General features: G+C 64.2%; 58 protein-coding genes (1 of these 58 only partly in view). 32 read left to right on the forward strand and 26 right to left on the reverse strand.

Annotated features, from left to right (window positions below; genetic code table 11):
* Window positions 1-747, forward strand: a 747-nt coding sequence (locus ACFFWD_RS08080) for a phospholipase C/P1 nuclease family protein (protein ID WP_376963327.1), incomplete at its 5' end; no start/stop codon positions are given.
* Window positions 748-964: 217 nt separating this feature from the next.
* Here ACFFWD_RS08080 and ACFFWD_RS08085 read toward each other — a convergent pair.
* The 3 genes from ACFFWD_RS08085 to ACFFWD_RS08095 form a co-directional block, all read right to left on the reverse strand.
* On the reverse strand, window positions 965-3493 hold the full coding sequence (locus ACFFWD_RS08085) for a branched-chain amino acid ABC transporter ATP-binding protein/permease (RefSeq protein ID WP_376963329.1): 2529 nt from the start codon (window positions 3491-3493) through the stop codon (window positions 965-967).
* 5 nt (window positions 3494-3498) lie between these two features.
* Window positions 3499-4374: a branched-chain amino acid ABC transporter permease gene (locus ACFFWD_RS08090; RefSeq protein WP_376963332.1), complete on the reverse strand. Its 876-nt coding sequence runs from the start codon at window positions 4372-4374 to the stop codon at window positions 3499-3501.
* A gap of 66 nt (window positions 4375-4440) precedes the next feature.
* Complete coding sequence (locus ACFFWD_RS08095; protein ID WP_376963335.1) at window positions 4441-5694, reverse strand: ABC transporter substrate-binding protein; 1254 nt, start codon at window positions 5692-5694, stop codon at window positions 4441-4443.
* Between the two features lie 565 nt (window positions 5695-6259).
* On the opposite strand from ACFFWD_RS08095, the gene ACFFWD_RS08100 reads away from it, so the two are divergent.
* From ACFFWD_RS08100 to ACFFWD_RS08115, 4 genes are all read left to right on the forward strand, one after another.
* The gene (locus ACFFWD_RS08100) at window positions 6260-6838 is read left to right on the forward strand and encodes an LOG family protein (RefSeq protein WP_376963338.1); all 579 of its coding nucleotides are present in this window, start codon (window positions 6260-6262) and stop codon (window positions 6836-6838) included.
* Window positions 6839-6900: 62 nt separating this feature from the next.
* Window positions 6901-7245 carry an ArsR/SmtB family transcription factor gene (locus ACFFWD_RS08105; protein ID WP_376963340.1) on the forward strand — a complete coding sequence of 115 codons (345 nt, stop codon included), beginning with the start codon at window positions 6901-6903 and terminating at the stop codon, window positions 7243-7245.
* A gap of 69 nt (window positions 7246-7314) precedes the next feature.
* A complete protein-coding gene (arsC, locus tag ACFFWD_RS08110) occupies window positions 7315-7725 on the forward strand; it encodes an arsenate reductase (glutaredoxin) (protein WP_376963343.1) in 411 nt (136 codons plus the stop codon).
* On the forward strand, window positions 7725-8423 hold the full coding sequence (locus ACFFWD_RS08115) for an aquaporin (RefSeq protein ID WP_376963346.1): 699 nt from the start codon (window positions 7725-7727) through the stop codon (window positions 8421-8423). The genes arsC and ACFFWD_RS08115 overlap by 1 nt, the downstream gene beginning before the upstream one ends.
* 161 nt (window positions 8424-8584) lie before the next feature.
* Here ACFFWD_RS08115 and ACFFWD_RS08120 read toward each other — a convergent pair whose 3' ends face one another.
* A complete protein-coding gene (locus ACFFWD_RS08120) occupies window positions 8585-8833 on the reverse strand; it encodes a YjiS-like domain-containing protein (protein WP_376963348.1) in 249 nt (82 codons plus the stop codon).
* Window positions 8834-8951: 118 nt separating this feature from the next.
* On the opposite strand from ACFFWD_RS08120, the gene ACFFWD_RS08125 reads away from it, so the two are divergent.
* From ACFFWD_RS08125 to ACFFWD_RS08160, 8 genes are all read left to right on the forward strand, one after another.
* Window positions 8952-9896, forward strand: coding sequence for a transcriptional regulator GcvA (locus ACFFWD_RS08125; RefSeq protein WP_376963351.1), 945 nt, complete (start codon window positions 8952-8954; stop codon window positions 9894-9896).
* A 146-nt stretch (window positions 9897-10042) separates the two neighbouring features.
* Entirely contained in the window at window positions 10043-10774 is a 732-nt protein-coding gene (locus ACFFWD_RS08130) for a sulfite exporter TauE/SafE family protein (protein ID WP_376963353.1), read from the forward strand.
* 252 nt (window positions 10775-11026) lie between these two features.
* Entirely contained in the window at window positions 11027-11617 is a 591-nt protein-coding gene (locus tag ACFFWD_RS08135; protein WP_376963356.1) for a superoxide dismutase, read from the forward strand.
* 77 nt (window positions 11618-11694) lie between these two features.
* The gene (locus ACFFWD_RS08140; protein WP_376963359.1) at window positions 11695-11880 is read left to right on the forward strand and encodes a hypothetical protein; all 186 of its coding nucleotides are present in this window, start codon (window positions 11695-11697) and stop codon (window positions 11878-11880) included.
* The gene (locus ACFFWD_RS08145) at window positions 11850-12272 is read left to right on the forward strand and encodes a hypothetical protein (RefSeq protein WP_376963362.1); all 423 of its coding nucleotides are present in this window, start codon (window positions 11850-11852) and stop codon (window positions 12270-12272) included. Before ACFFWD_RS08140 ends, ACFFWD_RS08145 begins: the two co-directional genes overlap by 31 nt.
* Before the next feature lie 17 nt (window positions 12273-12289).
* A complete protein-coding gene (locus ACFFWD_RS08150) occupies window positions 12290-12496 on the forward strand; it encodes a hypothetical protein (protein ID WP_376963364.1) in 207 nt (68 codons plus the stop codon).
* Between the two features lie 32 nt (window positions 12497-12528).
* Window positions 12529-12789 (forward strand): hypothetical protein, encoded by a 261-nt coding sequence (locus ACFFWD_RS08155; RefSeq protein ID WP_376963367.1) that lies wholly within the window; start codon window positions 12529-12531, stop codon window positions 12787-12789.
* Between the two features lie 74 nt (window positions 12790-12863).
* Window positions 12864-13433 carry a hypothetical protein gene (locus ACFFWD_RS08160; protein ID WP_376963370.1) on the forward strand — a complete coding sequence of 190 codons (570 nt, stop codon included), beginning with the start codon at window positions 12864-12866 and terminating at the stop codon, window positions 13431-13433.
* Between the two features lie 51 nt (window positions 13434-13484).
* Here ACFFWD_RS08160 and ACFFWD_RS08165 read toward each other — a convergent pair whose 3' ends face one another.
* Together ACFFWD_RS08165 and ACFFWD_RS08170 are read right to left on the reverse strand one after the other, a co-directional pair.
* Window positions 13485-14240: a Crp/Fnr family transcriptional regulator gene (locus ACFFWD_RS08165; RefSeq protein ID WP_376963373.1), complete on the reverse strand. Its 756-nt coding sequence runs from the start codon at window positions 14238-14240 to the stop codon at window positions 13485-13487.
* 182 nt (window positions 14241-14422) lie between these two features.
* Window positions 14423-14785, reverse strand: a complete 363-nt coding sequence (locus tag ACFFWD_RS08170) for a PRC-barrel domain-containing protein (protein ID WP_376963375.1) — start codon at window positions 14783-14785, stop codon at window positions 14423-14425.
* A 336-nt stretch (window positions 14786-15121) separates the two neighbouring features.
* Here ACFFWD_RS08170 and ACFFWD_RS08175 point away from each other — a divergent pair, with 336 nt between their 5' ends.
* The 3 genes from ACFFWD_RS08175 to ACFFWD_RS08185 are packed head-to-tail and all read left to right on the forward strand — an operon-like array spanning window position 15122 to window position 15918.
* Window positions 15122-15313 carry a hypothetical protein gene (locus ACFFWD_RS08175; RefSeq protein ID WP_376963378.1) on the forward strand — a complete coding sequence of 64 codons (192 nt, stop codon included), beginning with the start codon at window positions 15122-15124 and terminating at the stop codon, window positions 15311-15313.
* A 33-nt stretch (window positions 15314-15346) separates the two neighbouring features.
* Window positions 15347-15571 (forward strand): hypothetical protein, encoded by a 225-nt coding sequence (locus ACFFWD_RS08180; RefSeq protein WP_376963381.1) that lies wholly within the window; start codon window positions 15347-15349, stop codon window positions 15569-15571.
* Window positions 15572-15624: 53 nt separating this feature from the next.
* Window positions 15625-15918: a hypothetical protein gene (locus ACFFWD_RS08185; RefSeq protein WP_376963383.1), complete on the forward strand. Its 294-nt coding sequence runs from the start codon at window positions 15625-15627 to the stop codon at window positions 15916-15918.
* Between the two features lie 3 nt (window positions 15919-15921).
* Here the strand turns inward: ACFFWD_RS08185 and ACFFWD_RS08190 are convergent, their stop codons facing one another.
* Together ACFFWD_RS08190 and ACFFWD_RS08195 are read right to left on the reverse strand one after the other, a co-directional pair.
* Window positions 15922-16821, reverse strand: a complete 900-nt coding sequence (locus ACFFWD_RS08190) for a DUF6537 domain-containing protein (RefSeq protein WP_376963386.1) — start codon at window positions 16819-16821, stop codon at window positions 15922-15924.
* Window positions 16822-16845: 24 nt separating this feature from the next.
* On the reverse strand, window positions 16846-17514 hold the full coding sequence (locus tag ACFFWD_RS08195) for a Crp/Fnr family transcriptional regulator (protein ID WP_376963389.1): 669 nt from the start codon (window positions 17512-17514) through the stop codon (window positions 16846-16848).
* A 321-nt stretch (window positions 17515-17835) separates the two neighbouring features.
* Between ACFFWD_RS08195 and ACFFWD_RS08200 the strand changes: the two genes are divergently transcribed.
* Window positions 17836-18948 (forward strand): cyclic nucleotide-gated ion channel, encoded by a 1113-nt coding sequence (locus ACFFWD_RS08200; protein WP_376963392.1) that lies wholly within the window; start codon window positions 17836-17838, stop codon window positions 18946-18948.
* 22 nt (window positions 18949-18970) lie between these two features.
* On the forward strand, window positions 18971-19756 hold the full coding sequence (locus ACFFWD_RS08205; protein WP_376963395.1) for an enoyl-CoA hydratase/isomerase family protein: 786 nt from the start codon (window positions 18971-18973) through the stop codon (window positions 19754-19756).
* A 182-nt stretch (window positions 19757-19938) separates the two neighbouring features.
* Here the strand turns inward: ACFFWD_RS08205 and ACFFWD_RS08210 are convergent, their stop codons facing one another.
* The gene (locus tag ACFFWD_RS08210; protein ID WP_376963398.1) at window positions 19939-20373 is read right to left on the reverse strand and encodes a DUF6157 family protein; all 435 of its coding nucleotides are present in this window, start codon (window positions 20371-20373) and stop codon (window positions 19939-19941) included.
* A 17-nt stretch (window positions 20374-20390) separates the two neighbouring features.
* Entirely contained in the window at window positions 20391-21035 is a 645-nt protein-coding gene (locus tag ACFFWD_RS08215) for a glutathione S-transferase family protein (protein ID WP_376963401.1), read from the reverse strand.
* A gap of 84 nt (window positions 21036-21119) precedes the next feature.
* Here ACFFWD_RS08215 and ACFFWD_RS08220 point away from each other — a divergent pair, with 84 nt between their 5' ends.
* Window positions 21120-22124, forward strand: coding sequence for a helix-turn-helix transcriptional regulator (locus tag ACFFWD_RS08220; RefSeq protein WP_376963404.1), 1005 nt, complete (start codon window positions 21120-21122; stop codon window positions 22122-22124).
* Window positions 22125-22133: 9 nt separating this feature from the next.
* Here the strand turns inward: ACFFWD_RS08220 and ACFFWD_RS08225 are convergent, their stop codons facing one another.
* From ACFFWD_RS08225 to ACFFWD_RS08260, 8 genes are all read right to left on the reverse strand, one after another.
* Complete coding sequence (locus ACFFWD_RS08225; RefSeq protein ID WP_376963407.1) at window positions 22134-22832, reverse strand: nitroreductase; 699 nt, start codon at window positions 22830-22832, stop codon at window positions 22134-22136.
* A gap of 124 nt (window positions 22833-22956) precedes the next feature.
* A complete protein-coding gene (locus ACFFWD_RS08230) occupies window positions 22957-24201 on the reverse strand; it encodes an acyl-CoA dehydrogenase (protein WP_376963409.1) in 1245 nt (414 codons plus the stop codon).
* Between the two features lie 112 nt (window positions 24202-24313).
* Entirely contained in the window at window positions 24314-25561 is a 1248-nt protein-coding gene (locus ACFFWD_RS08235; protein ID WP_376963412.1) for an acyl-CoA dehydrogenase, read from the reverse strand.
* 112 nt (window positions 25562-25673) lie between these two features.
* Entirely contained in the window at window positions 25674-26801 is a 1128-nt protein-coding gene (locus ACFFWD_RS08240; RefSeq protein WP_376963415.1) for an acyl-CoA dehydrogenase family protein, read from the reverse strand.
* A 113-nt stretch (window positions 26802-26914) separates the two neighbouring features.
* Window positions 26915-28786: an AMP-binding protein gene (locus ACFFWD_RS08245; protein WP_376963417.1), complete on the reverse strand. Its 1872-nt coding sequence runs from the start codon at window positions 28784-28786 to the stop codon at window positions 26915-26917.
* A gap of 41 nt (window positions 28787-28827) precedes the next feature.
* Window positions 28828-29634 (reverse strand): enoyl-CoA hydratase/isomerase family protein, encoded by an 807-nt coding sequence (locus tag ACFFWD_RS08250; protein ID WP_376963420.1) that lies wholly within the window; start codon window positions 29632-29634, stop codon window positions 28828-28830.
* A gap of 173 nt (window positions 29635-29807) precedes the next feature.
* On the reverse strand, window positions 29808-30566 hold the full coding sequence (locus ACFFWD_RS08255) for an SDR family NAD(P)-dependent oxidoreductase (protein WP_376963423.1): 759 nt from the start codon (window positions 30564-30566) through the stop codon (window positions 29808-29810).
* A gap of 44 nt (window positions 30567-30610) precedes the next feature.
* Window positions 30611-31276 carry a TetR family transcriptional regulator gene (locus ACFFWD_RS08260; RefSeq protein WP_376963426.1) on the reverse strand — a complete coding sequence of 222 codons (666 nt, stop codon included), beginning with the start codon at window positions 31274-31276 and terminating at the stop codon, window positions 30611-30613.
* Window positions 31277-31433: 157 nt separating this feature from the next.
* Between ACFFWD_RS08260 and ACFFWD_RS08265 the strand changes: the two genes are divergently transcribed.
* The 6 genes from ACFFWD_RS08265 to ACFFWD_RS08290 all read left to right on the forward strand — a co-directional run bounded on the left by ACFFWD_RS08265 (window position 31434) and on the right by ACFFWD_RS08290 (window position 38824).
* Window positions 31434-32606 carry an acetyl-CoA C-acetyltransferase gene (locus tag ACFFWD_RS08265; RefSeq protein ID WP_376963429.1) on the forward strand — a complete coding sequence of 391 codons (1173 nt, stop codon included), beginning with the start codon at window positions 31434-31436 and terminating at the stop codon, window positions 32604-32606.
* A gap of 91 nt (window positions 32607-32697) precedes the next feature.
* Complete coding sequence (locus ACFFWD_RS08270; protein ID WP_376963432.1) at window positions 32698-34233, forward strand: acyl-CoA synthetase; 1536 nt, start codon at window positions 32698-32700, stop codon at window positions 34231-34233.
* A 200-nt stretch (window positions 34234-34433) separates the two neighbouring features.
* Entirely contained in the window at window positions 34434-35585 is a 1152-nt protein-coding gene (locus tag ACFFWD_RS08275) for an alpha/beta fold hydrolase (RefSeq protein WP_376963435.1), read from the forward strand.
* An 85-nt stretch (window positions 35586-35670) separates the two neighbouring features.
* Entirely contained in the window at window positions 35671-36642 is a 972-nt protein-coding gene (gene mbfA / locus ACFFWD_RS08280; RefSeq protein WP_376963438.1) for an iron exporter MbfA, read from the forward strand.
* A 207-nt stretch (window positions 36643-36849) separates the two neighbouring features.
* On the forward strand, window positions 36850-38322 hold the full coding sequence (locus tag ACFFWD_RS08285) for an amidase (RefSeq protein ID WP_376963441.1): 1473 nt from the start codon (window positions 36850-36852) through the stop codon (window positions 38320-38322).
* A 148-nt stretch (window positions 38323-38470) separates the two neighbouring features.
* Window positions 38471-38824, forward strand: a complete 354-nt coding sequence (locus ACFFWD_RS08290) for a nuclear transport factor 2 family protein (RefSeq protein ID WP_376963444.1) — start codon at window positions 38471-38473, stop codon at window positions 38822-38824.
* A 159-nt stretch (window positions 38825-38983) separates the two neighbouring features.
* Here the strand turns inward: ACFFWD_RS08290 and ACFFWD_RS08295 are convergent, their stop codons facing one another.
* Together ACFFWD_RS08295 and ACFFWD_RS08300 are read right to left on the reverse strand one after the other, a co-directional pair.
* A complete protein-coding gene (locus ACFFWD_RS08295; protein WP_376963447.1) occupies window positions 38984-40072 on the reverse strand; it encodes a Zn-dependent alcohol dehydrogenase in 1089 nt (362 codons plus the stop codon).
* A gap of 53 nt (window positions 40073-40125) precedes the next feature.
* Complete coding sequence (locus ACFFWD_RS08300; RefSeq protein ID WP_376963450.1) at window positions 40126-41907, reverse strand: acyl-CoA dehydrogenase family protein; 1782 nt, start codon at window positions 41905-41907, stop codon at window positions 40126-40128.
* A gap of 82 nt (window positions 41908-41989) precedes the next feature.
* Here ACFFWD_RS08300 and ACFFWD_RS08305 point away from each other — a divergent pair, with 82 nt between their 5' ends.
* A complete protein-coding gene (locus ACFFWD_RS08305; RefSeq protein ID WP_376963452.1) occupies window positions 41990-42691 on the forward strand; it encodes an SDR family NAD(P)-dependent oxidoreductase in 702 nt (233 codons plus the stop codon).
* A gap of 190 nt (window positions 42692-42881) precedes the next feature.
* Window positions 42882-43712: an enoyl-CoA hydratase gene (locus ACFFWD_RS08310; RefSeq protein ID WP_376963455.1), complete on the forward strand. Its 831-nt coding sequence runs from the start codon at window positions 42882-42884 to the stop codon at window positions 43710-43712.
* A gap of 386 nt (window positions 43713-44098) precedes the next feature.
* Here ACFFWD_RS08310 and ACFFWD_RS08315 read toward each other — a convergent pair whose 3' ends face one another.
* Window positions 44099-44722, reverse strand: coding sequence for a GNAT family N-acetyltransferase (locus ACFFWD_RS08315; RefSeq protein ID WP_376963458.1), 624 nt, complete (start codon window positions 44720-44722; stop codon window positions 44099-44101).
* 69 nt (window positions 44723-44791) lie between these two features.
* Window positions 44792-44995: a DUF1127 domain-containing protein gene (locus ACFFWD_RS08320; RefSeq protein WP_376963461.1), complete on the reverse strand. Its 204-nt coding sequence runs from the start codon at window positions 44993-44995 to the stop codon at window positions 44792-44794.
* A gap of 118 nt (window positions 44996-45113) precedes the next feature.
* On the opposite strand from ACFFWD_RS08320, the gene ACFFWD_RS08325 reads away from it, so the two are divergent.
* The 4 genes from ACFFWD_RS08325 to tcuB all read left to right on the forward strand — a co-directional run bounded on the left by ACFFWD_RS08325 (window position 45114) and on the right by tcuB (window position 50765).
* Complete coding sequence (locus ACFFWD_RS08325; protein WP_376963464.1) at window positions 45114-46013, forward strand: transcriptional regulator GcvA; 900 nt, start codon at window positions 45114-45116, stop codon at window positions 46011-46013.
* 162 nt (window positions 46014-46175) lie between these two features.
* Window positions 46176-47486: an MFS transporter gene (locus tag ACFFWD_RS08330; RefSeq protein WP_376963467.1), complete on the forward strand. Its 1311-nt coding sequence runs from the start codon at window positions 46176-46178 to the stop codon at window positions 47484-47486.
* 80 nt (window positions 47487-47566) lie between these two features.
* Window positions 47567-48967: an FAD-dependent tricarballylate dehydrogenase TcuA gene (gene tcuA / locus ACFFWD_RS08335; RefSeq protein WP_376963470.1), complete on the forward strand. Its 1401-nt coding sequence runs from the start codon at window positions 47567-47569 to the stop codon at window positions 48965-48967.
* Between the two features lie 682 nt (window positions 48968-49649).
* Window positions 49650-50765, forward strand: a complete 1116-nt coding sequence (tcuB, locus tag ACFFWD_RS08340) for a tricarballylate utilization 4Fe-4S protein TcuB (RefSeq protein ID WP_376963473.1) — start codon at window positions 49650-49652, stop codon at window positions 50763-50765.
* 102 nt (window positions 50766-50867) lie between these two features.
* Here the strand turns inward: tcuB and ACFFWD_RS08345 are convergent, their stop codons facing one another.
* From ACFFWD_RS08345 to ACFFWD_RS08355, 3 genes are all read right to left on the reverse strand, one after another.
* Window positions 50868-51281 (reverse strand): Rieske (2Fe-2S) protein, encoded by a 414-nt coding sequence (locus ACFFWD_RS08345; protein ID WP_376963475.1) that lies wholly within the window; start codon window positions 51279-51281, stop codon window positions 50868-50870.
* Complete coding sequence (locus tag ACFFWD_RS08350) at window positions 51281-52390, reverse strand: amidohydrolase family protein (protein ID WP_376963478.1); 1110 nt, start codon at window positions 52388-52390, stop codon at window positions 51281-51283. The genes ACFFWD_RS08345 and ACFFWD_RS08350 overlap by 1 nt, the downstream gene beginning before the upstream one ends.
* A gap of 85 nt (window positions 52391-52475) precedes the next feature.
* A complete protein-coding gene (locus tag ACFFWD_RS08355; RefSeq protein WP_376963481.1) occupies window positions 52476-53543 on the reverse strand; it encodes an amidohydrolase family protein in 1068 nt (355 codons plus the stop codon).
* A gap of 161 nt (window positions 53544-53704) precedes the next feature.
* On the opposite strand from ACFFWD_RS08355, the gene ACFFWD_RS08360 reads away from it, so the two are divergent.
* The gene (locus tag ACFFWD_RS08360) at window positions 53705-54187 is read left to right on the forward strand and encodes a CinA family protein (protein ID WP_376963484.1); all 483 of its coding nucleotides are present in this window, start codon (window positions 53705-53707) and stop codon (window positions 54185-54187) included.
* A 127-nt stretch (window positions 54188-54314) separates the two neighbouring features.
* Here ACFFWD_RS08360 and ACFFWD_RS08365 read toward each other — a convergent pair whose 3' ends face one another.
* Window positions 54315-55074, reverse strand: the 3' portion of a protein-coding gene (locus tag ACFFWD_RS08365; protein WP_376963486.1) for an HlyD family type I secretion periplasmic adaptor subunit. It continues 551 nt past the right edge of the window; the window shows 760 of its 1311 coding nt (coding positions 552-1311); the start codon falls outside the window, past its right edge; its stop codon occupies window positions 54315-54317.

Consider the following 55074-nt stretch of genomic DNA (forward strand, 5'->3'; position numbering starts at 1 on the left):
CCCGCCGTGAATATTTCGACCCAGGCGCCGTTCCACATGGGCTTCTATCATCAAAGCGCGTTGGTCTACCGAGCGGCGCCTTTCGTTGGACGCACCTATCCATTGCTACGCGTGCACCAGTTCTTCGGCCTGGCTGAGCTGGCCTTCCGCACCGGCCACCTGTATTGGGGCTGGCGATTTGCTGGCAATGCCACGCATTACGTCCAAGATCTCACGCAACCTTATCATGCGAGCCTGCTGCCGGGGGTTTCGACGCTGCGGATGCTCGGCATCAATCTGCTTGCTGTACTCGGTTCGCCGCGCATGAAGGACGAGATGATCGTGCTAGTGTCGAACCGCCATTTCGCACTTGAGCGGTATCAGGTTCAGATGCTCCATCATGCGACAGTGGCCGGCGAGCAGGCGCCCATCCTCACAGCGCTGCGCCCAAGCGACCGCGACGCCACCTATCCAGCATGGTCTGAGAACTATGTCCGCGACGTCGTCAGTGCCGAGGCGTTTTCGTTTGGCGATCGGCTTGATGCATTGCTCGCAGCTGCCATGCCCGCGAATTATGTCTCAGATGCCAACTATGACTTCGGTTCTCAGGGCGGGGGCGTCGACCTGTTGGATGAAGTGACGAAGCGCGAAGCGGGCCATCGCGCCGATCTGGAGTCGGCCATCATCGAACTGTTTCGTCACTTCGGAGCGCATAGCCGCAACCTGGTGCGGGGCATATTGCGTGCGTCGGGATCGCTTTCTCCGTGACCGAGTCCAGCTAATCGATGTCACCAAACAACGTGGCTGATGTCTCAGCTGGGTCAAAAGCGCCGTTTTGACCGTCGTCCGGTCACTTCCGGTTTACTCTCAACTCCAGACGTATCGCAGCGCTGCGCTAACTGGCGCGATGGACCAAATCCGGACATCGCGCTGTCAGGTTTGACCGTGATCGAGAGCGTCAGCTTCCCTTCTATCGGGTAGCTAGCTAAATCCAGAGGACCTTGCGGCGCAGGCCGATATCCGCGTGCAGCGGGGCAGCCGGCCCCTCGTGCGTGATGCGCCCGCGGTCGAGCACGTACACTCGGTCGGCAAGCGCCAAGGCGAGATCGAGATCGTGCTCGATCATGAGAATCGGGACGTCGCGCCGGAGCGCGTCAATCACGCCGAACACCTCCTCGACCATGGCCGGTGAGAGACCTTCGAACGGCTCATCCATCAACAGGATGCGCGTATTGCCGACGAGCGCGCGGGCGATCGCCACCATCTGTTGCTCGCCGCCGGAGAGCGTATCGGCCTTCGCGTTGAGGCGCTGCGCGAGGCGCGGGAACATCGCGAACAAGCGCTCCTCGCTCCAGCGCATGCCTTCGCGGCCGGTGCGCCGCAGCCGGCCCATTTCCAGGTTCTGCGCGACGGTCAAGGTCGGGAACAAGCGGCGGCCTTGCGGGACGAGACCGATGCCGGCGCGGGCGGCGTCCTCGGGCGATCCACCGGCGATATTTTTTCCCAGGTATTGCACGCGGCCGGTGCGCGGCGGATTGAGACCCATGATCGCCTTGAGGGTCGAGGATTTGCCCGCGCCGTTGCGGCCGAGCAGCGCCACCATCTCGCCGGCGCGCAGCTCGAGCGTGACGTCGTGCAGGATGTGGCTGGCGCCATAGAAGGCGTTGACGGCGTCGAGCCTGAGCAGCGGCTGCGCCGCTGGCGTCGTGCCGGCCGGTGCCCGGGCGCTGCTGATGCGGCGTCCGGTGCCGAGATAGACCGATTGCACTTGCGGATCGGCGCGCACCTCGGCCGGCTTGCCGGCGGCCAGAACCGCGCCGTTGTGCATCACGGTGATGTCCTCGGCAGAGGCGAACACGCGGTCGATGTCGTGCTCGATGACCAGCACGCTCATGTGCTCGGACAGCCGCTTGATCAGGCCGACGATGCGCTCGCGTTCCGCCGGCGCGAGCCCGACGAGCGGCTCGTCCAGCATCAGGACGCGCGGGCGCACCGCCAACGCAAGGCCGATCTCCAGGAGGCGCTGTCCGCCGTAGGAGAGGCTGCCGGCACGCACGGCCTCGAGCCCCTCGAGCCCGAGAAACTTGACGAGCGCATCGGTGTCGCCATTCACCTCGGCGAGCGAGTCCGCCCGTTCGAGCAAGCGGAACCGGCGGCGATCGCGCGCTTGCACGGCAAGCCGCAGGTTCTCGCGCACGGAGATCGTCTTGAAGATGTTGGTGATCTGGAACGAACGGGCGAGACCAAGGCCGGCGAGGCGCTCCGGGGGAAATCCGGCGACGTTGCCCCCCGCGTACAGGATCGCGCCGCCGTCGGGCGGGAACAGGCCGGTGATCACGTTAAAGAACGTCGTCTTACCTGCACCGTTTGGGCCGATCAGCGCATGGATCCCTCGTGGCGGCAGGCGAAGGCTCACCCGATCGACGGCGATGAATCCGCCGAAGCGTTTGGAGATCTCACGCGCCTCGATCGCCGGCTCGGATCGCAATTTTGCGGCGTCGCGCAGGAAATCCGGAATCTCGGCGCCCGGATTCGGCGTGACCCTGGCGGCCATGGCGGCCGCTTCCTCGTGTCGTCTGCGGAATGGGGCGAGGATACGCTCGCCGAGCCCCATGAGCCCGCCGGGCGAGAACAGCACGAATCCCATGAACAGCAGCCCGAACCAAAGCTGCCAGCTCGCCGTGTAGCCGGTCAGCAGCTCGCGGAACAGGATGAAGAACAAGGCCCCGAGCGCCGGCCCGAGAAAATGGCGCTGGCCGCCGATCACTGTCATGGCCAGGATCTCGCCCGAGAAGGCGACGTGCACGAGATCGGCGGAGACGAAATATTTGAGGAAGCCGAACAGAGCGCCGGCCAGCCCGACGACGGTCGCGGAGACGATGAAGCCGCACAACTTGTAGCGGCGGACTGGAAAGCCGGCGAAGCGGGCGCGCTGCTCGTTCTCGCGGATCGCGATCAGCACCCGGCCGAAGGGCGAGTTGACGATCCGCCACATCAGCCCGGCGACGAAGACCACGATCACGCAGACGGCGACGTAGAAGATGTTCTGGTCATCTAGATCGAGACCGAGCAACCGGCCGCGCCGGATGCCACCGAGGCCGTTCTCGCCCCCGGTGAAGCTCGTCCACCGGAACACGACGTAGAAGATCATGGCGGTGAACGCGAGGGTGAGCAGCGAGAAATACACGCCACGCCGCCGCAGGATGAGGAAGCCGAACGCAAGCCCGCAGACCGCCGCGAACCAAGTTCCGAACAGTACGGGGATAAACGCGCCGCCCTTGGTGACGTGGATCTGCAGGAGCGCCGCGCCATAGGCGGCCAGCCCGAAGAAGGCGCCGTGGCCGAAGGAGACGAGGCCGGTGTAGCCGAGCAGCAGATTGAAGCCGAGCCCGGCCATGGCGAACAGCGCAAGCTCGGTCGCTAGCGCCGTCGTGAGGCCGAGCGTGGACATGAGCAACGGCAGCATCGCTAGCGCCGCGGCGAGAACCAGGATGGGATGTTGGCGCTTCCACATCGGCTTCACGCTTCCAGGCGATCCATTCGTTCGCCGAACAGGCCGCGCGGACGCACAAGCAGCACCAGCACCATCAGAGCGTACATGGCCGCCTCCGCTGCCGGCGGATAGACCAGCACGGTCAGGCCCTTGACGATGCCGGTGAGGATACCGGCGAGCACGACGCCCCAAAAACTGCCGAGCCCGCCGATCACGACGATGACGAAGGTGGCAGTGAGGATCTCTGTGCCCATCGCCGGCTGCACGCCCGCGAGCGGCGCCGACATCACACCGGCGAGCCCGGCGATACCGACGCCCAGACCGAAGATGATGGTCAGTACCGGCCGCAAGCGGATGCCGAGCGCGCGCACCATTTCGGGGTCTGAGGTGCCCGCGCGCACCACCATGCCGAACGAGGTCTTGTAGAGGAGCAGCCAGGTGCAGGCGATCGCCGCCATGGCCACGCCGAGCACTGCCAGCCGGTAGTTGGAAAACAGGAAGTCGCCCACCTTGAGCACGCCGCCGAGAGACGGCGGAATCCAGAACGGAAGACCGGTTGCGCCCCAGATGAGCCGGATCACCTGCTCAGCAGTGAGCGCCAGCCCGAAGGTGAACAGGAGCCCGAGGATCGCGTCCTCTTGGTAGAGCCGGCGCAGGAACAGCACCTCGATCGCCATGCCGACCGCGGCGACGGCGACGGGGGCGGCGACGAGCGCGCCATAGAAGCCGGCGGCATTGGCAAGCGTCACCGCCAGATAGGCGCCCAGCGCATAGAACGCACCATGGGCAAGGTTGACGACGCCGCCGAGGCTGAAGACGAGCGACAGTCCAAGCGCCAAGAGGATGTAGTAGGCCCCCACCACAAGGCCGTTCAGAATCTGCTCGATGACGATGAAGAGCATGGGATGGGACCGGTTTTCCGGGCGCCGACCGCTCTTTGCCGTCGCTGCCCGGATCGGGCGAGGGGCTCAGGTCGCGAACGAACAGGCGTTTTCCGCCTTGGTCGGCTGGATCAGCTCGAGCGATTCATCGGGCCCGGGCGAAGCTTCGATGATCTCGAAGATATCCCATTTATCCTTCGCCTTGTCCTTTTCCTTCACCTTGACGACGAACATCTCCTGCAAGAGCTGGTGGTCCCAGTCGCGAAAGAAGCCCTCGCGGTTCTTCAGCAGATCGAACTTCATGCCTTTCTCGAGGACCTCGATCAGCTTGTCGGCCGCGGTCGATTTCGCCTCCGTCATCGCTTGTGCGACGATTTGCATGCCCATGTAGTCGCCCCAGGCCTGGTTGTCGGGCGGACCGCCGAACTTGTCGGTAAAGGCCTTGGTGAAGGCCACGGCCCCCTTGTTGGTCAGCCCGTGGTACCAGAGGCTTTGCCAGTAGCCCGAGAGGGCGTCGATGCCGGCGGCCCAGAACGGGATGGTGTCCATGACGCCGCCCGCCAGCTTATAGGTCAGACCGTACTCCTTATACTGCTTGAGGAAGGTGGTCTGGTCGACGCCAGCGAGATTGAGGTACACGAAGTCCGGGTTCGCCTGACGGATTTTCAAGATGTAGGGCGAATAGTCCGGGGTATTGGTGGGCACCAGATCGTTCTGCACCACTATGCCGCCGTTCTCCTGCAGGAAGCGGGTGGAAACGCGCGCCAAGTCGTGCCCGAAGGCATAGTCGGCTGTCAGCATGTACCATCTCGCACCCTTGATCAGTCCCTGGCGCTTCTGCCAAAGGCCGATGGTCTTGGTGTACATCGTGTTACAGCCCTCGATGTGGAAGGTGTAACGGTTGCAATTGGCGCCCCGGAGCTCGTCGGAATTGGCGCCGGTGTTGAAATAGAGCGCCTTGAGCCGCTTGGCTTGCTCCATAATGGCGCCGGCCGAAGCGGAGCTGATCTCGCCGATGATCACTGACACCTTGTCCTGCTCGATGAGTTTCTGGGCCTTGGTGACGGCGACGCCCGGATTAACGCTGTCCTCAGTAGTGAGCGCAAGCTTGCGGCCGAGCACGCCGCCGCGGGCATTGATCTCTTCCACGGCCATCTTGGCGCCATTCTGGCCATAGACGCCAAGCTGACCGAGGAAGCCGGTGAGCGGGGTCAGGTGCCCGATCTTGATGGTGTCTACCTGGGCTTTGGTGATGGCCGGGAAGCCGACCATGCCGAGCACCGCCGTGCCGGTGGCGGCCTTGAGCACGCGGCGGCGCGAGAGCGCCTGTGTCTGCGTCATGGGTTTCCTCCGATGTCGCTCGAGCCGCGCGAACGCGGCCTTCTTTAGCGGGTATAGCGTATCACTGCCGAGTGCCAAGGAGCAGACCTTGGTGCGGCAGGAAACCGACGACATCTCCATTAAGTCCGAATCGTAACCCGGCCGGCGTAGAAGCTTCGACGGGCAAGAGCTGTGAACGGCTGGTTCGGGTCAAAAGCCGCAATCACGGGGCGACCGGCGCGTGTCAGCTTTAGCCTCAAGAGCAGACTTATATGAATACGCGCCCTAAGCCCCCTGACCCGCTCGCCGACCCCGTACAGAAGCGAGACCCCGGCAAGTAGACAACGCCAAAAGGGATTGACCACGTTCGTGACGATCGCGACGCGCCCCTCATTCGGGTGAGACGGGCGGAGTCATACACTGATTTGCGATTCCGAAAAACCGAAATATTTGTCGCGCGAGGACTGGACATCGGCCGGAATGTGTGAGGCAGAATTGATTTGCTCCGTCTGAGCAAAATCCCCTGCGTTCTGGCGACGCCCGGCGTCGGCCTCTATATTGCCGCCTCCTTGATCGAGGCCTTTCCATGTCACGCACCATCGCCAGCATCGCCGTGTTCTGCGGTTCGAACTTCGGTAACTCCGACGCCTATGCCGATGGCGCGCGCCGGCTCGGCCGGGCGTTGGCCGCGGCCGGCATCACGCTGGTCTATGGCGGCACGACCAAGGGCCTGATGGGCGTCGTCGCGGATGCGCTGATCGATGCCGGCGGCACCGCGCATGGCGTGATCACCGAGCAGTTGCGTCAGCGCGGACATTCGCACCCTCGTCTCCAGCGCAGCGAAATCGTCGCCACCTTGCGCGCCCGCAAGGAACGGATGGCGGAGCTCGCGGGAGCCTTCATCGCGATGCCGGGCGGCATCGGGACGATGGAGGAGATGATGGAGGTCTGGACCATGAACCAGCTTTCCGAGATCGACAAACCGGTCGGGCTGCTCAACATCGCGGACTTCTACCGGCCGTTCCTCGCCTTCATCGACCACATGGTGACGTGCAAGTTCCTGCCGCCCGAGCACCGGCATTCGATCTGCGTCGACCCCGACCCGGTCGCCTTGATCGATCAGCTACGCCATTTCGTTCGCACCGATGTGCCGAAATGGCTGTGAGGCGTCCTCGCGGACGCGATCGGCAATTGACAATCGCCCATCATTTCAATATTCGTTGAAATATGGAAAAGAGTGAAGCGGTGGCGGCCCTCGCCGGCCTCGCCCAGGACAATCGGCTCGATGTGTTCAGGCTGCTGGTGCAGGCCGGCCCCGACGGCATGCCGGCCGGCGCCGTGGCCGAAGCGCTGGGGCTCGCCCCCAACACGCTGACGTTTCATTTCGACCGGCTGCGAACCGCCGGCCTCGTCACGGTGCGTCGCGATGGGCGCTCGATGATCTACGCCGCGCAGTTCGACCGCATGAACGAGCTGCTGGCCTTCCTCACCGAAAATTGCTGCGGCGGCGTTGCCTGCACGCCCGTTGCCGCGTGCAGACCGGCGCGAAAGCGCGCCAAGGTGACCGCCTGAAGGCCCCGACCATGAAACGCCTGCGCTGCGCGAAATCCGAAAAATCCTGGACCTTTTGAGGCAATACCGATGGACACGATCATCTATCACAACCCGGCTTGCGGCACCTCGCGCAACACGCTCGCCATGATCCGCCATGCCGGCATCGAACCGCATGTCATCGAGTATCTGAAGACGCCGCCGGCACGGGCGCTGCTCAAAGAGCTCATCGCGCGCATGGGCATCTCGGTGCGCGGCCTGCTGCGTGAGAAGGGCACGCCCTACGCCGAGCTCGGCCTGGGCAACCCGGCGCTGACCGACGATGAGCTCCTGGACGCGATGCTGGCGCATCCGATCCTGATCAACCGGCCGATCGTCGTCACGCCGAAAGGCGTGCGGCTGTGCCGGCCGTCCGAAATGGTCCTCGACCTGCTCCCGCCGCAGCACGGCGAGTTCGTCAAGGAAGACGGCGAACGCATCAGGCTGGACCGCGGCGCCTGATGCCAAGCCTCGCGCAGCGACTAACAAGCAAAGCGCTACCCAGCCTCGCACGGCGCGCCTTCGCCGAGTGGCTCGGGACGGCCTTCCTGCTCGCCGCCGTCGTCGGCTCCGGCATCATGGCGGAGCGGCTCGCCGGCGGAAACCTGGCGCTGGCGCTGCTGTGCAATACGATCCCGACCGGTGCCATTCTCGTGGTGCTGATCCTGATGCTCGGCCCGGTGTCCGGAGCGCATTTCAACCCGGCGGTCTCACTGGCGTTCGCCCTGCGCAAGGAAACGAGCTGGGCACACGCGTCGATCTACATCGTCGCGCAGATCGCGGGCGCGATCGCCGGAGTGTGGATTGCCCATCTGATGTTCGACCTTCCGGTCTGGCAGGTCTCGCACACCGAGCGCACAGGGACGGGGCAGTGGATCGCCGAGGCAGTAGCGACATTCGGCCTGCTCGCGACGATCTTCGGCGTCGCCGCGCGCACGCCCGCCGCCGTCCCGTATGCGGTCGGGCTCTACATCACCTCGGCCTACTGGTTCACGGCGTCGACGTCGTTTGCCAACCCGGCGGTGACCATCGCCCGCTCACTGTCGAACACGTTTGCAGGCATTGCGCCTGATGGCGTGGTTCCGTTCATCGCGGCACAGTTGGCTGGCGCGTTGCTCGCGCTTCTGGTCGCGCGCCTGCTATGGCGGCCGCAAAGCTAAGCGCCGGCACGGCTCGCCGTCTTCAAGTCATGAAAGCCGTAACCCACGGCCTTGTGCGCCAGGATCAGATGTTCACATGGGTGCTTCGCGGAAAAGCATAGACGCTCGACTCCGCCATCTGCTCCTGCTGTTTCATCGGCGCGATCGCCGCGGCGCGCTTGTCATCGCCAGAATGGCTTGGCGGCCTCTTCCAGCGCCTCTTCCCGCGTGAAGCCGATATCGGCGAGCAGATGCTTGTCGTCGGCGAGGTCGCGGAGCGCCTGACGCAGCCGGCGTCGCGCGGCCCAGGACCAAAGCCCACGCCGCGCCGCGCCGAGCCTTTGCTCCGAATTTTCCTGATGAAGTTGTGGGGTTGGACTCGCCAGCCGGATCAGCCGAAACGGCGAGGCGTCACGGACCAAGGTTGACATCGACAGGCTCCAAATCTCATGAAATGCTGTGTTGGAGCTTTCCCATAAGGTCGGCGGGCCGCCATCCGCAAAGCATCGTTTCTCCGGCCTGCCCTAGTTTTTCTCATGAAGTCCTGCGATGCGCCCACGCCTGCCTCCCCTGAATGCGCTGAAGGCTTTCGAAGCCGCGGCGCGGCATGAAAGCTTCACCCGCGCAGCCGAGGAGCTTTGCGTCACGCAAGGCGCGGTGAGCCATCAGGTCAAGGCGCTGGAAGCCGAGCTTGCGATCAAGCTATTCAATCGCGAGCGCCAACGGTTGATCATCACCGAGGCCGGCAAGGACTACCTGACTGTCGTGCGCGATGCGCTGGACCGCATCGCGGTCGGCACCGAGCGGCTGTTGCAGCGGCAAAATGCCGGCGTCCTGACCGTCAGCACCTCGCCGGACTTTGCCGCGAAATGGCTCGTGCACCGACTGGGCCATTTTGCCGAGGTCTACCCCGGAATTGATCTTCGCGTGTCCGCAACGCTTCATCACGTCGACTTCGCGCGAGAGGAAGTCGACCTGGCGGTGCGACACGGTGACGGCAATTGGCCGGGGCACGATGTGGTGAAGCTCAGCGCCGAGCAGCTCTTTGCGGTGTGCAGCCCAAAACTGCTCTCAGGACGCCGGCGTCTCAGCCAGCCGGCCGATATCCTCAAATATCCGCTGATCCATATGGACAGCCGGACCGATTGGTCGAGATGGCTGCAGGCGGCGGGCGTCGACGACACCAACATCATCCACGGCCCGGTGCTCAACCGGGCCAGCATGGTGATCGACGCGGCGATCAACGGACAGGGCATCGCGCTTGCAAGGACGACGTTGTCGGCCTGGGATTTGATCAACGGGCGGCTGGTGCGGCCGTTTCCGGAAGCGCTGCGGCTGACGAAGACCTACTGGATCATCTGTCCGAAGGCGACGGCCGCCTTGCCGAAGATCGTGACCTTCAGGGATTGGCTCCTGGCGGAAGCAGCGAGAGATTTACGGCAACTCAAAAAGCTTGGCTGGTCGTTGAAGCCGCTTAGGGAAAGCGGCGACTGACGTCCGGCGGTCGGACGCCAGGCCGCAACTCGTCATTGTGGCCGTTTCGTCCTTGCCTTATCCTCGCGGACTCCGGGGACGTCGCAGCCTCCCCGTCAAATGGCGACCCCATGCAAGCGCTGCTCGCTACTGTATGGAGCGAGCGCATGGACGGGTCGACCTTCGAGCTGACCATTTTTCTGATCGCGAGTTTTGCCGTCGCCTTCGTCGCCGGCCTGTCGGGCTTCGCCTTTGGCCTGGTCGCGGCCTCGTTGTGGCTCTACGTCCTGACGCCACTTGAGAGCGCAACCCTCATCGTCGGATTTGGCCTGCTTGTGCAGGGCTATGCGGTCTGGAAACTGCGCAGCACGCTCGATTGGCGCAAGCTCCTGCCCTTCCTGGCCGGCGCGGCTGTCGGCGTGCCGGCCGGTGTCGCGCTGCTCACGTGGTCCGACCCGCGAAGCGTCCGCATTGCTGTCGGAATCCTGCTCGTCTTCTACAGCCTGTACGGATTCCTCCGTCCGAACCTTGGACCGATCTCGCGAGGCGGAAACGCCGCCGACGCAACGGTCGGATTCCTGAATGGCGTGCTCGGCGGACTCACCGGCCTGGCCGGCATCGTCGTCACGATCTGGTGCGGCCTGCGCGGATGGTCGAAGGCGGTTCAGCGGACGATCTTCCAACCGGTTGCGGTCGCGGCGCTTCTCATGACGGCACTGTGGCTCGGCGTGAGAGGAACCGTCACGACCGCGACGGCTAAACTGTTCGTGATGGGCCTGCCCTGCGTGATGGCAGGAACATGGCTGGGCCTCAAACTGTTTGAATATGTTGACGAAGCCATGTTCCGAAAGATCGTTCTCGCCCTGCTGCTGGTCTCCGGAGCCTTGCTGGTTATCTGAGAACCGATTGACAGCGAAACTGCCAAGCGGTTTAGTCGAAGCGTTGGGGAAAGCGATCTCCCCATGAGGCGACATGCCCAAGAATCGCGTCCGATGTTCACCAAGGACGCCGCATGTCTGCCATCAACCACTTATCCATATCCGATTTTCCGTCTGCGAATCCGGTCGTCGCGCGCGCCCTCTTCCTGTCTCGATATCGTCGGGCATAGGAGGGTCACGCATGGTCAAATCCTGCTTTGAGCGGAGGCTCACATGACCTACACCGTGAAACCGCTTTCCTGCGATCCAAGCCGCGTGCGCGGCATGTCGGAGCGGATGATCGTCAGCCACTACGAGAACAACTACGGCGGCGCAGTGAAGCGGCTGAACCTGATCGACGAGAAGCTCGCCGAACTCGACTATGCGACCGCGCCGGGCTTCCTGATCAACGGACTGAAGCGTGAGCAGCTCATCGCAACCAATTCGATGATCCTCCACGAGGTGTTCTTCGATGGTCTCGGCGACGAAAGCGAGCCGGGCGCAGGCCTGAAGGACGCGCTCGCACGCGATTTCGGCTCCTATGAACGCTGGCGTTCGGAATTCATCGCAATGGGCAAGGCGCTCGGCGGCGGCTCCGGCTGGGTGTTGCTGACCTGGTCACCGCGCGATCGGAAGCTCGTCAATCAATGGGCATCCGATCATTGCCACACCCTGGCCGGAGGCACGCCCATCCTGGCGCTCGATATGTACGAGCATTCCTATCACATCGACTATGGCGCCAAGGCTGCCGACTATGTCGGTGTCTTCATGTCGGCCATCAACTGGCCCGCCGTCGAACGCTTCTACGCGAGTCTCACAAAATGATGCTGCTCCGGCGAGAGGCCGTTCATCCCGCCGGGCGAGGAGGAACCAGTATGTGTCAAAATCAGAAGGAGCTGCGGATGACGAGAGCTTTGCTCGCGTCGCTGGTGCTGGCAGGCCTGCTTGCCACTGGCCGCGCTGCCGAAGCGCAATCGTCCTGCAAGGTGTGCGTCGAACAGCACAAGGCCTGCATGAAGAACTATGCCGGCCCTGCCTGCAAGACCGAATACCAGATGTGTCTGAAGTCATGCAAATCGAAGCAATAGGAACGGGCTGGAGCGGTCTTCGAAGGACGCGCACCCGACATGCCGCCGGATTGCTGGCCGTGCTGACCCTCTGGAGCGGCGGCGCATGGGCCGAGGATTTGCCAAAGCTGTCGGGCGCGCAGATACGCGCGAGATTTTCCGACAGGCAGTTCACCGACGAAGTGCATTGGCGCGAGGTCTACCAAAGTGACGGGACCTTCAGAAGCTATTCGATGGGCAAAGTGAGAACAGGAAAGTGGTTCATTCGTTCGAATGATCTCTGCCTTGACCTTCCGGAGCCGGATGGCGGCTGCTTCGAGGTGACGTCCTCCGGCTCGCGGGTTGTCATGACACCAAAGGGAACGGGCCTGACAAGTGTCGGCGTTCTCGAGCCAATCTCGGACCGCAAATAACTGACCGGGAGCCAGCGATGATTGAAAGAAAAGAACGGGTACGCGATCACGATTTGCGCGATGGCAACCCGGAACAAGGTTTGGGATCGCCGAGCAGGTCTGCTGTCGTCTTCTATGGCGATCCGCGGGTCGTCAGCGATGCCTTTGCCCTGGCCCTTGGCGCAATGCAGGCCAATGCCGACCTGCTGATGACCGCTACCTGCTCAACGAGCGAGAACGATTAGATGCATCAGAATTCGCGCCGAGCGCTTCTTGCGTGTCAATTCCCGTCACCATTCTCGACGGCCTGGCTTTGGACGGCCTCGATCCTGCCAACTCGCCCACTGCCTTGGCCGCATCCGACGCCAACAACGCAAGCAAGGTGCTTGCCTTCGATGCCGTGCCTGACGAACTCCGCGGCGGAGCGGCGGTGACCTACTGGTCCGGCGTGCCGCTGGGCATCACCGACTATGAAGCAGCGCGAGACGAGATCGTCCGGCGCATCGACGATCTGCTTCCAACCTTGCCTGCCGAGTAAAGGCTCGCGCGCGAGGGTGGGGAACCGTCGACCTGAATGTGGAGACTGCGCTGACGCGGGACCATCACGCCGACGTGTTCCTCGGCAGCATCATCGAGGGACCGTCGAAATGGACGGTGCGGCCGGTCGAGGAACTGCTCTACGAGCGGGAATTCGGCCAGGAGGAAACCTTTTCCGGCCTCGTCGGCTTGATCTGGCAGGTGAGCGACAAGCTTGCCTTCGATGTCGCCTATCGGTACGCGCTGACCAATCACCATCCAGTCAACGAGGTCCGCGCCGCACTGATAATCGCTTTCCGCTGCGGTTCTTCGAGAGCGCACATGCCAGATGACAACGACGCGCCGCAACAAAGCTTCAAAGCCGAAGCGCAAGGAACCAGCGCGGCGCTTGCAAGCCAGGGAGTGCAGATGATGCCAATGCGAACAATCTTTCGAACGATCCTGTGCTGCCTGACGGTCGGCTCGTTCGCGCCGGCCCAGGCCCTGACCCAGCAGGAACTCGTGGCCAAGCTCGGAGCCGCCGGCTACACGCAAATCCGGGACATCAAGTCCACCGCTGAAGGCATTGCGGTGAAGGCGACGAAGAACGGCAAGGACGTGTCGCTCGTCGTCGACAGCAGCGGCCAGGTCAAGGAACGGCCGTAGCACTTTCTCAAGCCAGGCGCCGGCGTCGGCGCGCGGACGGAGCCCACGGCCTTATCCGGCCGCGGCCTCGATCGTCTCGGCGTCGAGCTGCCGCCCCTCATGCTCCATGTGCAGGTAATTCGGGTTGAACAGGCCGGCGCGCATCAGCCGGTCGAGATCGGGAACCGCAAGGGTCTTTCCGTTGAGCACGATCAGGCCGGCGGCGCGCAGCTCCTGCAGGGTGCGATTGACGTGGACCTTGGAGAGGCCGGTGGCGTCGGCGAGATCGGCCTGAGTCAGCGGGAAATCGCAGCTCTCGCCCCTGGTCAGCCCGGCGAGCCGCAGGCGAAGCCAGATCTCGCAGAGCAGATGGGCGATGCGCTCGAGCGCCGTGCGCTGACCGAGGCTCATGGTCCATTCGCGCTGGATCGCGGCGTTGACGAGGGTTTCCCACCAGAATGCGGTGACGATGCGCGGATGTCCGGCCGCCACGTGGTCGAAGAATTCGCGGGAGAGATCGACGACCGATACCGGCGTGATGGTGCCGATCGAATGGTCCATCTCGCGCAGGATGAAGACGTTCATGTCGCAGATGTCGCCGGGCAGGAAAAACGACACCACCTGCCGCCGCCCATCCTCGAACTGCTTGTAGCGGCAGGCCCAGCCGGAGAGGATCAGATGTATGTCCCTCGGCTTCTCGCCTTCGCGCACGATATCGACGCGTGCACCGAAATGGCGGACGCGCTCCGATGTGGCGCGACTGAGGATGGCGTGGTCCGTCGGCGACAGGCGCACGAATTGCTCTAGTTTCCGAATGAGCGATGCCAACGACATGGTCTCCACCCCATGTTCATCGGGTAACCGCGGGACTGATTTCAATAATGTATATTGCATTGTATTAGCATTGCCGATTGTTCAAAAGCGCGCACACGCGCAAAAGTATGCATCCGCGCGAATTTTGGCCGGCTCGGCCGGGACGTCTCGCGCCATCGCAAGAAACCCGATGCCGCTCAGATGAACGGCACGCCGTAATAGTCATTGAGCGCGCGGGCGGCGCCGATGTCGGCCCAATTCCATTCGCGATCCTTACCGTATTTCGGCGCAGTGCGAAGCTGGTCCTCGGTCACGCCGGTGACGTAGCCGCCGAGGCGCGTGTCGTATTTCAGCGACTGCCACGGCAGCGGATAATGGTCGTTGCCGAGGCCCAGGATGCCGCCGAAGCCGAGCACGGCATAGGAGACGCGCCCACTCTTCTTGTCGATCATCACGCGCTCGATCGATCCGATCTTGCGACCGTCGGCGCCATAAACGGCGGTACCCTCCACCTTGTCGCTGCCGATCAGATTGCCGATTTCCTTCTCATCCATTGCCATGCAAGCTCTCCGTTCGGTTCCATGCGTCTGCAACAGGGGAGCGGCATCATTGTTCCTGCCGGCTTCGTCGCAGTTGTTGCAGTGCAGGACCGGACGGAATGTGCCATTGCGACGGTCTTCCTAAAGGCATAGGGACCCCGACGGCGCAATTCGCCGGGGCCCGTCACCAGAATGATCCGCCGTTCTCGGGGGGCAAGCGACGAACGCAGCCGACCTACGCCTATCCGGGGCCAATCGTTCCTGTCGTCCGGCCCGCGATTTCGTGCAAACGGGATGTCATGGGTTAACGACGGCACCGGGGAACCCGCCTAGCATCGGTGTTCCATCGGTGACGACATGCTCAAGAAGAAACGCAACAAGTCGCGGCCGGAGGGTTCATTCGAGAACCGTCTTCGAAAATTCGCCGCCGACACGCGCAGCGCCGCGCGGAAAATGCCGCCGGGACGCGAGCGTGACGCCCTGATGAAAAAAGCAAGACAGACCGAGGCGGTGATGGAGGTCAGCGAGATGCTGACGTTCCGCAAGTAGCCTCACCCGAGAGGGCACCTAGGGAGAGCTGCGATGATCGTGATGATCGAGGAACAGTTTGATTCACGTACGCTCGCCATCATGAACGCGGCGCTGGATCGCGTGTGCGACAGGGCTCCGCGCGGCGAGGAACACGTCACGCGCAGGCGCGTTGCCAAATACATCATCAGATGCGCCTGGAACGGCAAGACGACGCTGCCCGAGTTGACCGAGGCCGGCGAGCATGCGCTGACCAGGGTCGCCGCAGCAGCAAAGTAACCTCTGCTGTGTTGGTCTTGCTGGCTCCCGGCTTCATTGGAGGCAGCGAGTTCATGCGTGCAGCACTCATCATCGCCTTGCTGGCCATTCTGGCAGCCGTCGGAATCTATGCCTATGAAGGTCTGACGCTGCCGGGCGCCACGATGCCTGAATACGGTTATGCCGCGCTCGGCATCGGGGTCGTGTTCGCCATCATCGTCGGCGCCGGCCTGATGGGATTGCTGTTCTACTCGAGCCGCCACGGCTACGACGAACCGCCACGCTACGAGCGGGAGCGTGATCTGTTGATCCGTCATCCCCGCGCAACCGCTTCGCCGTTGCGCGGACATGTCTTGCGGACCTATTAGACCTCAAACCGCCGGAGTCGTCGCCGGCACCCTCGCGCGGATTTCGGCGATCTTGCGCTTCAGCGACGCCTGTCGCGGATCGGGCAGGATGGCGGCGCGGGCTTCGGCGATCGCGCCGGCGAGATCGGACAGCGCGAGCGTGCCGTCGAAGACGGGCTTCACCAGTCCATCGATGATCGCGTGCCAATCCGCCATGCCCTGGCGGTAGGGATCGCCGTAGCCGCGGATCATCGTCGCGGTCTGGATCACCGCCATCGTCGCCTTCGGCTGCTTGGTCAGGCTGCGGTCGATCATGTGCAGCCAGCGCTCGACCCAGACCCGCTCGTTGCCGTAGCGCACGGAGAACAGCCGCCAGCGCTTCAGCCCGGCTTCGATCTTCAGGCGGCGCACGCTGAAGCGGCTGTTGGCGCTGAAGCGGATCGAGACGTTCCTGCGCAGCCAGCCGATCTGGTCGAGCCCGCCGAGCACGGGATCGGCGACCACGGCCGGCAACGCGCCGATCAATTCATCGAGGCGGAATCGCTTGATGTCGTCGACGGAGCGCGCCGGCAGGCGACCCGCCTCGTCGAGCTCGCCGAGCTTGATCTGCGCGATCCGGATCGGGTCCTCATAGGCCATGCGCTGCGCCATCAGCTGCGCGATCTCGGCGAGCATGGCCGGATCGACGCCGCGCCGGCCGATGAAGCGCTTGAGCCGGTCGACGTAGAGCTGTGCGTAGGAAACGCTCTGATAGACGATCAGCGAATGGATGGCATCGCCGACCGCGGGCGCAAGCTGCTCCGGGCAGGCGTCGGGCAACATCGGTGTCGCATCGTCCTGGTCGCCGATGATGTCGGCGAACAGGTAACGGAGCGAAGCCAGGAGACCGTCGTCATCCGGCACTGCGGTGCCTCCGGAATTCATCTACGACCGCTCATTTGCCACTGCTCATGCGGGTTTCGGCTCCGCGACCGGCGGCGCGGTGTGTTGCGCCAGCCGCTGCTCCAGCGTCGAGATGTTCTGGAACAGCCGGGCGCTGAAAAGCCGAAGGAAATAGAAACCGAAGGCCGGGTTCTGCACGTAGAGCTGCTCGACCTGGTCGTAGGTGACCGAGAGCACCGTGCCGGCCTCGACGCATTCCAGCGTCTGGGTCCGCGTGTTCGACGGCGACAGCATGCCGAACTCGCCGACGATAGCGCCGACCGGCAGCTCGATGCCGGATTCGACCAGGCGGAAACGCCCGCCGACGATGTAGAACATGCTGTCGGCCTTCTCGTCCTTGTAGAACAGCACTTCGCCGGCGGCGCATTTGCGCTCGCTCGTGAACGGCTTCAGCCACTCCATCGACAGATCGCTGTTGACCGATTTCTTCACGTCGCGGACGAGCTGAAGCATCTGGTGCAGGCGGTAGGTGTTCAGCGGCAGCAGCACGGAATGCAGGATCAGCGTCGCGTAATTGTGGGTCGGGATCGCCGTCGCGATCAGCACGATGTTGGTCAGGATGGCGAAGACGCGCAGCGGGATCATGGTCCGCATCGACAGCGTGGCGACCACGAAGATCGATGCGAAGAAACTGCCGGCGGCGCCGGCGTGCTCTGCGAGATGTGAGGTATCCATCGGAAACCAACCAATTCTCAGGAAGTGGACACAATCGCTATATTAGTCGCCGCCATAGAGCTGCGGTCGCATGCGTCAACCTGCATCCCTGATATACGGGGAAAAAGCGACGTTTTGTCGGGATTCTCACCAATCCCGGGTTAATTTGGTGAGAGAATATTCGGGCGTATCATCCAAACGGATGAGGGCCACGCCGGGAATAAAGGCTGCGGCCCGCGACGCGCGTTGACGGCCCTCCCGGCGGCGGGCACTTTGTGGCATCGGCTCCGCGTGTGGCAGGGCCCCGTTTCAACCCGTTCACTGACAGGCAACGCACGTCCGATGTCCAAGCGGCTCGTCCTTCCGGCCTTGGCACGTTTTGTTTCGGCCACCGCCGGCCGCAACATGACGACCGTGGCCTATGTCGCGGTGGCGGTCGGCGTCGCGATGATGGTGCTGCTGACGGTCGCGCCCGCCTATGATGTCGCCCCGCGCGGCATCGACGCGCTGCTGTGGGCCTGCCTCGCCTATTTCGTGTTCGAATGGCTGGTGCGGCTGCGCCACATGCGGCGGCAGGGGCGGATGTGGTTCTACGCGCTGTCCGGCGCCGGCGTGGTCGACGCGATCGGGGCGCTGGCGGTGCCGATCGCCCTCGTCGCCGGCATCGAGCCGAAGACGGCATGGCTGCTCGGCATCCTCTGGGTTCTCAAGGTGGTGCCGGGCATTCCGGGCCTGCGCCAGCTGCGACGCGTGCTGGTGGTGGAGTCCGGGCCGCTGGTCAGCGTGCTCGTGATCTTCCTGATGGTGGTGTTCCTGGCTTCGGTCGCCGAATATCTCCTCGAGCACGACGTGCAGCCGCAGACCTTCGGCAGCGTGCCCGCGGCGCTGTGGTGGGCGGTGGTGACGCTGACCACGACGGGTTATGGCGACGTAGTGCCGATCACACCGCTCGGTCGCATCGTCGCGGCGATGGTGATGATCTCGGGTCTCGGCGTGTTCGGGCTGTGGACCGGTATTCTGGCGACCGGCTTCGCCGCCGAGACCCGGCGCGACAATTTCCTGAAGACCTGGGAGACCGTCAGCAAGGTGCCGTTCTTTGCGACCCTCGGCCCCGCCGCGATCGCCGACGTCACCCATATGCTGCGGACCATAGACCTGCCGCCGCGCGCCATGATCATCCGCAAGGACACCAACGGCGACTGCATGTACTTCGTCGCCGCCGGCGAGGTCGAGGTCGACCTGCCCGGCCGCAAGGTGAAGCTCGGCGAGGGCGCGTTCTTCGGCGAGATGGCCCTGCTCGGCAACGCCGTGCGCAGCGCCAATATCGCGACCACCAAAGTCACGCGGCTCTTGGTGCTTGACCTCGTCGATTTCCGCCTGTTGATGGCACGGCATCCCGACCTTGCCCAGACCATTGACGCCGAAGCGAAACGGCGCGAATTGGAAAACAAGTAAGAGTAAAGTGACGGAGACCAAAATGCCTGACGCGGTCGAGACCGCCAGCGCTCCCGTGCTCGACATTTCGGGCGCACGCGCCACCATCCGCCTCAACCGGCCGAAGCATCTCAACCGTCTCGAGGCCCAGGATCTCGACGAGCTCGTGAAACTGTTCGACCGGATCGAGGCCGATCCCGCGATCCGCGTGCTGGTGCTGACCGGAACCGGCCGCGCCTTCTCGGCCGGCTATGATCTCAATTCGGTGGCCGAGCGCGCGGTGAGCGCGAAGGAGCAGCAGAGCGCGGGCTCGGCGTTCGAGGTGGTGGTCAACCGCCTGGAGGATCTGGCCGTGCCGACGATCTGCCGGCTCAACGGTGGCGTCTATGGCGGCTCGACCGACCTCGCGCTCGCCTGCGATTTCCGCATCGGCGTCGACACAGCCGAGATGTTCATGCCGGCGGCGCGGCTCGGGCTGCATTACTACCGGAGCGGCATCAAGCGCTATGTGACGCGGCTCGGCGTCGACAATGCCAAGATGCTGTTCCTCACCGCCTCGAGGATCACGGCGCCGGAAATGCTGCGGATCGGCTACCTCACCGCGATGGTGCCGATCGAGTTCCTGGACGAGGAAGTCGACAAGCTCGCCAACATCCTGGCCGGCAACGCGCCTGTTGCCATGGCCGGCATGAAGCGCACCATCAACGAATTCGCCCGCGGCGAGCTCGATGAGACCGCCGCCGACCAGCGCCACCGCGACAGCATGCGTGGCGAAGAGATCAAGGAAGGCATCAAGGCCTTCGCCGAGAAGCGGCCGCCAAGGTTTTAGATTGACGGCCCCGCTCGTCGTCTCCGGGGAGCGCACTCGCGCGCCTCTAGGAACGGTAGGAGACTGTGCGTAGCTCAATCCCGTCATTGCGAGCGGAGCGAAGCAATCCACCGCGCCACACGCGGAAGCATGGATTGCTTCGTCGCTATCGCTCCTCGCAATGACGGCCATATCGCTTCCCCTCACCCCCGCTTGCTACGCATCGCCCGCACCTGGGTGATCTCGGCGTCTCCGGCGAGCGCCTGGTAGCGCTTGCTGTCGACGGCGTAGATCGCGATGCGGCCTTGCGCGTCGGCGTGGACGCCCCAGCCGAAGCGTTTTCCCAGCGGGGAAGCGCGCATACACGCCTGCCCCCTGGAAAAGAACGCCTCGCGCGCGAGGCTGCGCTCCTTCTTCGTCGCCTTTGCGGCGAGCGCGCGGCCCGGCGCGGAGGTCGCGAACACCACGTCGTCGGAGGTGTATTGGTACGGCGCCTCGGCGAGCATCTGATATTGCAGCGTCGCGACCGTCGGATTGCCGCCGCGCAGCTGCGGCGCCTCGCCGCTGCGCGCAGGGCAATCCTCCGCGACGCGAATGAAGGTGTTGAAGCAGTTGGTGGTATGCAGCGGCTTTGCCATTGCGCCTCCTGATCGTCTCACGTGCCGGCCGCTGCGGCGTGCTGCGCCGCCATCTCGTCGTCGGCGGCGGAGACCCGCTTGAAGGCCGGGCGCGCGGCGATTCGCTCGGCATGGCGGACAAAGACATCCTTCTGCGGCACGAGGCCGAACATCATCGTCCAGTTCAACGCGATGCCCCAGAGAATGTCGGCCGCCGTGATCTGTTCGCCGAACAGATAGGGCCCGCTGGCGAGCTGCGCTTCCAGCGCGCCGAGCATGGTGTCGTAATCGGCATAGGGCGAGTGCGATATCGGCGTCGGTTCGCGCTTCATGAACTTGTCGATCAGGGCCGGCTCGAACGACGAGCCATAATAGGCGATCCAGCGCAGATAGGGGCCGCGGCGCGGATCGTCCAGCGCCGGCGTCAGCCCGGCCTGCGGGAACAGGTCGGCGAGATAGATGGTAATCGCGACCTGCTCGGTCACCAGCGCGCCGCGATGGTGGATCGCCGGTACCTTGCCGAGCGGATTGATGGCGAGATAGGCGGGCGCGCGCTGCTCGCCGGCCTTCATGTTGAGGACGTGCAAATCGTAGGGCGCGCCCAATTCCTCGAGCAGCACCCTGGCGCCGGTCGCGCGGCTCTGCGGCGAATAATACAGGGTGATGCGGTCGGATGTCGTCATGGGCAGGTCTCCTGGGAGGTCGTGAGGTCGCGGCGTGTTATGAGCGTCTATACCTGACATCCTGTGTCAGGTATAATCTGTGGCATGCGTGCGAGCCGGCTTTTTTCGATCCTGACCACCCTGCAGGCGCGGGGGCAGGTCACCGCGCCTGAACTCGCCGAGGCCTGCGAAGTGTCGGTGCGCACCATCTATCGCGATATCGACGCGCTCGCCGCCGCCGGCGTCCCGGTTTATGCCGACCGCGGCGCCGAGGGCGGCTACCGCCTGCTCGACGGCTACCGGGTGCGGCTGAACGGGCTGTCGCAGCCGGAAGCGGAGGCGCTGTTCATGGCCGGGCTGCCGGGGCCGGCGGCCGCGCTCGGCCTCGACGCCGCGATGATCGCGGCGCAGACCAAGCTGATGGCGGCGCTGCCGGAAAATCTGCGCCCGAACGCGAGGGGGATGCAGCAGCGCTTCCATCTCGACGCGCCCGGCTGGTTCGGCGAGACCGAGGAGCCGAAGCACCTGCGCGTCATCGCGAGCGCGGTGTTGCGCGAAAACCTGATCGAGATCCGCTACCAGAGCTGGAAGGCGGAGAAGCGCCGCCGCGTCGCGCCGCTCGGCCTCGTGCTGAAGGGCGGCAACTGGTATCTGGCCGGCCTCGTCGACGGCAGCGTGCGGACCTATCGGGTGGCGCGCGTGCTCGACTGCATCGCGCTCGACGAACCGATCGCGCGGCCTTCGGATTTCGACCTCGCCGCCTATTGGCGTGCATCGATCGAACGGCTCGAGGCCGAGCTGCATCCGAACGAGGCCAAGGTGCGGCTGTCGCCGTTCGGCCTGAAACTGTTCGAGGCGCTGAGCCATCCCTATGTGAAAGCGCGCATGCGCCTTGCGGACACCGCTGACGCCGACGGCTGGCGGATCGCCACCATGCCGGTCGGCAAGACGCTGTGGCACGCCGCCACCGAGCTGCTGCGCCTCGGCGCCGAGGCCGAGGTGCTCGCGCCAGACGAGCTGCGCGAGAAGATGGCGGAAATGACGAGCGCGATGGCGGCGCGGTACGCGGCGCCGCCGCGACGTCGGGCCGTCGCAGGACGAAAAGGCTGAGCCGCGACGCTACTCGTCCACGAACGTCACTGTATCCGCCACGCTCGCGCGTGAGGTGCGATAGCTGTTCACCTTGTGGGCATGATCGGCATAGCCGAACGAGATACCGCAGACGACGCGGCGGTCGTCTCCCAGATTGAAATGACGGCGGATCAGGCCGGAATGGCGGGCGAGCGCGGCCTGCGGGATGGTGCCGAGCCCAAGCGCCTGCGCCGCCAGCATGAAGTTCGAGACATAGCCGCCGCAATCGATCGCGCCGTAGATGCCGAGCGCTTCGTTGCTGTGGATGATGGCGACGTGCGGCGCACCGAAGAAATTGTAGTTCTCCAGCGCCTGTTTTGCGTAGGCGGCCTTGTCGCCCCTGGCGATGCCGAGCGTGTTGTAGAGCTGGAAACCGCTTTCGCGGCGGCGCTCCAGATAGACGCCGACATACTCGCGCGGCGGCGTGAAGTCGTGGTTATCCCCGGCGCCGGACGCGGCTTCCGCATAGATGGCTTTACGAAAACGTTCCTTGGCCTCGCCGCTGGCGATCAGCACCTGCCAGGGCTGGCTGTTGCACCAGGATGCGGTGCGCTGCGCGACCGTCAGCACCTGCTCGATGACGTCGCGCGGCACCTCGCGGGGCAGGAAGGCCCGCACGGAGTAGCGCTCGTTGAGCAGCTCCTCGAGCGCGCCGATGCGATTGGTTTGCTTCACGACAGCGTCCATGGCGCATCCTCGTATCTGCGTAGGGTGGGTTAGCCGAAGGCGTGACCCCACCGCTTCTCTCGCGCGGCTTTGGCGGCATGGTGGGTTACGCTGCGCTAACCCACCCTACGGTCCTACGATTACCTTAACGTCCCTTGGTCGGGATCTTGTTGTAGGGCACGTCCTTGTCGACCCTGATGTCGCCGGGCAGGCCGAGCACGCGCTCGGCGATGATGTTGCGCAGGATCTCGTCGGTGCCACCGGCGATGCGCATCGAGGGCGAGGACAGCAGCATCTGCTGGAACTGGCCGTTCGCCTGCTCCTCGTCGGTGCCGGTGAAGCTACCTGCCGCGCCCTGCAAATCCATCGCGTAGGCCGCGATGTCCTGCAGCATCATGCCGGAGACGAGCTTGCCGATCGAGTTTTCAGGACCCGGACGCTCGCCCTTCGACAGCGCCGAGATCGCGCGGTAGCTGGTGTATTTCAGGCCGTTCGACTTCACCGCCCAGCTCGCAAGCTTCGAGCGCACCGCAGGATCGTCGATCGCAAGGCCGTCCTCCAGCATCAGATTGGAGCAGAACTCGAACATCTCAGGCACGCCGGTCGCGAGCCGCGAGCCGATCGACATACGCTCGTTCATCAGCGTGGTCAGCGACACGTTCCAGCCGTCGCCGACCGCACCGAGCCGCTGGCTGTCCGGGATCACGACGTCCGTAAAGTAGACCTCGTTGAACTCCTGCATGCCGTTGGCCTGCTTGATCGGCCTGACTTCGACGCCCGGGCTCTTCATGTCGAGGAAGAACATGGTGAGGCCCTTGTGCTTCGGCACATTCGGATCGGTGCGCGCGATCAGGAGGCCATAGTCGGAATAATGCGCGCCCGAGGTCCAGATCTTCTGGCCGTTGACGACCCAATTGTCGCCCTTCTTCTCGGCACGGGTGCGAAGCCCCGCGACGTCGGAGCCGGCCGACGGCTCGGAGAACAGCTGGCACCAGATCTCCTCGCCGGAGGCGAGCTTCGGCAGATAGCGGCGCTTGGCGTCCTCAGAGCCCCAGGCCATCACGGTCGGCCCGCACATGCCCTCGCCGATCTGGAACGGCTGCGTCAGCTTGCCGTAGACGCCCTCTTCCTGCTGCCAGATGACGCGCTCGATCGGGGTGGCACCGCGGCCGCCATATTCCTTCGGCCAGTGCAGGCAGGCCCAGCCGCCGTCTGCCTTCTTCTTCTGCCAGGCCTTGCCGACCTCGACCATGTCGTGCTTGGCGAGCTTGATGCGGCCGAGCGAGGACTTCGAGAGCTCCTCCTCGAACTCCTTCGGCGCATTGGCCTCGATCCACTTGCGGGCGATGCTGCGGAACTCGGCTTCCTGCGGCGTATCATCGAAATTCATGGCGAACCTCTCTTTTGCGTGGGGTGGGTTAGCCGAAGGCGTAACCCACCGATTCTATCGAACATTGTTGCGAAATGGCGGGTTACGCTGCGCTAACCCCCCTTACGATTGCTCAAGCCCTTCCCTTGGTCGGGATCTTGTTGAAGGGCACGTCCTTGTCGACACGGATGTCGCCGGGGAGACCCAGCACGCGCTCGGCGATGATGTTGCGCATGATCTCGTCGGTGCCGCCCTCGACGCGGGTGCCGGGTGCGCGCAGCAGCATCGCCTGGAACTTGCCCATGACCTCGGCATCCTCGGGGCCGTTCAGCGCGCCGGCGGCGCCCTGCAGATCGAGCGCGTAGGTCGCGACATCCTGGATCATCGAGCCGGCGACGAGCTTGCCGATCGAGTTCTCCGGACCCGGCCGCTCGCCGCGCGACAACGCCGAGATCGCGCGCATGCTGGTGTATTTCAGGCCGCTCGCCTTCACCGCCCAGTTCGCGAGCTTGGAACGCACCGCGCGGTTCTCGATCGCCGGACCATCCTCCAGCATCAGGCTGTTGCAGAAGTCGAACAATTCGGGGAAGCCGGTCGCGACGCCGGCGCCGATCGACATGCGCTCGTTCATCAGCGTGGTGAGCGATACGTTCCAGCCGTCATTGACGTTGCCGAGACGCTGCGAATCCGGGATGCGGACGTCGGTGAAATAGACCTCGTTGAAATCAGATGCACCGCTCGCCTGCTTGATCGGCCTGACCTCGACGCCCGGGCTCTTCATGTCCAGGAAGAACATGGTGAGACCCTTGTGCTTCGGCACGGTCGGATCGGTGCGGGTGAGCAGGATGCCGTAGTCGGAATAATGCGCGCCCGAGGTCCAGATCTTCTGGCCGTTGATGATCCACTCATCGCCGTTCTTCTCGGCGCGGGTGCGAAGCCCCGCGACGTCGGAGCCGCCGGCGGGCTCGGAGAACAGCTGGCACCAGATCTTCTCTCCCGACGCGAGCGGCGGCAGATATTTGCGCTTCTGCTCCTCGCCGGCGAACGCCATCATGGTCGGACCGCACATGCCATGGCCGATGATGAACATCGCGCTGAGGCGGCCGAACGGGCCCTCCTCCTGCTGCCAGATCACGCGCTCGATCGGGGAGGCACCACGGCCGCCATAGTCCTTCGGCCAGTGCAGGCAGGCCCAGCCGGCATCGGCCTTCTTCTTCTGCCAGGCCTTTGCGACTTCGAGGATGTTGGCGCCCTTGAGCTGGACGCGGCCGAGCGAGGCCTTGCGCAGCTCCTCCTCATATTGCTTCGGCGCATTCGCCGCGATCCAGGCTTTCGCCTCGGCGCGGAACGCGGCCTCCTGCGGTGTGTCGTCGAAATTCATGACGGTTCTCTTGTTTGCGTAGGGTGGGTTAGCCGAAGGCGTAACCCACCAATTGAGCGTCATTGCTTGGCGTTGGTGGGTTACGCTTCGCTAACCCACCCTACGAATCCAACTACGCCGCGTTCTTCTTGCGCATGCGGTCGATCAGCGCGTCTTCCCAATAGGACAGACTGCCGAGGCCGAGCGCGACCGCATTGGCGCGGCGATAGTACATGTGGCAGTCGAATTCCCAGGTGAAGCCCATGCCGCCATGGACCTGGATGTTGTTCTTGGCGCAGTGCTGGAACGCCTGCGTCGCGCTGATGCGCGCGGCGGCAGCGGCTTCCGGCAGTTCGCCGGCATTGGTCGAAAGCGCCCAGGCGCCGTAGTAGCAGTTGGAACGCGCCAGCGTCGCCGAGACGTACATGTCGGCGAGCATGTGCTTGACCGCCTGGAACGAGCCGATCGGACGGCCGAAGGCGATGCGGTCGAGCGCGTAGTCGCGGCCCATCTCCAGCGCGCGATCGGCACCGCCGACCTGCTCGAACGCCATCAGAACCGCGGCGCGATCGAGCACCTGGGTGATGACGCCCCAGCCCTCGCCGGTCGCACCGAGTGGCTCGGCCTTGACGTCCTTGAAGGTGATCTCGGCCTGGCCGCGGGTCAGATCGATATTGGTCAGCGACTTGACCGCGACGCCCGAGGCCTTGAGGTCGACGATGAACAACGAGATGTCGGACTCGCGACCGCTGGAGCCGGTACGCGCGGCGACCACGGCGAAATCGGCGATCGCGCCGTCGGCGACCGGCTTCTTGACGCCGTTCAGCACGCCGCCATTGGCGGCGAGCTTGATTGCCTTCGGCGACGGATTGCCCTTGCCTTCGAACAGCGCCAGCGTACCGATCGCCTCACCGCTCGCGATCTTCGGCAGCCATTTCTGCTTCTGCGCGTCCGAGCCTGCGATCAGGATCGCTTCGGCCGCGAGATAGACGGTGGACGAGAACGGCACCGGCGCCAGCGCGCGGCCCATTTCCTCGGCGATCACGCAGAGCTCGAGATGGCCCGCGCCGGCGCCGCCGAATTTCTCGGGGATCGCGACGCCGAGGAAGCCCATTTCGGCGAGGCCCTTCCAGAGGTCCTTGTCATAGGCGGCCTTGCCGTCGAGCACCTCGCGCACGGCCTTCGGCGGGCATTTTTCGGAGAGGAACTTCCGCGCCTCGTCGCGCATCTGCTTCTGTTCGTCGGAGAAATCGAAATTCATGGCGTTCCACTCGTGGGTTAGTGCTGAATTTTTGGGATGGGCGGAGCGAAGCGATACCCATCGGTTACTTGGTTGGAGATGATGGGTTTCGCTGCGCTCTACCCATCCTACGGTCAGTTCAAAACAATCACGTCGTCGCCGGGCTTGTCGGCGTAAAGCCTGTCCACCAGCGCGGCGCGGCGCTCGAGGCCGGCGCGCTGGTTGATGTAGCCTTTGTCGGTGAGTTCGTTGCCGTCGATCGAGGGCGGCTCGACCATCAGCATCGCGCGCGCAACGCGCATGCTGCTGCCGGTGGTCGAGGCGTTGTGCGCCTGCAAGCCCTGCTTCAGGCAGGCAATCACCTCGGGATGGTCAACGAGTTCCGCAAAGCTCGCATCGGGATTGCCGACGAGCTGGCGGCAGGCGTGCAGGTTCGGCCAGCACAACAGGCCGATGAAGGAACGATCCTGGCCGGTGACCAGCGCGTCGTGCACAACAGGTGTCGCGGCGGCGATCGCGTCGGTGCGTAGCGAGCCCACATGGACGAAGGTGCCGGTGGTCAGCTTGAAGTCTTCGACGACGCGGCCGGCGAAGATGATGCCCTGCACGGGATCATTGGGGTCGACGAATACGCCGGCGTCGCCGATGCAGTAATAGCCTTCCTCGTCGAACATCTTCCTGGAGAGATCAGGCTGGCCAAAATAGCCCGGGGTCACGTTGACGCCGCGCAGCCGCAATTCGTATTTCGATCCGCACGGCACCATCTTCAGTTCGACGCCGGGGAACGGCAGGCCGATCAGGCCGACGCGCTCGGTGTCCCAATAGGTGCCAGTGGACGTCGGCGCGGTCTCGGTCGAGCCCCACCCGGTGTAGAACACGATGCGCTCGCCTGATGTCTTCACCGCCAGCGCCTGCATGCGGTCGTAGAGATCATCGGGCAGCCGCGCGCCGCCATAGGCCATGATCGAGAGGTTCTTGAAGAAGCTGCGGCACAGCGCGTCGTCCTTCTCCATCGCCGCGGCCAGCGCGGCATAGCCGGCGGGCACGTTGGCGTAATAGGTCGGCGACACCTCGTGCAGGTTCCTGAGCGTCTCCTCGAACTGGCCCGGCATCGGCCGGCCGTCGTCGATATAGAGCGTGCCGCCATCGACCAGGATCGGATGGAACGCAGCGTTGCCGCCCATGGTGTGGTTCCACGGCATCCAGTCGAGCATGGTCGGGATCGGACCATTGGGATCGCGCGGCCGCACCTGCATCATCATCGCGGCATTGGCGCACATCATCTCCTGGGTGTTGATGACGGCCTTGGGCATGCCGGTCGAGCCCGACGTGAACAGCAACTTGCCGACGGTCTGCGGCGTGATCTTCGCAATCGACTCCGCAACCGCGTTCGTCACCGGCGTCGCGGCGAGATCGGCAAACGACACGCTCTTGACGCCGTCGCACGGGCGCAACACGTGGATCACGGTGATGCCGGTGAGATCGAGGGCCTTCAGCGCCTTCTCGAAGGTCGGGCCATCCTGCACCATCACCACGGCGGGCTTGATCAGGTCGAACAGATACTTGAGCTTGAGGTGATCCTGGCTCATCAGCGAATAGGCCGGCGACACCGGCGCGGCGGCAAGGCGTGCCTGCATCGCGGCCTGCGTCATCAGCGCGTGCTCGATCGAATTACCTGACAGGATCGCAACCGGGCGGCCCTCGTCGAGGCCGAGATCGAGCAACGCCTGCGTCAGCGCATCGACGGTGCGCTTGGCCTCGCCATAGGACACCTTGCGCCACTGCCGGTCGGGACCGCCGCGCTGCGCGAGCCAGATGCGCTCCGGCGCCTGCTGCGCCCATTTCGCGAGATAGGCCGGGATATGCGTCTCATAAGCCTGGAGCGGAATCCGCGACTTCAGGATGACGGTGCCATCGTCGCGCCGCTCGACCGCGATGTCGCGCGCTAGCCAATCGACCTTGCGAAAGGCCGGCTTTGTCAGCACCGCGGCTGCACTCCCACTCATTTTGCGGCTCCCGGAATTCTTGTCCTTTTGAGGATCTTCTGTCAGCGCCTGATATAGACAGGCTTTCGTTTCTCGAGAAAGGCCTTGATGCCCTCCCGGAAATCTTCGGAGCGGCTGCACAATACCTGGTTACGGTCTTCCATCGCGATGACGGCCTCGATCGACCCGGCGTCGACGCTCATGTTGAGACATTCCTTCGACAACCTCAGGCCCACCGGCGAGGCCGTCATCATCGCCTCGACATACGGGTTGGCGGCGGCATCGAGATCGGCGGCGTCGACCACTTCGGACACGAGACCAACGGCGAGCGCGCGCTCGGCGTTGATGAAGCGTCCGGTGAGGATCAGTTCGGAGGCGACGGAGACCCCGACGAGCCGCGGCAGGAAATAACTGGTGCCGATGTCGCAGCCGCCGAGGCCGAGCTTGATGAACGCGCAGTTCATCCGCGCATTTGTCGCCGCGATACGGATGTCGGCGGCAAGCGCCAGCGCAAAGCCGCCGCCGGCGGCCGCGCCCTGCACCAGCGCGATGATCGGCTGCGGACAACGCCGCATCAGCATCACGATGTCGGCAATGCGGCGCTGCGAATCCAGGGACTCGGTGACGCCGGGCGGCTCGCTCTGCCCGCCGCGGCGGGCCATCGCGTGCTTCAGATCAAGGCCGGCGCAGAAATTCGCTCCCGCGCCCTTCAGCACCACGACGCGGGTGTCGCGGTTGCGCTGCAGGCCCTGGAAATACCTATTGAGGGCATCGATCAGCGAGGGATCGAGTGCGTTCAGGCTCTCGGGGCGATTGAGCGTGACCCAATCTACTCCGTCGTGATGTTCGATCAGCAGCGGTTGAGACACGCGTCACACTCCTGCAACTGCGGATGCGGTGCCGATGATTGCGCCCTCTCCCCTTGTGGGAGAGGGCATGTGTGTAGGTCACCGCGTGTTCGCTTGGGTGAGGGGTCTGTCTCCGCGGAGAGAACCTCTCATCCGGCGCTTCGCGCCACCTTCTCCCACAAGGGGAGAAGGTACTAGCGCGGCGCCATGCGGATGGCGCCGTCGAGGCGGATGGTCTCGCCGTTGAGCATCGCATTCTCGACGATGTGCACGGCGAGCGCGCCGTATTCGTCGGGCTCGCCGAGACGGGCCGGATGCGGCACCTGGGCGCCCAGGCTCTTGCGGGCTTCCTCGTTGAGACCCATCAGCAGCGGCGTGAAGAAGATGCCGGGTGCGATGGTGTTGACGCGGATCTTCTGGCTGGCGAGGTCGCGCGCCGCCGGCAGCGTGAGGCCGACGATGCCGCCCTTCGAGGCGGAATAGGCGATCTGACCAATCTGGCCTTCATAAGCGGCAACCGACGCCGTGTTGATGATGACGCCGCGCTCCTCGCCGATCGTTTCGGCGGTGGCGAGACGCTCCGCGAACAGGCGCAGCACGTTGAAGGTGCCGATCAGGTTCACGTTGATGATGCGCGCGAACTTCTCCAGCGGATAGACGCCGTCGCGGCCGACCACGCGCTGCGAGCCGCCGATGCCGGCGCAGTTCATCAGCACGCGCGCGACGCCGTGCGCGGCCTCGGCCTTGGCGATCGCCGCCCTGACCTGCTCCTCGCTGGTGACGTCGGCGTGCAGGGCGACGCCCTTCACTTCGGCAGCGACCTTCTCGGCATTGTCCTTGTTCTGGTCGAGCACGCCGATCTTGGCGCCCTTGGCGGCCATGGCGCGGGCGGTCGCGGCACCGAGGCCGGAGCCACCGCCGGTGATGAGAACGGCAACATCTTTCAACTGCATGGGAACAACCTTTCCTTGAGCGTTTCTTCTCTAGACTTCGAACGTCATCCGGCCGCGATCGCGGCCGATTGATTCTTCGGATTGAGCATGCCGCCGAGGATCAAGGCTTCCATGTGCCTGATGTAGTCGCGGCAGACCTCGTCGGTGACCGGACCGACGCCGGCCGCGCGCGACATCGCGTGGCGGCCGAAGAACAGGTGATCGCAGGCGCCGATCAGGCTGGTGTAGAACAGCACCGGATCGATCTTGCGGAACTCGCCGGCCTTGATGCCTTCGGCAAGCAGGCGGCGATGGAACTCCAAGAGCGGCGCGACGAAGAATTTCGACACCTCGTCGGCGGCCTGCGGCGTGCTCTCGTGCAGGAGATAATGGATCAGCCGGTTCATATAGGGGAACTGGTGATAGGCGCGGATGATGCCGCCGATATGTAAGCGTAGCTTCGCGGTCGGCGTGATCGGCTGCGCCAAGAGGTACTCGAGTTGGGACATTTCGGTCGCGGCGTCGCGCGCGAGCAGCGCCAGCAACAGCCCGTCTTTGTTACCGAAATGGTATTTCACCAGCGCTGCGTTGACGCCGGACTTCTGCGCGATGTCGGACAGCGAGACCTCGATCGAGGCGCGCTCGATCATCAGCTCGCTCGCGGCGACCAGAAGCTTGTCGGCAGTGGCATTTTTGCCCGCCGGAAGGCGCGTCGGTACGCTGGTATTCAACTGCGGTCAGTTCCCTCTGTCGGGAGATCGAGGCCGCACATAAGCCCATGGCGGGGCTGCACTCAAGAGTTAATTGATTGATTGACTAAATGCAGACCGGTCCCTTAAATCCGGCGCATCTTTGAACAACGCATCCAGAACATCAGGGAGATCAGACATGGCCGAGGCATATATCGTCGCCGCTGCTCGCACCGCGGGCGGCCGCAAGGGAGGGCGTCTTGCCGGCTGGCATCCGGCGGATCTCGCCGCGACCGTGCTTGATACGCTGGTCGAACGATCAGGCGTCGACCCGGCGCAGGTCGAGGACGTGATCATGGGCTGCGTGATGCAGGCCGGCGAGCAGTCCAACAACATCGCGCGCAACGCGGTGATGGCGTCAAAGCTGCCGGAGAGCGTGCCCGCCACCTCGATCGACCGCCAGTGCGGTTCCTCGCAGCAGGCGCTGCACTTTGCGGCGCAGGCCGTGATGAGCGGCAGCATGGACTGCGTGATCGCGGCCGGCGTGGAATCGATGACCCGCGTGCCGATGGGCCTCGCCTCGCAGCTCCCCGCCAAGAACGGCTTCGGCCATTACAAGAGCCCGGGCATCGAGAAGAAGTACCCGAACATCATCTTCAGCCAGTTCACCGGCGCCGAGATGATGGCGGAGAAGTACGGCCTGTCGAAGGACGAGCTCGACGAATTCTCCTATAACAGCCACCAGCGCGCGATTGCGGCCACGCAAGCCGGTTACTTCAAAGACGAGATCGTGCCGGTGCAGATCACCCGCGCCGATGGCTCGACCGACACCCATCACATCGACGAGGGCATTCGCTTCGACGCCAGCCTCGACGGCATCAAGGGCGTCAAGCTGATCGCCGAGAACGGCAAGCTCACCGCCGCCAGCGCCAGCCAGATCTGCGACGGCGCCTCCGGCGTGCTTGTTGTCAACGAGAAGGGCCTGAAGGCGCTCGGTGTGAAGCCGATGGCGCGCATCCACCACATGACCATGATGGGCGGCGACCCCGTGATCATGCTGGAAGCGCCGCTGCCGGCGACCCAGCGCGCGCTGCAGAAGGCCGGCATGAAGATCGACGACATCGACCTGTTCGAGGTCAACGAAGCCTTCGCCTCGGTGCCGACCGCGTGGCTGAAGACCACCGGCGCCGATCCGGCCCGCCTCAACGTCAATGGCGGCGCGATCGCGCTCGGCCATCCGCTCGGCGGCAGCGGCACCAAGCTGATGACGACGCTGCTGTATGCGCTGAAGCAGCGCAACAAGCGCTACGGCCTGCAGACCATGTGCGAAGGCGGCGGCATGGCGAATGTGACGATTGTCGAACGCCTCTAAGAACAAGAAAAAAGCGATTGGCGACTGGCGAGCAGGGAGTGCGCTTCCTGCTCGCCATTTTCATATCGAGGAAACACTTGAGGAAACGCCCGTGACCCATCCGTCCGTCCATGCACGTCTCACGCCGAACAAGATCGCCTATCAAATGGCAGGCACCGGCAAGGCGATCACCTATCGCGAGCTCGACGAGCTCTCCAACCAGGGCGCGCACCTGTTCCGCTCGCTCGGGCTGAAAGCCGGCGATCACATCGCGCTGTTGATGGAAAACCGCCTCGCCTTCATGGAGATCTGCTGGGCGGCGCAGCGCTCGGGGCTCTATTACACCGCGATCAGCCGCTACCTGACCGAGGAAGAGATCGCCTACATCATCAAGGATTGCGGCGCCAAGGTCTTCATCACCACGCCGCAATGCGCCGACAAGGTCAAGGGCCTCGTCAAGGACGGCGCGAGCGAACCCCTGTTCTACATGATGGACGAGCCGGCGCCGGGTTTCCGCTCCTATGACAAGGAAGCCGCCGCGCAGCCGACCACACCGATCGCCGATGAGGTCGCCGGCTACGATATGCTCTATTCCTCCGGCACCACCGGCCGGCCCAAGGGCATCAAGCGGGAATTCGAGGGCAACCGGATCGACGTGCCGAACCCGTTCCTGAAGGTGCTGTGCGCCGACATGTGCGGCATGAGTGCCGACAGCATCTACCTGTCGCCGGCGCCGCTCTATCACGCGGCTCCCTTGCGCTTCAACATGATGGCGATCACGCTCGGGGGCACCTCCGTGATCATGGAGCATTTCGACGCCGAGGAATTTTTGAAGCTCGTCGAGAAGTACAAGATCACGCAGTCGCAGCTGGTGCCGACCATGTTCGTGCGCATGCTGAAGCTGCCGGATGAGGTGCGCGGCCGCTACAACGTCGCCTCGCTGAAGGGCGCGATCCACGCCGCCGCACCCTGCCCGGTCGACGTGAAGGCCAAGATGATCGAGTGGTGGGGCCCGATCCTGATCGAGTATTACGCGGGCTCCGAGGGCAACGGCGTCACCGTCTCGACCTCGCAGCAATGGCTCACGCATCGCGGCACGGTCGGCCGCGCGGTGGTCGGCAAGGTCAAGATCCTCGACGAGAACGAGCAGGAAGTGCCGACCGGCCAGATCGGCCAGGTCTATTTCGCCGACGCGCCGGTGTTTTCGTATCACAACGATCCCGAGAAGACGAGGCGCGCCTACAACGCCAAGGGCTGGTCGACGCTCGGCGACGTCGGCTATCTCGACGACGAGGGCTTCCTCTACCTCACCGACCGCAAGAGCTACATGATCATCTCCGGCGGCGTGAACATCTATCCGCAGGAGACCGAGGACGTGCTGATCACCCATCCCGCGGTCTCCGACGTCGCGGTGTTCGGCGTGCCGAACGAGGAGATGGGCGAAGAGGTCAAGGCCGTGGTGCAGCCGCACGACATGGCCAAGGCTGGCAAGGAGCTCGAGGCCGAGCTGATCGCGTTCTGCCGCAAGCACCTGTCGCCGATCAAATGCCCGAAGAGCATCGACTTCGAAGCCGAATTGCCGCGCACGCCCACCGGCAAGCTGGTGAAGCGCCACCTGCGCGACAAGTATTGGCCGAAGAAGGCGTAGGTTAACTTGTAGAGTCGGCAAAGGCGCGCCTTCGCGCCGTGCCCACCATCAGGTGCCCCGTTGGCTTTGCCAACTCCACGGATCGTCGGGAGTTTACCGTCGTGCCCGGGCTTGTCCCGGGCATCCACGTCTTTAAAGTCGCGCGGCGCAAAAAAGACGTGAATGGCCGGGTCAGGCCCGGCCGTGACGAGGAAACAAACATGCCGCAGCTCCCCGAAATCCCGCTGCCCCCAACCATCCGCTCGCGTTACGTCGACGGCATCAACGGCCTCACCATGCATGTGCTGGAGGCGGGGTTCGAGACACCGGGCCGGCCCTGCCTGTTGTTGCTGCACGGCTTTCCCGAGCTTGCCTTCTCCTGGCGCAAGGTGACGCCGACACTCGCTGCGGCCGGCTATCACGTGATCGCGCCGGACCAGCGCGGCTATGGGCGCACCACGGGATGGGATGCGGATTACGACGGCGATCTCGCCGCGTTCCGCCTGCCCAATCTGGTCCGCGATGCGCTCGGGCTGGTTGCAGCGTTCGGCTACAGAAACGTCGATGCGGTGATCGGGCATGATTTCGGCTCTTCGGTCGCGGCGTGGTGCGCGCTGATCCGGCCCGACGTGTTCCGCGCGGTCGTGATGATGAGCGCGCCGTTTGCGGGACCGCCGACACTGCCGTTCGACACTGCGAACGGTTCTGCCAAGCCGGCGGCCGAGGACCCCGTGCATCGCGAGCTCGCGGCACTGCCGCGGCCGCGCAAGCATTACCAATGGTACTACTCGACGCGCGAAGCCAATGGCGACATGCATCACGCGCCGCAGGGCGTGCATGATTTCCTGCGTGCCTACTACCATCACAAGAGCGCGGACTGGACCGATAACAAGCCGTATCCATTGCAGTCATGGTCGGCGGGCGAGCTCGCGAAGCTTCCGACCTACTACGTGATGGATCTCGCCAAGGACATGGCGGCGACGGTCGCCGAGGAGATGCCGTCGCGCGAAGTGATCGCGGCCAACATTTGGCTGCCGGACCGCGAGCTTGCGTTTTACAGCGCGGAGTATGCGCGCACCGGATTCCAGGGCGGGCTGCAATGGTACCGCTGCGGCACCTCGGGCGCATTCACTCCGGAATTGCAGCTCTGGTCCGGCCGCACCATCGATGTCCCCTCCGCCTTCATCTCGGGCAAGCAGGACTGGGGCACCTATCAGCGGCCCGGCGTCTTTGAAGCGATGCAGACGAGAGCCTGCACGAAGATGATCGGCTGCCACCTGATCGACGGGGCCGCGCACTGGGTGCAGCAGGAGCAGCCGGCCGAGGTCAGCCGGCTGCTGCTCACATTCCTGAGAGAGGCAAACGCGACTTGACCGGCTCGAATTGACCGAGGCACTGCCGCCTTCTATATATTTTAGAACTATTCTAATTCTAAACTAGGTAGAGAAGGCGCTGGCCGTGAAGAATTTCGCCGATCTGACCGAGCGCGAGGTGCTGGCGGTCGCGATTGCCTCCGAGGAGGAAGACAGCCGCATCTACATGACCTTCGCGGAGGACCTGTCCGAACGCTATCCGGATACCGCAAAGGTCTTCGAGGAAATGGCCGAGGAGGAGCGCGGCCATCGTCACCGGCTGCTCGAAACGTACGAGCAGCGGTTTGGCCCGCATCTGCCGCCGATCCGGCGCGAGGACGTCAAGGGCTTCCTGCGCCGGCGCCCGATCTGGCTCACCAAGAACCTGCCGCTCGACACCATCCGCAAGGAGGTCGAGACGATGGAGCTGGAGGCCGAGCGCTTCTATGCGCGGGCAGCCGAGAAGGCCGAAGACGTCGGCGTGCGCCGCCTGCTCGGCGATCTCGCCGAGGAGGAGAAGGGCCACGAGAAACTCGCGGTCAAACTCACCGGCGACATCCTCAAGCCGGATGTGCGCGCCGAGGAAGACCGCACGCGGCGGCGAATGTTCGTGCTGCAATATGTGCAGCCGGGCCTCGCGGGTTTGATGGACGGCTCGGTCTCGACACTCGCGCCGCTGTTCGCCGCCGCCTTCGCCACCCATCACAACTGGCAGACCTTCCTGGTCGGCCTTGCGGCCTCGATCGGCGCCGGCATCAGCATGGGCTTTGCCGAGGCACTGTCCGACGACGGCTCGCTGACCGGTCGCGGCTCGCCCTGGTTGCGCGGCCTGACCTGCGGACTGATGACGACGCTCGGCGGGCTCGGTCACACCATTCCCTATCTCGTGCCCGATGCCTGGCCCAACGCGTTCTGGATCGCGACCGCGATCGCTGGTGTCGTCGTGTTCTTCGAGCTTTGGGCGATCGCCTTCATCCGCGCGCGCTACATGGACACGCCGTTCCTGCAGGCCGTATTCCAGATCGTGCTGGGCGGCGTGATCGTGCTCGGCGTCGGCATCCTGATCGGCGCGGCGTAGCACTCTCTCCCTGCTCTTGCGGGGAGAGGTGAAATCTGTGTCGCTTGCGCGAAGCGGACCGCGACCTTGCAAGGCAATTTCGGTCAAGCGCGACCGCCGCAACGGCTCTACGAAAGCATCGCCCGCACGACACATTGATCGCACCGCGCTTGCGGGCCGCAGGCAAACTGCGCATCATCCCATGCAACAACAGACCGGGAGCAAGCCGTGGCCAAATCGCAATGGAGTTTCAAGACCGCCGTCGAACTGTCGGCCGCGCTGAAGGCAAAACAGGTTTCAGCGGTCGAGCTTGCCGAGGACGCGATCGGCCGCATCGAGCGGCATGACGGCAAGATCAACGCGGTCTGCGTGCGCGATTTCGAGCGCGGCCTTGCCGCCGCCCGCGCCGCCGATGCCGCGATCGCCCGCGGCGAGCACCGGCCGCTGCTCGGCGTTCCGATGACAGTGAAGGAATCCTTCAATGTCGCGGGCCTGCCGACGACCTGGGGCAATCCGGCGCAGAAAGATTTCACGCCACCGGAAGACGCGCTGTCGGTCACACGGGTGAAGGACGCCGGCGGCGTGATCCTCGGCAAGACCAACGTTCCGCTCAACCTCGCCGACTGGCAGAGCTACAACGAGGTCTACGGCACCACCAACAACCCCTACGATCTCGGCCGCACGCCCGGCGGCTCCTCCGGCGGATCGTCGGCGGCGCTCGCTGCGGGCTATGGCGCGCTGTCGCTCGGCTCCGACATCGGTGGCTCGCTGCGCGTGCCGGGATTCCATTGCGGCATCTATGCGCACAAGCCGACCTTTGCGCTGTTGCCGTCGCGCGGCCATACGCCGCCGCCGCTGCCGCCGCTGCCATTCGACCGCGATCTTTCGGTGATCGGCCCGATGGCGCGTGGCGCTGCCGACCTGTCGCTGCTGCTCGACGTGATGGCCGGCCCCGATCCGCTCGAGGCCGGCAAGGCCTATCGCCTCGAGCTTCCGGCGGCGCGTCACACCAACCTGAAAGATTTCCGCATCCTCGTGATCGACACCGATCCGGTGCTGCCAACCGACAAGGTCGTGCGCGGCACGATCGACAAGCTCGCCAGCAATCTCGACCGGGCCGGCGCCAGCATCTCGCGCTCCAGCCCGCTGCTGCCGGATTTTGCGGCCTCCTCGCGGCTCTATATGCGGATCTTGCTGTCGTTCCTCGGCGCGACCTTCCCGCCTGAGGTCTATGCCGGCGCATGCGCGGCGGCAGCGACCTTGCCGCAAAGCGACACCAGCCTGCAAGCCGAACGCCTGCGCGGCATCGCGCTCAGCCATCGTGACTGGGTGATCGCCGACGGCGGCCGCGCGCGGCTGCGCGCGCAATGGCGCGAGCTGTTCAAGTCGTTCGACGCGGTGATCTGCCCGATCATGCCGACCCCGGCCTACCCGCACGACCGTTCGCCCGACCAGGAGCAGCGGCGCATCCTGATCGATGGCACGCCGCACGTTTACACAGACCAGCTCGCCTGGCCCGGCATTGCGACCCTGCCCGGGCTGCCCTCGACCGCAATCCCGACCGGCTTTGCGCCCGACGGACTGCCGGTCGGCGTGCAGATCGTCGGCCCCATGCTGGAAGACCGCACGCCGCTGAAGCTTGCGGAATTGATCGAGCGCGAATTCGGCGGGTTCGTGCCGCCGAAGATGTTTGACGATTGATTGCGTTCTACCGTCATTGCGAGCGAAGCGAAGCAATCCAAATATCCACATGCGCGGAGGCAATGGATTGCTTCGTCGCTTCGCTCCTCGCAATGACGCGGCGTGAAGCTCCTCGCAATGACGGCAACAAGAACCAGGGAGAAAAACAATGAGCAACGACCTCGATGAGCTGACGAAACTCAACCGCGACTATGTCGCGTCGGTGCAAAACTCCGACGTCAAGCGCTTCGACGAGATCCTTGCCGCCGACTTCTACTGCTCGAATCCCGACAAGTCGCTGGTCGACCGCGCCGCCTTCCTGCAGCAAACCGCGAAGCCGGTCGCGATCAAGAACCTCGAGGCGCACGACGTGAAGATCCGCGTGCTCGGCGATTTCGCCATCATCCACGCCGCGACGCGCTACACCATGCCCGACGGCCAGCAGGCCCACGGCCGCTACACCGACTGCTGGGCGAGGCAAAACGGCAAATGGCTTGCGGTCTCGGCACACGTGTCGCGGTGAGGCCGACAACAATCCCAACTGTCGTCCCGGCGAACCGCCGGGACCCATAACCACCACTATTTGTGGTGAGCAAAGAAAGTCGTCCACCTCTGTGCCCAACGCGGAGCCGCAGCGTATGGGTCCCGGCTCGCGCTTCGCTTGGCCCTGACGACGCAGCCCTCAGCTGTCGAACATGATCACGCTGCGCAGCGTCTTGCCGGCCTTCATGTTGGCAAAGCCTTCGTTGATCTCGCTGAGCTTTAGCTTGGCCGAGATCCAGTCCTCCAGATGCAGCTTGCCGCGCATATAGAAATCGACGAGGCGCGGCATGTCGACGCGGAAGTGGTTGGAGCCCATCGACGAGCCCTGGATCCTGCGCTCGCGCAGGAAGTCGAAGCCGTGCAACTCGATCTTCTGGCCGAACGGGATCATGCCGACGATGGTCGCGGTGCCACCGGGCGCCAGCATGCCGAACGCCTGCTCGGCGGTGTCCTTGCGGCCAAGCACCTCGAAGGAATGGTGCACGCCGCCGCCGGTGAGCTCGCGCACCTGCTGGACGACGTCGCCGCGCGCGGGATCGACGATATCGGTGGCCCCTAACTTGGTGGCGAGCTGCAGCTTGGCCGGGTTGGTGTCGATCGCGATGATGCGGCCGGCGCCGGCGATCTGCGCGCCGTTGATCGCCGCCATGCCGACGCCGCCGCAGCCGATCACCGCGACCGTCTCGCCGGCGGTCACCTTGGCGGTGTTCACGACGGCGCCATAGCCGGTGATGACGCCGCAGCCGATCAGCGCGGCGAGATCGAGCGGCATCTCCTTCTTGATCTTCACGATGGCGTTCTCGTGCACCAGCATCTGCTCGGCAAAGGACGAGAGATTGAGGAACTGGTGCAGCTTTTCCGACCGGTTCCACGACAGGCGGTTGGACGCGCCGGGCAGCATCTTCACGGTGGTATCGGTGCACAGCACGGTGCGGCCGGTGGTGCAATTGTCGCAGGTGCCGCAGAACACCGACAGGCAGGTGACGACGTGATCACCGGGCTTCACGTAGTTCACATCCGAACCGACCTTCTCGACCACGCCGGCCGATTCATGGCCGAGCACCGCCGGCAGCGGGTGCGGATACAGCCCTTCCATGAAGTGCAGGTCGGAATGGCAGAGGCCTGCGACCGCAGTCCGGATCAGGACCTCGCGCGGCCCGGGATTGGGCACGCTGACGTCCTCGATCACCAGCGGCTTGTTGACTTCATGCAGGACGGCGGCCTTCATCGGGTTCTCCCTTGGCGTTTTCTGATTATTGAACGGTGCGCTCGATCGTCAGCCTACGCTGCCAGGAGCAATTCGCCAACCTCGGCCATGCCGACGGCGCGATCGCCGAGCAGATGCGCTGCGATCGTGCGCTGGGTGGTATTTTCCGTTAGCCGGAACGGATCACCCGATGTGATGCGATGGTCAACCACCATGCGCGACAGCAAGAGCCGGCGCGCATCGCCGCGCATCTCGTGGATGCGTCCGCCCTCCCAGGCCAGCGCGACCGCGCTTGCGACGTGATAGAGCAGGCTGGTGGCGCGACGCGCGTCCGCCTCATTGTCGATGCGGCTTGCAACCTCGCGGGCGAACGCCACTGCGCGGTCGCTGAGATCGTGCAGGCGGTCGCGCCAGGCTTGCGGCACATTGGCGCTGTCGTCGAGCCGCGCATGCAGGTCGGCGGCGAGTGCGGAATCCGCGCCATGACGGCCGACCGCGCGCTTCAGCGCATCGATCGCGACGATGTTGCCGGTACCCTCCCAGATCGAGCCGAGATGCGCGTCACGCAACAGCCGCGGCGTGATGAATTCCTCAATGTAGCCGATGCCGCCGCGCATCTCCATGGCGTCGCCGCAGACCTTGCGGGCATCGCGGGTGGCACGGAATTTCAGCGTCGGCGTGAGGATGCGCAGCAGAGCGGCGGCATCCTGGCTCCCGGCTTCGGCGCGGTCGAGCGCGTCGGCGGTCAAAAAGCTCATCGACAACGCCTGCTCGGTCGGCAGCATGATCTTCATCAGCTGCCGCCGCGCCAAAGGCAGGTCGATGATGCGCTGTCCGAACACCACGCGGCCCTTCGCTACCGTGATCGCATCGTGCCAGGCGCGCCGCATCAGCGCGGTCGACTTGACACCGTTCGAGAGCCGCGAGGAGTTCACCATCTCGGCCATCTGCACAAAGCCGCGATCGAGCTTGCCGACCGCATAGGCGATCGCTCCGTCGAACTTGATCTCGCCCGAGGCCATCGAGCGGGTGCCGAGCTTGTCCTTCAGGCGCACGATCCGGTAGTGGTTCTGCGAGTCGTCATCGAGGAAACGCGGCATCAGGAACAGGCCGAGGCCGCGCGTGCCCGGCCCCGCACCCTCGGGGCGCGCCAGCAGCATGACGACCTTGGCATCGGCATTCGAGCAGAACCATTTCTCGCCATAGAGCCGCCAATGGTCGCCCTCCTGCACGGCGGTCGTAGTCAGCGTGCCGACGTCGGAGCCGCCTTCCTTCTCGGTCATGAACTGGCCGCCCTGCGTCAGCTTGCTCATGTCGGTCTGGGTCAGGCCGTCGAGATATTTCGCCTTCAGCGCTTCGCTGCCGAAATTCGCCAAGAGCTTGGCGCACCCGTCGGTGACGTTGATCGGGCAGCCCATGCCGAATTCGGTCTGGTTGAACAGGAAGGTGAAGGCATGCTTCGCCACCACAGGATATTTGTCCGGCCAGCCCATGATGCCCTTGCGGATCGAGAGCGCGTGAATGCCGAACTCGCCGAACGCGGCCTTCTCCAGCTCGCGATAGGCCGGGTGATATTCGATCGACTGGACGTCGCGGCCGAACTTGTCGCGCTGGTGCAGCACCGGGGTGTGCTTGTCGGCGAGCCGCGCGCATTCGTCGAGATAGCCGCCGGCAAGCTCGCCGAGCCGATCGAGATGCGGCTCGATGTGGCGGAACAGCGCCTCGGGCAGATGCAGCTTGAGCAGGTCGGTCAGCGCGGGATCGGCCCGGTAGAAATTCATTCCCGTGGTGTCGGGTGCGAGCAAACCCGGCTGGCCGGCCGCTTGGGCCTGACGATCATGCGTACGTGGCTGCATTGAATTCCCTTGTTCGCTTCCTCATCTGTTCAGGCGACACTACCCCCCACTGGCGGAACAAGGAAAGCCCAAAGGAAACCTCATGGACACGCCAAAGTACAAGATCGCTCTGATCGTCGGCGCCGGTGAAGGCCTCAGCGCTTCGCTCGCACGGCTATTTTCGCAACAAGGAATTCGCGTGGCGCTGGCCGCCCGCAGCACGGAAAAGCTCGGCGCGCTCTGCGCCGAGACCGGCGCCCGCGCCTATGCCTGCGACGCCACCAAGGCCGACGATGTGGAGCGGCTGTTCGGTCTCGTGGAACGCGAGATCGGAACACCCGACCTCGTGGTCTACAATGCGAGCGGCCGCACCCGCGGCCCCTTCCTTGAGCTGGTGCCGACAGAGGTCGAGCAGGCGATCGCGGTCAGCGCGTTCGGCGGCTTCCTGGTGGCGCAAGAGGCGGCCAAACGTATGCTGCCGAACAAGAAGGGCGCGATCCTGTTCACTGGCGCCTCCGCCAGCGTGAAGGGCTACGCGCAGTCGGCGCCGTTTGCGATGGGCAAGTTCGCGCTGCGTGGGCTGGCCCAGAGCATGGCGCGCGAATTGTCGCCGCAAGGCATCCATGTCGCGCATTTCGTGATCGACGGTGGCATCCGCAGCAAGGCACGCACCGAGCCCGCCGATCGGCCGGATTCGATGCTCGACCCCGATGCCATTGCGTTCAGCTACTGGAACGTGCTGCAACAGCCGCGCAGCGCCTGGACCTGGGAGCTTGAATTGCGGCCCTGGGTGGAAAAGTTTTAGGGATGACGAAGATCATCTAAGTCCGTAGGGTGGATTACGATCCGTCCGCCGCATCCGTCATTGCGAGCGGAGCGAAGCAATCCATGTCGCCACATGCGAGGGATGGATTGCTTCGTCGCTTCAGCGCAAAATTGCTTTGCAATTTTGTCGCGAGCTCCTCGCAATGACGGAGAGAAGAATGGGAGGCAACATGACGACGGAAACCATCATCGACACCGGCACTGACGAACTGCTCTGCGTGATCCGCGACCGCGTCGCCATCATCACGCTGAACCGGCCGGAGGTCCGCAACGCCATGTCGGACAATCTGACGCCGGCGCTGCGTACGATGATCCGGACCTGCGGCGAGAACCCCGAGGTCGGCGTGCTGCTGATCACCGGCGCCGGCAAGGCATTCTGCGCCGGCGGCAACATCAAGGGCATGGGCGCGCATCGCGACAAGAAGAAGACCGAGATGTCCTATGAGGAGAAGGTCGCCGATCTGCAGGAGCGCCAGCGCCTGCTCACCGGTGCGCTGACCTCGGTGCGCAAGCCGACCATTGCCGCGCTCCCCGGCCCCGCGGTCGGCGCCGGGCTCGCGCTCGCCATGGCCTGCGACATCCGCATCGCCGCGCAGTCGGCGTTCGTGTCGACCGGCTATCTGCGGGTGGCGCTGAGCGGCGACTACGGCATCGCCTGGCTCTTGACGCGCCTCGTCGGCACCGCGCGCGCCCGCGAATTGATGTTCACCGCCGAGAAGGTCGATGCCGCAAGGTGCGAGCAGATCGGCCTCGTCAACCGCGTGGTGCCGGACGAGACGCTGCAGGACGAGGCCTTCGCGTTCGCCAAATCGATGGCCGAGGGCCCGACCTTGGCGCTCCGCTACATGAAGGACAATCTGGACGAGGCGCTGTTGTTCGACTTCGCCACCGCGCGCGACCACGAGGCCGAGCGATTGATCCGCCTGACCACGACGGCCGACCACAAGGAAGCGGTGCAGGCCTTCATCGACAAGCGAAAGCCGGTGTTTCGAGGGAATTGAGACCGTGCACGCCACGCGATCTCTTCACCTCTCCCCTTGTGGGAGAGGTCGGAATTCAAGCGCAGCTTGAATTCCGGGTGAGGGGTTCAGGTCCCACCGCGAGCTGAAGTCCCTCGATCGACCGGGACCCCTCACCCGGATTGCATCTGACGATGCAATCCGGCCTCTCCCTCAAGGGGAGAGGCGGCGCCGGAGCAAGCGGCGAAGACCAAGCGTGATGACAAGAAAAAGGCGCGTAGCCCGGATGGAGCGCGGCGAAATCCGGGGCAGTCGCGCAAACTGAAGGCTGTTCCCGGATTGCGCTGCGCTTCATCCGGGCTACGAAGCTTCAAAGGAAGGCGAGAAAAAAGCCCGGTTCTGGAGGGGCCAGAACCGGGCGCAGTTTGTCAAACCGCAAGCGAGGACATCGCGGCCATGCGGGAGATGGCGGCAAGCCGCCAGCTGGCACAGGGAATGTCTTGCGGTTCGACGTGGATCTCTTTTGCGAAGCGCACCAGCTTCCAGTCGCCGGGGCTGTTGGTGAACGCGTAGCCGAACTTGCGGGCAAGCCCGATCATGGATTCGTTCGAGCGCAGCGTGTCACCAAAGATGCACTCGGCTCCAAAGGACGCCGCGCGGCATTCGAGATTCTTCAACAGCGCCTTGCCGATGCCGTGGCCCTGCCACCGGTCGTCGATCGACAGGCCGAACTCGACAGCGCCGGTGTCGGCATGGAAGGCGTAGCGGGCTTCACCGACAATGGTCTCGAAGCCATCGACCGTCATCGTCGCGGCCACCGTGAAGCGATCGGCCTCGCCAATGTGGATAAAGCGCTCGAGCTCCGAATTCGGCAGCTCGCTGATCGCGCCCAGGAAGCGGTTGTAGCGGGAGCGCAACGAGAGCGAACGGATGTAGCTCTGCAGCTCCTCGCGGTCGCGCGGCTCGACGAAGCGAACATTGATCGGGCTGCCGTTCTTCGCGCGCAGCACGTCGGAATATTGCTTGAGATCATCGAGACGCAGCGCAGTCATGGCACGCTCCCCGGGGTGAAAAATTGGCCGGCGCCCCTCTATCGAGGCGGCGCCGGCGATGGCGGCCCGTCAGGCCCGCCAGAACGGCTTTTCGGTTTCGAAAGCCACGTCGCTCCGGGATACGCCGATGTCGTGGAGGTCGCGGTCCGACCACTGCGCCAGCTCGCGGCGGCGCTCGTAGCGGTCCCACCAGACATGCAAGGTTTCGCTGACCTGGCTCAAAAGACCATCGGCATGATGATTTGTCATCGATTCATGGGTAAAAACGGACATTTCCGGCTCCTATCGGCAACCTGTTGGCGCTAATATCGGTGCTACCGAGGCGTTCTACAAACGACACTTTGTACCGTTTCGCATGAATTAAAGTCATGCATTTGGGAGTAGCGAGGAGATGACCAGCCGACTGCCTTCGCTGAACGGATTGCGGGCGTTCGAGGCCGCCGCGCGGCACATGAGCTTCACGCTGGCGGCCTCCGAATTGAACGTCACGCAGACCGCAATCAGCCATCAGATCAGACGGTTGGAGGAAGAGCTCGGCGTCCGCCTGTTCGTCCGGCAGAACCGCTCGTTGAGCCTGACGTCCGAGGCCACTGAATACCTTCCCGGGGTCCGCGCGGCCTTCAACGATCTGCGGCTCGCGACCGACCGCCTGCTGCGCAAGGATGACGACCACGTACTGACGGTCTCCACCCTCGCCTCGCTCGCCGCCAAATGGCTGCTGCCGCGATTGGCGGCATTTCAGGAAGCGCATCCAGGGATCGATGTCCGCATCACCACGTCGACCAGCCTGGTCGATTTCCAGCGCGACAAGGTCGACGCCGCGATCCGCTATGGCCGCGGCCAATGGCCGGGGCTGCGCGCGGACTGGCTGATGGCGGACGAATTGTTCCCGGTGTGCAGCCCATCCCTGCTGCAGGGAAGCAAGCCGTTGCAATGCCCCGAAGATCTCAGGGATCACGTGCTGCTGCACACCAGCAACACCAACAGCGACGATTGGCGGCTATGGCTGACGGCGGCGGGATTGCCGACCGATATCTCCAAGCAGCCCGGCGTCACCTTCGACCTGCTGTTCGTGACGCTCCAGGCCGCGATCGACGGGATCGGCATCGCGATGGGCCGCACTTCGTATGTGAAGGACGACATCGCCAAGGGACGTCTCGTGGTTCCCTTCAAGATCGCGCTACCCGCGAACGCTGGCTTCTATCTGGTGTCGCCACAGGGACGGGCCGATTCGCGGAAGCTCGCGGCCTTCAGGGAATGGGTCGGCGCCTCGGCGCAACGCGCGTCCTGATCCCACCCGGCTTTCCGCGTACGGCTTTTTCCGATTGCCGAGCTGCGTTTTCGGGGTTGGTCACACCAGCCGCGCGTGCCAAATTGTCGCAGCAGGCAGGGTAACTGCCTCGGCCGGCGAGGTTTTTCGCCGGCCTTTTTGGTCACGGGGAGGAAGGGCGCTATGTCGCAGTCAAGTCCATCGCAAACACCGCAAATCAAGTCGCGCCTCAGCGCCATCCTGCGCGCGACCAGCGGCAACTTCCTCGAGCAATTCGACTTCTTCCTGTTCGGCTTCTATGCGCCCTTGATCGCGAAAGCGTTCTTCCCGTCCGACAACGAGACCGCGGCGCTACTCAACACCTTCGGCGTGTTCTGGCTCGGCGCGTTGATGCGCCCGGTCGGCGCCATCGTGCTCGGCGCCTATATCGACCGCATCGGCCGCCGCCAGGGCCTGATCGTGACGCTCGGCATCATGGCGGTCGGCACCGTCATCATCGCGTTCTGCCCGAGCTACGCGACGATCGGCATTGCCGCGCCTGTCATCGTGCTGATCGGCCGCCTGCTGCAGGGCTTCTCCGCCGGCGTCGAGCTCGGCGGCGTCTCGGTCTATCTCGCCGAGATCGCAACGCCTGGCAACCGCGGCTTCTACACCTCGTTCCAGTCGGCGAGCCAGCAGGTCGCGATCTTCGTTGCGGCGATCGTCGGCTATCTTCTCAACGAATCGATGCCGGCGGAAACGATTGCGTCGTGGGGCTGGCGCATCCCGTTCTTCATCGGCTGCCTGATCATCCCCTTCATCTTCCTGCTGCGGCGGACGCTGGAAGAGACGCCGGCGTTCCTGGCGATGAAGAAACATCCGACCGCGAGCGAGGTGTTCGCTTCGGCGATCGCCAACTGGCGCATCGTCATCCTCGGCATGATGATCGCGATCCTGACCACCACGACGTTCTACTTCGTCACTGTCTACACGCCGACCTTCGGCAAGACCGTGCTGAAACTGTCGACCCAGGACGCGCTGCTGGTGACGCTCCTGGTCGCGGTGACCAACTTCATCTGGAATCCGGTCGGCGGCGCCCTCTCCGACCGGATCGGCCGCAAGCCGGTGCTGCTGACGATCGCCACGCTCTCGTTCCTGACCGCTTATCCGGCGCTGCATTGGCTGGTGGCGGCGCCGACCTTCGGCAAGATGCTCGCGGTCGAGATGATGTTCTCGTTCTATTTCGGCGTCTACAGCGGCACCATGCTGGGCTGCCTTGTCGAGATCGTGCCGGCGCATGTGCGCACCACCTGCTTCTCGCTGGCGTTCGCGCTGGCGGCGGCGCTGTTCGGTACCTTCACGCCCTTTGTCGCGACCTGGCTGATCGACAAAACCGGCGACAAGGCCTCGCCCTGCTACTGGCTAATGTTCGGCGCGACGCTCGGCATCATCGCCGCGCTGACCGTCTATCGCGGCGGCCAGGCCATCAAGCAGCGCGAAGCGGTTGCCGCCTGATATTCCGCGCGGCGGTTGGGCAGGTATTCCTGCCTGCCCAACCATTTTGCTTTCCATGCAAACGACGATAACAAGAGCGCATGGTTGATCTGACGCGCAGGTTTGACGTGCTGGTGATCGGCGGCGGCAACGCCGCCCTTTGTGCCGCGATCAGCGCCAGGCGGGCCGGCGCCGCCGTGCTCGTGCTGGAAGGCGCGCCAAAATTCTACCGCGGCGGCAACACCCGCCACACCCGCAACATGCGCTGCGCCCATGACGCGGCGACCGAGATCCTCACCGGCCCCTATACTGAGGAGGAATTCTGGCAGGATTTGCTGCTGGTGACCGGCGGCCAGACCGACGAGGAACTGGCCCGCTTCATGATCCACGAATCCAAGGACATCCTGAACTGGATCGTCGAACAGGGTGTGCGCTGGCAACCCTCGCTCGGCGGCACGCTGAGCCTCGGCCGCACCAATTCGTTCTTCCTCGGCGGCGGGCGGGCGATGCTGAATGCGCTCTATCGCACCGCCGAGGAGCTTGGCGTCGACATCCTCTATGATGCCGAGGTGATCGATCTCAGGATCGAGGACGGCATGTTCCTCTCGGCCCAACTGAAGCAGCCGGTCAACGGCAAGACCGAGGTGCGCGCCTCGACGCTGGTCGCGGCTGCCGGCGGCTTCGAAGCCAACATCGAATGGCTGAAGGAGTATTGGGGCGAGGCGGCCGACAACTTCCTGATCCGCGGCACGCCCTTTAACCGCGGCGCGATCCTGAAGATGCTGCTCGCCAAGGGCGTGCAGGAGATCGGCGATCCGACCCAGTGCCATGCGGTGGCGATCGACGCCCGCGCGCCGAAATTCGACGGCGGCATCATCACCCGCCATGATTCGGTGGTGTTTGGCATCGTCGTCAACAAGCACGCCGAGCGGTTCTACGACGAGGGCGAGGACATCTGGCCGAAGCGCTACGCGATCTGGGGCCGGCTGGTCGCAGCGCAGCCCGACCAGATCGCCTACATCATTTTCGATTCGACCGTCGTCACGAGCTTCATGCCGACGCTGTTTCCGCCGATCGCGGGTGAGACCATTGCCGAGCTCGCCGGCAAGCTCGCGCTCGATCCTGCCGCGATGGAACAGACCATCACCGACTTCAACGCCGCGGTGCGACCCGGCGCCTTCGACCACACCATCCTCGACGACTGCCGCACCGAGGGAATCACGCCGCCGAAGACGCATTGGGCGCGCCGGATCGAGACGCCGCCCTATCTCGCCTACCCGGTGCGGCCCGGCATCACCTTCACCTATCTTGGCACCCGCGTGAACAGAGAGGCGCGGATGCTGATGAAGGACGGCAAGCCGTCCGCCAACATGTTCGCCGCCGGCGAAATCATGGCCGGCAACGTGCTCGGACAAGGCTACGCCGCCGGCATCGGCATGACGATCGGCAGCGTGTTCGGCCGCGTCGCCGGGCGGGAAGCGGCGAAGAATGCGCGGAATTAGTACACGCGTTTCGAACGTGGATGTCGACGACAAGTGCCAGTGCCGGTCGGTGTGATGTGGGCTTATTCTAGGATCAAGGTCTTCTTTGGAACGGTCTACCGAACAGTGCAGGCCGCGATGGATCGCACTACGTCGGAAGACGATAGCTTTCATCGAATTCAGCTAACCGACTCCGATTACGGCCTCTATGTCCGATATCCTCAGCTAAGCTTTCAACTCATATGTAACGTTGGGGAGACGTCATCGGCGAGCCTGTCTCTTGACGAAGCACGCGTGCTCTTTGCGTCAATCGCCACTGCCTGTGATCGACGGGAAGTGGTGAAAGCCGAGCTAGGAGAATTTTCGTGGACAACAGACGCCAGGCCAACGGCAAAAAATCCAGATAGAGTTCTCGTTAAATTCAGCGGTTCTCTCGGCATAGGAAGCATAGAACTTAGTCGTCCTCGACTTCTGTCGGCATGTAGGGAGTTCTCGATCATGTTCGGGCAGGGATCAACCAATTCTGGGGAAATGCAGATGTCTAGTTAGTGACGATGCGCACTGCACCTCGCCCCGCTTGCGGGGAGAGATCGGATCGCATCGAAGATGCGATCCGGGTAAGGGGAGTTTCCGCAAGCTCGCTCGTGGAGAGCCCCTTGGCTGGAAGGCAAGGACCTGACGAAGCAATAGGAACCAAAGCGCGATGCACGGGACGAGGATCTTGCAGGAAGCCGACCGTCTGATGACGGTGTGCAACTCCTGCCGCTATTGCGAGGGCCTGTGCGCGGTGTTTCCCGCGATGGAGATGCGCCGCGCCTTCTCTGACGGCGACCTCAACTACCTCGCCAATCTCTGCCATTCCTGCGGCGCCTGCTACACCGACTGCCAGTTCTCGCCGCCGCACGAATTCAACGTCAATGTGCCGAAGACGCTCGCGATCGCACGCGCCGAATCCTACGCCGCCTATGCCTGGCCGCGCGCCTTCGCCGCCGCCTTTGCGCGGAACGGCCTTGTCATCAGCCTGGTTGCCGCGCTGAGCGTCGCCGCCTTCATCTTCGGCTTTGCGGCCTACAACGACCGCGCCGTGCTCTACGGCATCCATACCGGCCCAGGCGCGTTCTACAGACTGATGCCGCACAATGCGATGGCGCTATTGTTCGGCGCGGCCTTCCTCTACGCCATCGTCGCGCTGATCATGGGCGTGCGCGCATTCTGGCGCGACATCGGCGAGCCCGTCGGCATGACCACGGACGCGAAATCGTTGTTTCAGGCGATCCGCGACGCGGGCGAATTGCGCTATCTCGACGGCGGCGGCGTCGGCTGCTTCAACGAGGACGACCAGCCGACCGACCGCCGCAAGCTGTATCACCACTTCACCTTCTACGGTTTCGCCCTTTGCTTCGCCGCGACCTGCGTCGGCACGCTCTATCACTATTTGCTGGCGCGCGAGGCGCCCTATGCATGGTGGGACCTGCCGGTGGTGCTCGGCACGCTCGGCGGCATCGGCCTGTTGATCGGCCCGATCGGCCTATTGTCGGAGAAATGGAAGCGCGATCCGGTGCTGGTCGACGAGCGGCGGATGGGGATGGACATCGCCTTCACGGTGATGCTGCTGCTGACCAGCATCACCGGGCTCGGTCTCCTGCTCTGGCGCGACACGAGCGCGATGGGGCCGCTGCTGGCGCTGCATCTCGGCGTTGTGTTCGCGCTGTTCGTCACCATGCCCTACGGCAAGTTCGTGCACGGCATCTACCGCTTCGTGGCGCTGGTGCGCTACGCACGGGAGCGGCACGTCACGATGAACGGCGCGATGGAATAGAATGTAGGGTGGGCAAAGACGCGTAGCGTCGTGCCCACCACTTCTTGCTCCACTCGGGTGGTGGGCACGCTGCGCTTTGCCCACCCTACGCAGCTACGAGCGTTACAAATCCACCACAACGTAGTCGCTTTCCACCGCGACCTTGATCGTCTCCGCGACATACGGCCCCTTCACCAGATTGGTGCCCGGCTCGACATTGACCGGGTAGGCGCGAACGCGAAAGCGCTTGGGATCGCAATAGGACTGGCCGGTGCGGATGTCGAACTCCCAGCCGTGCCACGGGCAGCGGATGATCTCGCCGAGCTTGGTGTATTCGATCTCGCCGGGATCGGACGATGAAGCGAGCCCGATCAGCGGGCCCTCGCACAACGCCGCGCCCTGATGCGGGCAGCGGTTCAACAGGCCGAAGAACTCGCCGTTGACGTTGAAGACCGCGATCGGCCGCCCGTCGATCTCGAGGAATTTCCGCGAACCCGGCGGCAGCTCATCCACCGGGGCAATCACATGTCTTGTCATCAAGCGATACCGTACAGCTTCAGCGCATTGTCGAGATAGAACGCCTGCTTGTTGGCGTTGCTGACGCCGGCCGGCAGCACGCGTGATGGCTCGTCATAATCCCAATGCGGATAGTCGGTCGCGAACAGGAGCTTGTCCCAGCCGATCCATTCGATGGTCTGGAACAGATGATCGCGGCTCTCCGGATCCTCCATCGGCTGCGTGGTCCACCAGATGTGATCGCGGATGTATTCCGACGGCTTGCGCTTGAGATCCGGCACCTCGGCATGCAGGCGCGCGAACACCTTGTCGAGCCGCCAGGCGAGCGACGGCGCCCAGCCGAAGCCGGCCTCGACCATCACCATCCTCAGCTTCGGGAAACGCGCGAAGACGCCTTCGAGCACGAGGCTTGCGAGCGCCGTCTGCTGGCACTGCGAATGGCCGACCATTTCCTCGATGTAGTAGCTCGGCCAGCCCGACGCCGTGATCGGGTTGCCGCCGAAGCCGAAGGCGTGCACGCCGATCGGAAGCCCGATCTCTTCGGCGGCCTGGTAGATCGGCCAGTAGCGGCGCTGGCCGAGCGGCTCGACGTTGCGGCTGAGCAACAGCACCTGGACGAAATTCTTGTCGCCGGCGCGTCTGCGGATTTCGGCGGCGGCCGACACGCCGTCCTCGTTGGCGACGACGATCGAGCCCTTCAGCCGCGAGTCCTTGCTGATCCACTTCTCGATCTGCCAGTCGTTGATCGCCGAACAGATCGCAGCCGCCAGATCCTGGTTGCGGATACCCTGTCCGGTCGCGAGCGGATTGAGCACGCCGAGCGCCACATTGTTGGGATCGAGATGCTGCTTCTGCATGAAGGACAACGAGGAGCCTTGCGGGCCGCCTTCCGGCGGATAGGCGTCGCGGCGCGACGCGTTCGGCTGCGCCTTCGGATAGGGCGGGCCTCCCATCATGCCCTGATAGGCATGGACGCCGAAAGTTTCGAGATGCTCGTGCCAGCGCTTTGCGAGATACGGATACAGCTCGTCCCTGGTCGCCCGCGCCGGATGAATGTCGCAATCGGCGATCGCGGTCTTGATGCTGGTCGACGAAGCAGCCTGCGGACGTTCGCGGATCTGGACGTTCATGGCGTCGTCTCCTCTTTTGTTTTGGGCATGATCTGGTCCGAAAACCGGACGCCACTTTGCGCTAGCGCGGCCCTTCGGGTCGGGATCATGCCCCCACCTTCAACCGCGTGTAGGTCGCATGCGGATTGTCGATCATGATCTTGCGCACGAGATCCTGCGATAATCCCTTCGGCAGCACCTCGTCGCCGTCGAACTGCCAATGCGGGTAGTCGGTCGAGAATAGGATCAATTCGTCCGACTGCATATGGTCGAACAGCCGGTTCAGCGTGTCCGGCTCCGGCGGCGCGTCGACCGGCTGCAGCGAGAAGCGGATGTTGCTGCGCACAATCTCCAGCGGCGCGCGGTCGACCCACGGCGTTTCCATGCGCACGCCGCGCCAGAATTTGTGCAGCCGCCACAGGAATGGCGGCAGCCAGGTGAAGCCCGATTCCAGCATCACCATCTTGAGGTTCGGATGGCGCGCGAACACGCCCTCGACGATCAGGCTGGTGAGCTGGGTCTGGAATGCCTGCGCCTGCGCGGCATAGTCCTCGATGTGGTAGGAGCCCCAGCCGACCGAGGTCGGCGGGTTGTGATAGGCGCTGCCGGCATGGATGCCGATCGGCAGGCCGAGCCGCTCGGCCGCGGCATAGATCGGCCAGTAGTGGCGCTTGCCGAGCGGCATGTCGCCCATCACGAGCATCAAGACCTGCACGAAGCGCCTGTCCTGCGCACAGCGCTCGATCTCGGCGACGGCCTTTTCGATGCTCTGCACCGGGATCACGATCGAGCCGCGCAGCCGATCGTCCTTGTCGAGCCATTCCTTGACCAGCCAGTCGTTCAGCGCGCGGCAGAAGGCATCGGCCATGTCCTCGGAGAACACCATCTGCACGCCGTAGAGCGGATTGCAGATGCCGTAGGCGGTGCCGAACCTGTCGAGTGCCTGGCGCTGCATGTCGGCAATATCAGAGCCCGGCTTGCCCTGCGCCGGCCGCCAGTCCGGCCGCGCCGAGATCGGCGAGTTGAGCGGATAGGATTGCGAGATCAGATCCGTCATGCCGCGCGTCGTCACCTGGTCGCGCCAGTAGTCGTTCATGTACGGCAACAGGCTGGTCAGATGAGGTACGGCGGGATGCAGGTCGCAATCCACGCCGCCTGCGATCGGCGACATCATGGTGTTTCCTCTCGCCGGCAAGCGAGTCGCGATGCCAGCTTATTGAACGGCATTCAAGCAGGCCTGCCGATGGTCGGCAACTCGGCAGAAGCCGATGTGATGTGCTAGGACGGCAGGACGCCCCGGAGAAATTTCATGGCATGCAACGGGAAGGGCCGCCGATGAACGAACTGGTATCCATCGCCGAACGGATCGCCGCGAAGCTGATCGAACGCAAACAGACCATTGCAGTTGCGGAATCATCAGCGGGCGGGCTGATCTCCGCGTCCCTGCTCGCAGTCCCTGGCGCGTCGGCCTATTTCATCGGCGGCGGCGTGGTCTACACGCGCGATGCGCGGCGGGTGTTGATGGATATTCCGGATGACGCAATGAAGGGCATCCGCTCGGCGTCCGAGCCCTACGCGCAACTGCTCGCCAGCCAGATCCGCCATCGCCTCTCGACCGACTGGGGACTGTCCGAGACCGGCGCCACCGGCCCGACCGGCAACCGCTATGGCGATGCCGCCGGCCATAGCTGCATGGCAGTCACCGGCCCGCAACAGCAGGTGATCACGCTCGAGACCGGCAGCAACGACCGGCAGGCCAACATGCAGGCGTTCGCCAAGGCGGCGCTGGAGTTGCTGCTGAAGAATTTGGAGCGGTGATTCTAGGTAGCCCGGATGAAGCGAAGCGCAATCCGGGGACGGTCCATCTGCCGCACGAGCGTTCCCGGATTTCGCTGCGCTTCATCCGGGCTACGAAAGCGAGCTGCGGCTCCCGCCAGGCGAGTTTTCACTTCTCGCGGAATGAGCGCATCAGCTGGTCGCTCAGCGGCTTCATCAGATAGGACATCATGGTGCGGTCACCGGTCTGGACGAAGGCTTCCACCGGCATGCCGGGGATGATCTTGACGTCGCTGCCGAGGCGCGCGACCTCCTCCGGCGGCATCGAGACGCGGATGGTGTAGAAGCTCTGCCCGGTGCGCTGATCGGTGGTGACATCGGCGGAGACGCGGGTCACGACGCCGTTCAATTCCGGCGTGGTGCGCTGGTTGAACGCCGAGAGCCGCAGCAGCGTCTTCTGGCCGACCTGCAGCTTGTCGATGTCCTGCGGATTGACCTTGGCCTCGACCGACAGGTCGTCGGCCTTCGGCACGATCATCATGATGGCGTCGCCGGCGGTGATGACGCCGCCGACGGTGTGCACCGTCGATTGCAGCACCACGCCGTCCTGCGGCGCGCGGATGTCGATGCGGCGGAGCTGGTCTTCGGCGGTCACCTTGCGCTCGACGAACTCGCCGATCTTGTCGTTGGTCTCGCGCAGGTCCTTCGAGACTTCGGCGAGCATGTCCTTGTCGACCTGGATGATCTGCAGCTCGGTCTCGGTGATCTTGCCCTTGGCCTGTGCGCGCGAGGCGATGTATTGCGCGCGCTCGCCGGCGAGCCGCGCGGCATCGCGTTCCAGCGTGGTCAGGCGGGTGATCTGCACCAGATGCTGGTCGTAGAGCTGGCGGACGCCGACCAGCTCCTTCTGCACCAGCTCGATCTCCTTG

It is taken from the genome of Bradyrhizobium erythrophlei (assembly GCF_042430365.1).
GTDB classification, from domain to species: domain Bacteria; phylum Pseudomonadota; class Alphaproteobacteria; order Rhizobiales; family Xanthobacteraceae; genus Bradyrhizobium; species Bradyrhizobium erythrophlei.

Excerpts from the sequence above, each read along its gene's own strand:
- tcuB (WP_376963473.1), top strand. The coding sequence starts at position 49,650 with ATGCACGGGACGAGGATCTTGCAGGAAGCCGACCGTCTGATGACGGTG.
- ACFFWD_RS08230 (WP_376963409.1), bottom strand. The coding sequence starts at position 24,201 with ATGAATTTCGATGATACGCCGCAGGAAGCCGAGTTCCGCAGCATCGCC.
- ACFFWD_RS08240 (WP_376963415.1), bottom strand. The coding sequence starts at position 26,801 with ATGAATTTCGATTTCTCCGACGAACAGAAGCAGATGCGCGACGAGGCG.
- ACFFWD_RS08345 (WP_376963475.1), bottom strand. The coding sequence starts at position 51,281 with ATGACAAGACATGTGATTGCCCCGGTGGATGAGCTGCCGCCGGGTTCG.
- ACFFWD_RS08190 (WP_376963386.1), bottom strand. The coding sequence starts at position 16,821 with ATGAATTCCGGAGGCACCGCAGTGCCGGATGACGACGGTCTCCTGGCT.
- ACFFWD_RS08090 (WP_376963332.1), bottom strand. The coding sequence starts at position 4,374 with ATGCTCTTCATCGTCATCGAGCAGATTCTGAACGGCCTTGTGGTGGGG.
- tcuA (WP_376963470.1), top strand. The coding sequence starts at position 47,567 with ATGGTTGATCTGACGCGCAGGTTTGACGTGCTGGTGATCGGCGGCGGC.
- ACFFWD_RS08170 (WP_376963375.1), bottom strand. The coding sequence starts at position 14,785 with ATGGCAATGGATGAGAAGGAAATCGGCAATCTGATCGGCAGCGACAAG.
- ACFFWD_RS08295 (WP_376963447.1), bottom strand. The coding sequence starts at position 40,072 with ATGAAGGCCGCCGTCCTGCATGAAGTCAACAAGCCGCTGGTGATCGAG.
- ACFFWD_RS08360 (WP_376963484.1), top strand. The coding sequence starts at position 53,705 with ATGAACGAACTGGTATCCATCGCCGAACGGATCGCCGCGAAGCTGATC.
- ACFFWD_RS08235 (WP_376963412.1), bottom strand. The coding sequence starts at position 25,561 with ATGAATTTCGACGACACACCGCAGGAGGCCGCGTTCCGCGCCGAGGCG.
- ACFFWD_RS08305 (WP_376963452.1), top strand. The coding sequence starts at position 41,990 with ATGGACACGCCAAAGTACAAGATCGCTCTGATCGTCGGCGCCGGTGAA.
- ACFFWD_RS08215 (WP_376963401.1), bottom strand. The coding sequence starts at position 21,035 with ATGACGACATCCGACCGCATCACCCTGTATTATTCGCCGCAGAGCCGC.
- ACFFWD_RS08320 (WP_376963461.1), bottom strand. The coding sequence starts at position 44,995 with ATGTCCGTTTTTACCCATGAATCGATGACAAATCATCATGCCGATGGT.
- arsC (WP_376963343.1), top strand. The coding sequence starts at position 7,315 with ATGGACACGATCATCTATCACAACCCGGCTTGCGGCACCTCGCGCAAC.
- ACFFWD_RS08120 (WP_376963348.1), bottom strand. The coding sequence starts at position 8,833 with ATGTCAACCTTGGTCCGTGACGCCTCGCCGTTTCGGCTGATCCGGCTG.
- ACFFWD_RS08100 (WP_376963338.1), top strand. The coding sequence starts at position 6,260 with ATGTCACGCACCATCGCCAGCATCGCCGTGTTCTGCGGTTCGAACTTC.
- ACFFWD_RS08130 (WP_376963353.1), top strand. The coding sequence starts at position 10,043 with ATGGACGGGTCGACCTTCGAGCTGACCATTTTTCTGATCGCGAGTTTT.
- ACFFWD_RS08200 (WP_376963392.1), top strand. The coding sequence starts at position 17,836 with ATGTCCAAGCGGCTCGTCCTTCCGGCCTTGGCACGTTTTGTTTCGGCC.
- ACFFWD_RS08185 (WP_376963383.1), top strand. The coding sequence starts at position 15,625 with ATGCGTGCAGCACTCATCATCGCCTTGCTGGCCATTCTGGCAGCCGTC.
- ACFFWD_RS08125 (WP_376963351.1), top strand. The coding sequence starts at position 8,952 with ATGCGCCCACGCCTGCCTCCCCTGAATGCGCTGAAGGCTTTCGAAGCC.
- ACFFWD_RS08175 (WP_376963378.1), top strand. The coding sequence starts at position 15,122 with ATGCTCAAGAAGAAACGCAACAAGTCGCGGCCGGAGGGTTCATTCGAG.
- ACFFWD_RS08140 (WP_376963359.1), top strand. The coding sequence starts at position 11,695 with ATGACGAGAGCTTTGCTCGCGTCGCTGGTGCTGGCAGGCCTGCTTGCC.
- ACFFWD_RS08135 (WP_376963356.1), top strand. The coding sequence starts at position 11,027 with ATGACCTACACCGTGAAACCGCTTTCCTGCGATCCAAGCCGCGTGCGC.
- ACFFWD_RS08325 (WP_376963464.1), top strand. The coding sequence starts at position 45,114 with ATGACCAGCCGACTGCCTTCGCTGAACGGATTGCGGGCGTTCGAGGCC.
- ACFFWD_RS08150 (WP_376963364.1), top strand. The coding sequence starts at position 12,290 with ATGATTGAAAGAAAAGAACGGGTACGCGATCACGATTTGCGCGATGGC.
- ACFFWD_RS08265 (WP_376963429.1), top strand. The coding sequence starts at position 31,434 with ATGGCCGAGGCATATATCGTCGCCGCTGCTCGCACCGCGGGCGGCCGC.
- ACFFWD_RS08310 (WP_376963455.1), top strand. The coding sequence starts at position 42,882 with ATGACGACGGAAACCATCATCGACACCGGCACTGACGAACTGCTCTGC.
- ACFFWD_RS08180 (WP_376963381.1), top strand. The coding sequence starts at position 15,347 with ATGATCGTGATGATCGAGGAACAGTTTGATTCACGTACGCTCGCCATC.
- ACFFWD_RS08225 (WP_376963407.1), bottom strand. The coding sequence starts at position 22,832 with ATGGACGCTGTCGTGAAGCAAACCAATCGCATCGGCGCGCTCGAGGAG.
- ACFFWD_RS08350 (WP_376963478.1), bottom strand. The coding sequence starts at position 52,390 with ATGAACGTCCAGATCCGCGAACGTCCGCAGGCTGCTTCGTCGACCAGC.
- ACFFWD_RS08205 (WP_376963395.1), top strand. The coding sequence starts at position 18,971 with ATGCCTGACGCGGTCGAGACCGCCAGCGCTCCCGTGCTCGACATTTCG.
- ACFFWD_RS08245 (WP_376963417.1), bottom strand. The coding sequence starts at position 28,786 with ATGAGTGGGAGTGCAGCCGCGGTGCTGACAAAGCCGGCCTTTCGCAAG.
- ACFFWD_RS08330 (WP_376963467.1), top strand. The coding sequence starts at position 46,176 with ATGTCGCAGTCAAGTCCATCGCAAACACCGCAAATCAAGTCGCGCCTC.
- ACFFWD_RS08355 (WP_376963481.1), bottom strand. The coding sequence starts at position 53,543 with ATGATGTCGCCGATCGCAGGCGGCGTGGATTGCGACCTGCATCCCGCC.
- ACFFWD_RS08220 (WP_376963404.1), top strand. The coding sequence starts at position 21,120 with ATGCGTGCGAGCCGGCTTTTTTCGATCCTGACCACCCTGCAGGCGCGG.
- ACFFWD_RS08095 (WP_376963335.1), bottom strand. The coding sequence starts at position 5,694 with ATGACGCAGACACAGGCGCTCTCGCGCCGCCGCGTGCTCAAGGCCGCC.
- ACFFWD_RS08315 (WP_376963458.1), bottom strand. The coding sequence starts at position 44,722 with ATGACTGCGCTGCGTCTCGATGATCTCAAGCAATATTCCGACGTGCTG.
- ACFFWD_RS08195 (WP_376963389.1), bottom strand. The coding sequence starts at position 17,514 with ATGGATACCTCACATCTCGCAGAGCACGCCGGCGCCGCCGGCAGTTTC.
- ACFFWD_RS08210 (WP_376963398.1), bottom strand. The coding sequence starts at position 20,373 with ATGGCAAAGCCGCTGCATACCACCAACTGCTTCAACACCTTCATTCGC.
- ACFFWD_RS08290 (WP_376963444.1), top strand. The coding sequence starts at position 38,471 with ATGAGCAACGACCTCGATGAGCTGACGAAACTCAACCGCGACTATGTC.
- ACFFWD_RS08085 (WP_376963329.1), bottom strand. The coding sequence starts at position 3,493 with ATGTGGAAGCGCCAACATCCCATCCTGGTTCTCGCCGCGGCGCTAGCG.
- ACFFWD_RS08275 (WP_376963435.1), top strand. The coding sequence starts at position 34,434 with ATGCCGCAGCTCCCCGAAATCCCGCTGCCCCCAACCATCCGCTCGCGT.
- ACFFWD_RS08255 (WP_376963423.1), bottom strand. The coding sequence starts at position 30,566 with ATGCAGTTGAAAGATGTTGCCGTTCTCATCACCGGCGGTGGCTCCGGC.
- ACFFWD_RS08115 (WP_376963346.1), top strand. The coding sequence starts at position 7,725 with ATGCCAAGCCTCGCGCAGCGACTAACAAGCAAAGCGCTACCCAGCCTC.
- ACFFWD_RS08105 (WP_376963340.1), top strand. The coding sequence starts at position 6,901 with ATGGAAAAGAGTGAAGCGGTGGCGGCCCTCGCCGGCCTCGCCCAGGAC.
- ACFFWD_RS08300 (WP_376963450.1), bottom strand. The coding sequence starts at position 41,907 with ATGCAGCCACGTACGCATGATCGTCAGGCCCAAGCGGCCGGCCAGCCG.